Genomic DNA, 54,061 nt, shown 5'->3' with positions numbered 1-54,061 from the left:
ACCGGCACGACTTCCACCAGCGGCGGTGGCCGATGCGGCCGGGCCGGCGCGACGACGCAGCCGGACAGGGTGATGGCGACCAGCGTGGCGGCGAGCAGGGATTTAACGGTTTTCGACATGATGGTGTTCCCGCAAAGTGATCAGTGCAGGCGCGTGGCAATCAACGCACCCAGTGCCCTTCAACCCAGAACCAGTTCGGCCCTCGTGCCTGCCAGTGCCCCGGTTTCCAGTGCGCGTTGTACCGCACCGGTTGCCAGTGACCGGGCATCCACACATAACCACGTCCTTGCCAGCGCCAATGGCCCTGGTCCCAGACATAGCCGTGACGCGGGCCGGGCATCACTTCCATGCGCATAGGCGGTGGGGCTTGCTGGACGATCACCACTTGTTGGGCAAACACCGGGCCGCTGGCCAGCGCTGCCAGGGTCAACGGCACCAGCAGCCAGGTTTTTCGCCATTTGGACAGCGAACGCAAAACGCTCATGACAACTCCTCAAGGCCTGCGTCGGAAAGTGAACGCAGCTGAAGAATTGGATGCCAAATCCGCAAAAAATCCTGTTTGCCGTAGATGAAATTTTTTTCAGGCACAACCCTGCGGGAACGTAAGGGCTCGGCCACATTCGATTTGTCGTTGCCGATACAGGCGAAGTCAGCCCACAAGGTATGATGTCGCGGTTTTCCGCCGGAGGTCGCTCGTCATGCCACGCATCACCCACTACAAAACCCCATGCCCCGAAGGCGTCAACAGCCAGATTCTGCAGATGGTCGTCGACTACCTGACCGACATCAGCGCCGTGGGGCTCGGCCCGAGCAACCTGTTGTACAACGTCTATCAGTACGCGGTCGGCTATGAGGTGCATCTGTATCTGGAAGCGTTGAATGGCGAGAAGGGCACTGATGTGGAATTGCTGGTTGCCACCGATGACGACGACCCGGAGCAAGTCGTCGGTTTCCTGTTGTACCTGCCGGTGCAGGGCGATTGGGAGGCGTGCAGCGTCGCTTACATGGCCGTGCGCGAAGGGCGTCGGCGTCAGGGCGTGGCGCGGGCAATGATCGCTGAAATGGTCGGGCGTTATCCCCACACCGAACTGGCCTGCACTGTCGGCAAAGTCCCGTATTTCGAGGCACTGGGCTTTGAAGTGATCGGCCAGCGCGAGACGCAAGTGCTGATGAGTACGCGGCATTACCGCAGCAACGGCTTGCATGGGTTCATCGACACCATGCCGATCTACCGTTCGCTGGAGGTGCAGCAGATCCACACCTATCTGTTACAGAAAAACGGCAAGCGCGCCATGCTCGATGCCGAGAAGCAGCGCGACAGGCATCTCGATCAAACCACCCGTCACACCGAGGAATTTGTCCGCCAACGGCTGACCGTTCACTGATCAGCCATAGGCATCCCGAAAGCCCTTGTTGCGAGTCCGGCAGCAGGGGCTTTTTTGTGGCCGCAGTGTTCAGGCAAGTTTCACGTTCATGGTGATCCGCGCCGTGAACACGTGTTTGCCCTCGGTATCGTGAATGTCCACGGTGACGATCTTGTCGCCTTCGCTCTGCCAATCGACGCCGTCGCCAGTGGCCACAGCCGTTACATCGGTTTTCGCCTTGGCCAGGTATTCCACGGTCATGCCTTTGGGAATCCAGCGGGCGCCGGCTGGGATCGAGACGTCAGTCATCATCCCGGCCGCGAGTTCCGCCGCGTTGCACATGGCGATCGCATGCACGGAGCCCAAATGATTGGTGATCTCGCGGCGAAACGGCACTTGCACTGTCGCGGCATTCGCGCGCAACTCGGTCACCAGCGGGTTGATGCTGCTGAAGTACGGCGCAACCTGGCAGGCCATCTGGCTGAAGGCCTGAGGGCCTGCGCTGTTGAACATGCTGAGAAACTGGCTCATGGAGAAACCTCAATGGAAGCGTTTTGCGGAATTATGTTCCGTTACAGAATATAGTTCTGTAACGGAACGGTATTCTGTCTGTGGGAAATCTGTCAACCTAGGCGCGTTTTTGCCATAGGCACGGCGTGCCTTTTCAACTCCATATTTCAGGCTTGAGCCGCATGGACACCGCAGATTTACTTGAACGCAGCTACCCGGGCCGCCGGGCCGAACTCAAGCGCGATATTTTTCGCAAGGCCCTGAGCCTGTTCAACGAGCAGGGCATCGAAGCCACCACCATCGACATGATCCGCGCCGAATGCGATACCAGCGTCGGTGCGATCTACCACCATTTCGGCAACAAGGAAGGCCTGGTGGCGGCGCTGTTCTTTACCGCCCTTGAGGATCAGGCGCGCCTGCGTGACGCCTATCTGGAGGCGGCAAACACCACTGAAGAAGGCGTGCAGGCGCTGGTATTCAGCTATGTCGATTGGGTCGAGCGCCAACCGGAATGGGCGCGGTTTCAGTACCACGCGCGGTTTGCCGTGACCAAGGGCCCGTTCAAGGAAGAATTGGCCGAGCGCAACAAGACGCGCAATGTGCGTCTGCGTGAGTGGCTGGCCGAGTCCGGGCGCGCCGCTGAACTCAAGGCGCTGCCTGCCGAACTGTTGCCGTCGCTGATCATCGGCCAGGCCGACAGTTATTGCCGAGCCTGGTTGGCAGGAAGGGTGAAGGGCAGTCCAACGGCGTATCGCGAGTTGCTGGCGCAAGCGGCGTGGCAGTCTATTCGCAGTGACAACGAACCTTCGCGCTGATTTTCGATTACAGCGGGGCGAAGGTTCTGAGTTCGACGTTGCTGCCGGAGTCGGAGTTGCGTGATCCCGGGCAGCAACTGAATGTCGCTCGAGAGCTCGGCACCCAAATGGCCACATCCTTTTCCTGGACAGCACTCTTGAGTTGGCGTGAATCAATTATGGCGAGGGAGCTTGTGGAATCGTCGCACCGTCCGCTCGGCGACGCAGTTGTCGCAGAACCGGTGAATGCGGTTTGTCTGGCAAACCGCATTCACCGGTTTTGGGGTCGCTTCGCAACCCATCGGGGATAAATCCCCTCACTACAGGGGTTGCTTAGGGTTGCAGTTCTACGTGATCGAGGGCCTGGTTGACGGCCAGTTCACCCAGCATCACGATTTGGGCGATGCCCAGAGCGGTTTTGCGATGTGAGGGCGGCAGCGCGGCGGCGAAGTTGTTGAGCATTTCGCTGGCCGAGCCGAGGGTTTCGCTGGCGTTGGCCAGCAGGGATTCGGTGTTGTACCTGGGGTTGGCGAAGTACATGGACTCCGGCTCGTTGGCGTTGGAGATGATGCCGGCACCGGGATTGAGGTAGTAATCGAGGGCGCGGTCGGCGGCTTCGTGGAGTTTTTTGCTGTCGACTGAGACGTAGGGAGATGTGGTGTCGGTGGTGGCTTTTGATTCTGGCGGGTTGGGTGTTGGTTTTTTCATGGTGTTCTTCTCTCTCTAAGCTGTGGAGCTGGTCCATTCGGCTTCCGGTCGAATGGGTGGCAGCTGTACGCAAGGCTGGAAACCCGGGGAGCAGAGAAACCCGGACGACCCGAAGGTCCCCCACGCACAGCCGCCATAACAAAGTGCACACCAAAAAGGTGCGCAATCATACGTCATGAATGGCGCTTTTGCGTTCTGCAGTCCCACGGGGTTTCCAGTCCCGGTCGCTGAATTGGCAGCGACGAGCACAGGCTAGAGACCTGGCGTCCGACGGACAACCTGAAAACATTGTGGGAAGGTTCTGCAAATTCGAAACAACCTTTAAACATCCCGAATTGAAATACGCAGGAAGCTGCGGTGGGTTGCGATCTTTTGATTTGGTTTTTAAAGGGGCAAGATCAAAAGATCGTCCGATCGCGGCCCGAGCCTGCGGCAGCTCCACAGGGGATATTGTTGTGTCAGTGAGTGCGTTGGAAGACCAGGGCCTTCAGGCCGCTTTCGGGATCTATGTCAGGAAACTCCGGCGGGTTCTCCAACCGCTGCTCGAAGCGCAGACTCGGCGCTTCCTGCGTCACGCCATCAATCAAAAAGTCTGAACCGAACGCCGGATCATTCATGCACGCCAGCACCACACCGTCAGCGGTCAGCAGTTCCGGCAAACGGCGCAGTACGCGCTGGTAATCCTTGGTCAGCAGAAAACTGCCTTTCTGGAACGACGGCGGGTCGATGATCACCAGGTCATACGGGCCGCTGTTGATCACCTTGCCCCAGGACTTGAACAGGTCGTGGCCAAGGAAGCTGACTTTGCTCAGGTCATGCCCGTTCAACCGATGATTGTCGCGTCCACGGCTCAACGCTGCGCGCGACATGTCCAGGTTGACCACATGGCTGGCGCCCCCCTCGATAGCCGCGACGGAAAAACCGCAGGTGTAGGCAAACAGGTTCAGCACGCGCTTGCCGGTTGCCTGTTCGCGCACCCAATTGCGCCCGTAACGCATGTCGAGAAACAGCCCGGCGTTCTGCTTGCGACCGAGATCGACGCGGTACTGCAAGCCGCCTTCGACGACGGTCATTTCGTCGATCTCTTCACCGACCAGCCATTGTGCGGTGCTCTGCGGCAGATAACGGTGCTGGATTAACAGGGTATGCGCGCCGGCCTGTTGCCACTCATTCGAACCGCTGATGTCCAGCAGTAAACGTTTGAGGTCTTCAAGCTGTTCAGGCGCCGGCTCCTTGAACAACGACACCAGCACCACGCCTTGCAGCCAGTCCACGGTCAACTGCTCCAGCCCCGGCCAGCAACGTCCGCGGCCGTGGAACAGACGGCGGGTCTCGCTCGGTGCCGCCGCGAGCGCGGGCAGCAAATGGGCGTGGAGGGTGGCGAGGGCTTCAGGGTTCATCGGTCACGGTCGGCAAGCAAAAGGGCGGGCATTTTAACCACAATTACGCTCTCGCGAACGCCTGTCGCCAATGGGCAAAAACGACTTTTCGGAAAACACCTGTATCAAAAATGAATTTCTGCAGAACCCGCCGCTCATACCAGATAAGCAGCGGATTCAAGCCGCTAAATCGTTAATGCAATTCAGGGAGTGCAGTTCCATGTGCCCAACACCGACGGCGGACACGCACCTTCCTGACGGATTGATTCTGGTGGTCGAGGATGATCCGTTGATTCTGGAGTTTCTCTGCGAAATTCTTCAGGAGGAAGGTTTCAGGGTTGCGCCGCAGACCAGTGCTGACGCCGCATCACAATATTTGGAGGAGCATGCGCCGGAAGTGGCGTTGCTGCTGACTGATATCACCATGCCCGGCACCCTCAATGGTGCGGATCTGGCCAATCTGGTTGGCGACCGCTGGCCGGACAAACCGGTGATGGTCATGTCCGGCTATGAAACGCCGGAGACGTCCGGGGTCAAGTACCCCGTGGCGTTTATCAAAAAGCCCTGGGCCATCGGTCAATTGCTCGACTGCGTGGTAGGTGCGCTGAAGTCCAAGGCGCCGCTTCTGCACTGAAGCACTGGGTTCGTCGGTCAGGCAGATGCTACATTGCCCGACCAACCTGACTGCCATTGCCAGAGGATGCGACCCTTTGTCTGCTCACGATTGTGTTTTTGACCGCGCGTTCGGCGCGTTCCTGTTCGACATGGACGGCACCGTCCTCAATTCCATCGCCGCCGCCGAGCGGATCTGGTCAGCCTGGGCCGTGCGGCATGGCGTGGACGTCGAATCGTTTTTGCCGACCATTCATGGCGCGCGGGCCATCGACACCATCAATCGCCTGAACTTGCCGGGAGTGAATGCCGAAGAACAAGCGGCGTTCATCACCGAGGCGGAAATCGGCGACGTTGAAGGCATTGTCGAGATTCCCGGTGCGGCAGCGTTTCTCAAGCGCCTGCCCGCCGAGCGCTGGGCCATGGTCACCTCGGCGCCGCGGGATCTGGCCTTGCGGCGGATGGCAGCGGCGGGCATTCCCGAGCCTGCGGTGATGATCACTGCCGAGGATGTGAAGGCCGGGAAACCCGATCCGTCCGGTTATATTCTGGCCGCCAAACGCCTGGGACTTGAACCGCGCGACTGCCTGATTTTCGAAGACGCTACCGTCGGCATCCAGGCCGCCGAAGCCGCCGGCGCGCCGCTGATGATCATCACCACGACGCACCAGCATCCACTCGAAACGTCGCATGCGACATTGGCCAGTTACGAGGCGATCAGCGTCAAAGTCGACAGCGCCGGTCAGCTTCACCTGCACAAGACCTGACACACCACGATTGCTGTGGGGTAGATCGTGACCGACGATCAGGCCCCACGGCGCCCGCGCCAACTCGGGCTATCCTAGGCTCAGCCTTTTTGTGCCTGCGGAGCCTAATGATGATCAACCTGGCCACTGCCCACCTGTTCGCTGATTACAAATCCTGGGCCAATCAACGCCTGTTCGACAGCCTCCAAGCACTGCCTCCTGAGGAAATCACCAAGGAGCGCAAAACGATCTTCAAGAACCTGATCGGCACCTTGAACCACATCTACGTGGTTGACCGCATCTGGCAGGCGCACCTTGAGGGGCGAGACCATGGCTTTCAGTCTTCCCATGATCTGGTGCACGCCGATCTCGGCGAATTGCGCCAGGCCCAGCAGGACGTCGATCGCTGGTATAGCACCTGGAGCCAGCAACAGACCGAGGCTTCACTCAATCGCGAGATCGATTTCAAGTTCGTCTCCGGCGACGGCGGCAGCATGAACGCCGGGGCGATTTTCCTGCATGTGATCAACCACAACAGCTATCACCGTGGCTGGGTGATCCAGATGTATTTCGAGATTCCGCAGATGCCGCCGATGACCGATCTGCCGGTGTATCTGCGCGAGGTCGACCCGAATTTCAAAGCGTTCAGTGCGCCTCCAGCGGCAGCGGAGCCGACATGTGATGGGCAATCAGCGAGCGCAACCAACGTTCCGCAGGGTCGTTGTCGTTAACACCGTTCCAGACCATCGACAGCTCCGAGGGGACGATGTCGAACGGCGGGTCGTCGGCACGCAAACCGTTGCTGCCTTCAACCAGTGCACACGCCGCAAAGTCCGGCACGGTGGCGAGCATGTCGGTGCCGGCGAGAATCGCCCGTAACCCGGCGAATTGCGGCACTGCCAGCACCACGCGACGGCTGCGATTGACCCGCGCCAGATCGTTGTCGATGGCCCCGCCCAGGTCCCCGGAAAACGACACCAGCGCATGCGGGCGCTCGCAGTAATCGTCGAGGGTCAGCGCACCGGGACGGTCGTCGGCACGGAGGATCTTGCAGCGTAAATCGCGCAGCTTTTTCCGCTTGGCGTTGGCCGGCAGTTCGGTGGTGTAACTGACGCCCACGGAGATTTCCCCGGTGGCGAGCATTGACGACATCAACAGAAAATTCACCCGGCGGATCACCACCACCACGTTCGGTGCTTCTTCGCGCAGCTGTTTGAGCAGCGGCGGCAGCAGGCCGAATTCCGCGTCGTCGGTCAGACCGATGCGAAACACGTCACGGCTGGCCAGCGGGTCGAAATCCTTGGCGCGGCTGACGGCACCCGAGATGGTGTCCATCGCCGGTTGCAGCTCCTTGAGGATCGCCAGCGCCCGTTGCGTGGGTTCGAGGGTGCGGCCGTTGCGCACCAGCAGCGGATCGTCGAACAGATCGCGCAGACGGGCGAGGGAAGCGCTGACCGCCGGTTGGCCGAGGAACAGTTTTTCCCCGGCGCGGGTCAGGTTCTTTTCGAACATCAGCGTTTCGAAAATCACCAACAGGTTCATGTCGACGCGGCGCAGGTCGTTACGGTTCATGCCCAAAGCCTCCGATGTGCGGATTCTTCAGTGTAGTGAAACCAGTCATTCCTGAAGTCAGGGGGCGGTGCCTGTCAGCACTTTGCGAAACGTCTCCACCAACGGCCGCAAATTGATCCGGTGCCACGCCGCCCACAGCGGTGTAGTAAACGCCAGCCAGGGCACCTCGCGCAGCACCACTCCCGGTGGGGCGTTATGGCTCAAACCCTTCTGGATCATGGCAATCCCCAACCCCGACGCCACCAGCCCCAGCGCGGTGAACGGCTCGGTCGCCTGCATCCGCACATCTGGCGTGAAGCCTGCACGGATGCACGCGCTGACGAACTCATCGCTCGCATCCTGCCGTGGCTGCACGCCGATCCATTCCTGATCGGCCAGATCCTCTGGACTCAATGAGACCTTGCCAGCTAACGGATGCTGTTCCGGCAACGCCAACAGCATCGGATCATCGAGTACCTGAAATCCGAGCAGATCCGGATCGTCATCGGTCGGCGGCTCACTCACCAAGGCAATATCGAGACTACGCTGTCGCAAGCCTTCCAGTTGCTCGGCGGAACTGAGGTTGTACAGCGCGACATGTACGTTCGGCCGGTCCACCCGCAGCACGCGCAAGGCATTGGGCAGGACGCCGGCGTGCATGGCGTTTTCGATGTAGCCGATGCACAACCCGCCTTCTTCGCCCCGGCCCAGTCGCTTGCCGAGGGATTCCAGGCGATTGGCGTGGGTCAGCAGGGCGCGGGTTTCAGCGAGGAAGGTCTGGCCATCGCGGGTCAGACGAATGCGTTGCTGGCTGCGCTCGAACAGCGTCAGGCCCAGTCGCTCTTCGAGCTGGGCGATCTGCCGGCTCAGCGGTGACTGGGAAATATGCAACCGCTCGGCAGCACGGCCGACGTGCTCTTCCTCGGCGACGGCGACGAAGTAGCGCAATTGGCGAATGTCGATCATGTTAGACCTCTAGGGACTCAAGTGCTGCGCATTATGTCTTGGACGGTCTCGGTGTCGCAATCTAGGATCTGCTCAACGGTCACGCAGACCACGCAACGAATGAGGACAATCCAATGAGCTTGAAAGACAAACTGCCCGGCCAACTGGGCTTCGGCACCGCCCCACTGGGCAACATGTTCCGCGCCATCCCCGAAGCAGAAGCGCAGGCCACCGTGCATGCCGCATGGGATGCCGGTGTGCGCTACTTCGACACCGCGCCGTTCTACGGCTCGGGTTTGTCGGAGATCCGCCTCGGTGAAGCACTGAAACAATACAAGCGCGACGACTATGTGCTGAGCAGCAAAGTCGGCCGGGTGATTCTCGATGAAGTCGAAGACGCCGCTGCCCGCGATCTGGGCGAGAAGAGCGGGGTGTTCGAACACGGTCGCCCGAACAAGATCGTCAACGACTACAGCGCCGACGCAACCCTGCGTTCAATCGAGGACAGCCTCAAGCGCCTGCAAACCGACCGTCTCGACATTGTCTGGGTGCACGACATTGCTCAGGATTTCTACGGCGATCAATGGCTGGAATATTTCAATCAGGCCCGCACCGGCGCGTTCAAAGTGCTGACCCGTTTGCGTGAAGAAGGCGTGATCAAGGGCTGGGGCCTGGGCGTGAACAAGGTCGAGCCGTGCGAGTTGACGCTGGATCTGACCGAGGCGCAGCCGGACGGTTTCCTGCTCGCGGGGCGCTACACGCTGCTCGACCACGAACGTCCATTGCAACGCCTGATGGAGGCGGCGCTGGCGCAAAACGTTGAAATCGTCGTTGGCGGCCCTTACAGCTCAGGCATCCTGGCCGGTGGCGCGCACTTCGAATACCAGAAGGCCAACCCCGAAATCGTCGCCAGGGTCGAGCAGATCAAACGCATTGCTGCGGCTTACAACGTTGATGTGAAAGCCGCCGCGCTGCAATTTTCGCTGGCTCATCCAGCGGTTGCAGCGGTGATTCCCGGTGCGAGCAAACCGGGTCGCATCGCCGAAGACGTGGCCGCACTGTCGGCGACCATTCCTGCTGGTTTCTGGCAGGCCATGCGTGACGCAAAACTGGTGTCCGAACGTGCACCATTGCCAATCGATGAGGTGAAAGCATGAAGATTGATCTGAGTGGAAAACTCGCCATTGTCAGCGGCAGCACCGCTGGTATCGGTTTGGGCATCAGCCAGTCGCTGGCTGAATCCGGCGCTACGGTGGTGGTGATCGGCCGCGACACGGCCAAGGTCGAGCAGGCACTGGCGAGCATTCGTCAGAAGGTGCCTGGCGCCCAGTTGCGCGGTTTGACGGCGGATCTGGGCACCGCCGAAGGCGCGGAGAAACTCTTCGCCGCAGAACCGAAAGCCGACATTCTGGTGAATAACCTCGGCATCTTTAATGACGTCGACTTCTTCGACGCGCCGGACAGCGAGTGGGCGCGCTTCTATGAGGTCAACGTGATTTCCGGTGTGCGTCTGTCGCGGCATTATGTGCCGGCGATGGTCGAGCAGGGCTGGGGCCGGGTGATTTTCCTGTCTTCGGAATCCGGGGTGGCGACGCCGGCCGACATGATCAATTATGGCGTGACCAAAAGCGCCAATCTGGCGGTGTCCCATGGCTTGGCCAAACGTCTGGCTGGCACCGGCGTGACGGTCAATGCGATTCTGCCGGGGCCGACTTTCACCGATGGCCTGGAGGAGATGCTCAAGGACGCCGCTGCCGAGTCCGGCCGCAACCTGCGCGATGAGGCCGATGCCTTTGTGCGCAAGGCGCGTCCGACCTCGATCATCCAGCGTGTGGCCGATGTCGAAGAGGTCGCACATCTGGTGACCTACATCGCTTCACCGCTGTCCTCGGCCACGACCGGCGCCGCTTTGCGGGTCGACGGTGGTGTGGTCGACAGCCTGACAATCTGAATTCCTTACGAGAGACGTTTTTATGGCAACTGCATCCGCAACCATCGACATCCCGGCTTCGGCCGATCAGGTCTGGCAATTGATCGGCGGCTTCAACACGCTGCCGGACTGGCTGCCGTTCATTCCCAACAGCGAACTCAGCGACGGCGGGCGTGTACGCACCCTGCAAACCGCCGATGGCGCCGTGGTGATTGAACGTCTGCAAACGTTCGACAACGCCGCCAGGACCTACAGCTATTCGATTGAACAGGCACCGTTCCCGGCCACCGATTACCTGGCGACGATCAAGGTTGAAGCCCAAGGGCAGGGCGCACGGGTCACGTGGTCGGGGCGTTTCACCGCCAAAGGCGTGAGCGATGAGGAAGTGGTGGCGTTGTTCAGCGGCATCTACCAGGGCGGCCTAGAGGCCCTTCGGGCCAATTACCCGGCCTGAAGAACGCCACAATCCAATGTAGGAGCGAGCCTGCTCGCGATGGCGCATGGTCAGTCGATATCTTCTTTGACTGATACACCGTTATCGCGAGCAGGCTCACTCCTACAGGGATTGCATTCCAAGGAGCGGTCAGGTGTTGGCGATCAGGCTCTGCCGACAATCCAGCACCAGTTTCGCCCCACCCAAGTCACTGCTGCGCACTTCCAGGCTGAAGCCGTGCAAGCTGACAATCGCCGCGACAATCGACAATCCCAGGCCAAAACCACCTTGCGGCTGCCCGCCCTCGGCACGATAGAAACGCTGGAACACCGCCTCGCGTTCGGCTTCGGGAATCCCCGGGCCTGAGTCGTGTACTTCAATCCGCGTGTGCCCGGCATCATTCACTCCACGCAAAATCACCGTGCCGCCGGCGGGCGTGAATTTGATCGAGTTGCTCAGCAGATTCGCCAAGGCCTCGAACAACAACGCCCGATCACCATTGAGCGGCGGCAAGGTCTCCGGCATGTTCAGTTCGAAGCGCAGCTCGCCTTCCTCGGCCAGCGGCAGGTAAAACTCGTGAAGTTCTTCGAGCAGCAACACGGGGTCCAGTTCGACAAACCCTGAACGGCGCTGACGATCCTCCAGCTCGGAAATCCGCAACAAACCCCGAAACCGCGCCATCAGCGTATCCGCCTCGGCCAGTACCAGATCCAGTTGCGCGGCTTCCTGGGAACCTTCACCGGCCTGTTGTTGCATGCGATATAACTGCGCGCGCAAGCGGGTGAGCGGGGTACGCAGATCATGGGCGATGTTGTCGCAGACGCCTTTGACCTCATTCATCAGGCGCTCGATGCGCTCCAGCATCGCGTTGACGATGGCGGCGAGCATGTCCAGTTCATCGCGGCGGTTGGATAGCGGCAAACGCTGGGTCAGGTCGCCGGCCACAATGGCTTGTGCTCTGTCCTGAATCGCACGAATGCGCCGCAACGGGCGGCGCCGCAGCAAGTGCCAACCGGCGATCCCCGGAAGAATGGTCAGCGACACGCCCCAGAACAACGCATGCAAAATGATCCGCGTCACGGCGAACAGCGAGCCGTTATCGCGCAGCAGCACCAGCCAGCGACCATCGCGGGTTTGCGTCGCGACAGCATCGCAGCTGTCGGCGGGCAGGGTCGGATCGTCGGAGTCGGCGCACTCGGAAAGCATGTGGATCTTGCCGTCCAGCGGCAGGCCTTCCGGCAGTTGTTGCAAGGCGCCACCGAGGTAGCGGCCCTCGGCGTCGAACAGACCGTAAGCGTCGATGCCGCGAATATCGAAGGTCATGCTCGCGGCGAGCGCTTCATCGAGTTGCTGGCCGCGAAAGTGCGAAAACAGGTGCTGACGTTGCATCAGCGAATGTTTGGCGAGGTTGTCGAGGTAGCCGGAAACCTCGTAGTACATGACCCCCATGAGGATCGCGCTCCACGCCACGAACAGCGAACTGTACAGCGCCAGCAAGCGGCTGCTGGAGGAGCGCCAGCCGTCAGACGGGTTCGGCAATGACATAACCCGAGCCCCGTACCGTGCGGATCAGCGGAACGTTGCCCGCCGCGTCGATCTTCTTGCGCAAACGGCCGATGTGCACGTCGATCAGGTTGGTGCCGGGGTCGAAGTGATAACCCCAGACTTCTTCGAAAATCATCATCCGCGACAGAATCTGTCCGCTGTTGCGCATCAGGAATTCCAGCAATTTGTATTCGGTCGGCAGCAGCGTCAGCACCTGCTCGGCGCGGCGTGCTTCGTGGCTGATCAGATCCAGCTCAAGATCCGCCACCCGCAACGTCGTCGCTTGAGTGGCGCCGCTGTTCTGCCGGCGCAGCAACACTTCGACCCGCGCGGCCATCTCGTCGGTGGCGAAGGGTTTGGTCAGGTAATCGTCGCCACCGGCACGCAAGCCGCGCACGCGCTCGTCGACATCGGAGAGGGCGCTGATCATCAGGATCGGCGTCGCCACGCCCATGGTGCGCAGGGTGGTGACGATGGCCAGACCATCGAGCTCCGGCAGCATGCGGTCGAGGGTAATCAGGTCGTAGTTGCCGCTCACGGCACGGTCGAGGCCTTCGCGGCCATTGTCGACCCAGTCAACGTCGAGGCCGTGGCTGCTGAGTTCGGCGACGATTTCCCGGGCGGTCACGGCGTCGTCTTCGATGGTCAATATGCGAGTCATAGGGCAGGCCTTGATCGGTTCAAACGGAATGGCAGCATTTTGCCAAGAATTTTCCGCGGCGCTTTAAATTAACTTTCATCTTCGGGCTATGGCACATGCAAATGTCGACGCCTGCTGCAATCGATGCCAATGCATAAAACCCGCTGAAATCGGCTGCACTTTGCAAATTGCAACGTCCTAAGAAGTTCATCTTTTTTAACTTGTTGAAATTTAATGACTTATTAATTCTTGGCGACTGGCACGGTCACTGCAATTCATGTTTCGACGAGTTGTAACACCATTTTTCATGCCTGGAGCACTACAACAATGAATAGATCCTCTGATGGGTTTTATCCTGCCTACGAAGGAGAGTCGAGCAACGTCTCAGGCGTGTCCTGGGGCGCGATTTTCGCGGGTGCGGCGGCGGCCGCAGCACTGTCGATGATTTTGGTGCTGCTCGGCTTCGGTTTGGGATTCTCTGCGGTTTCACCATGGGCCGGTGAGGGCATCAGCGCCAAGGGCTTGGGTATTACGACGATTGTCTGGCTGGCGGCGACGCAAATCATTGCTTCCGGTCTGGGTGGCTATATTGCCGGTCGCCTGCGAGTGAAATGGGCGAACATGCACGGTGACGAAGTGTATTTCCGCGACACCGCTCATGGGTTCCTGGCGTGGTGCGTGGCCACACTGGTAACCGCGATTCTGGTGGTCGGCTCGGTCAGCAGCGTAATCAGCGGTGGCGTTCAGGCCGGTGCCAGTGTGGTCGGTGGTGCAGCAAGCGCTGTGACCCAGGCAGCCGGTTCCGCAGCGGCGAACACTGACAGCAACCAGTACGGTTATTACATCGACAACCTGTTCCGCGATGACCGTCCGGCGTCTGTCAGTGATGACGCCGCCCATGGTGCAGTAGCGCGAATCTTTACCCAAAGCCTGGCCAACGGTCAGCTCAGCGCCGAAGACCGCACCTACCTCGCGCAACTGGTAGCGCAACGTACCAACCTGAGTCAGGCGGACGCTGAGCGTCGTGTCGACGAAGTGTATGCCCGCACCCAGAAAGCCATCGCCGACGCCAAGCTGAAAGCCCAACAAGCTGCCGACACCGCCGCCAAAGTTGCAGCCTTGACCTCGCTGTGGATGTTCATCGCGCTGTTGGCCGGTGCCTTCTTCGCCAGTCTCGCGGCAACCTACGGCGGTCGTCGTCGGGATGCGGTCGAGTACGTTGAAGTCGATACCTACACCACTACCACCACTGTGCCTCCAGTCCGTTAAAAAGGGAGAATCACCATGCGCTCATTACTGCTGTTTTTCCTCGGCGTACCGATCCCGATCATTATCCTGATCGCCCTGTTCGTGCACTGATTGCTCTATTGGGGCTTTTGCCTCGGCCGCTACCACCTTCAGGTGGTAGCGGCTTTTTGCTTTCTGCGGGGCCAGCGGCGAGAATCGCCGGCGGCAACGGGTCGGCCGTTGCTCGCACGTTTAAGGATGAATGAGTTGAACAAGCGGGAAATCAAGCGGCAACTGATCGAGATGCTCGACGCCGGCCGGTCCAAGACTGAAACCTTCAACGCGCTGTCCGGTGGCAAGGTCAAGGATCGAGTGTTGGCGGCGTGGATCGGGGGGCGCCCGGACCCGACCCTTAGAAAACGACATTCAGGCAAAGTGACCTTCCTGGTGGTGCTGACGGGCATTCTGGGGCTGATCGGTATGCTGGCTGGATTTGTTCAAATCAACGATGGTGGCATCGCTATGGCTTTGGCCATGATGCTGATTATCGGCGTCATTCCGCTGTTGTTTGCGTGGGGCTTCTACAAGGGGATCGCGGTGGTTTACACGATCTATGTCACTTTCACGATCAGCCAGGTTCCGCGCATGTTTGTAGGCTACAGCGAAGAGCCGGTGTCGACTGTGCTCGGCGTGGTTTTCACGCTGGCTATGATGTTCTACGCCGCCTGGGTCAAATCGCTGCTGTTCCCGGATCTCGCCTTGATTGGCGCGAAAAAGATCAAAGGCCAGTTCGTTTTCTCCAACTGATCGTTTAACAATCCGGCTGTTTCACTGGCCTGGATCAATATTTCCGTTGGCGCTATCACCTAACGTAAATGTTCCAGGCCTTTGCTGAGGTATGAACTACAGTGCTTCTCGCGCACCTTGTTGCGCTGACGAAGTACCCGCGCCGACGCGCTAATCACAGTAAAAAATGCGTCGACGAGGCGTAGTGCAGCAAGGAGCTGACACAACCTCAACTGAATCTTCACGGATGAACACCGCAATGCACTGCCTAGAACGAACCTTCGATATCCAGCCTTTGGCGCAGGCGGATATGACCGTCCACATCAACGGTCAACCGGTCACCGCCGCCATCGGCGAAACCGTCCTCAGCGTTATTCAATCCCTCGGTGTGCGCCAGATTGCACGCAACGATCATGACCAGATCAGCGGCGCCTACTGCGGCATGGGCGTGTGCCAGTGCTGCCTGGTGAAAATCAACGGTCGCCACAAACGCCGCGCCTGCCAGACCGTCGTGCGTGACGGCATGCAGATTGAAACCCAGGTCAACCGCGTCGCCGCGCAGGAGGTTGTATGAGCCTGCAACCGGTCATCGTCGGCGGTGGACCGGCGGGGATGGCGGCGGCCATCGAACTGGCGCGCCACGGCGTACGTTGTACGCTGCTGGAAGAAGCCTCGCGACTCGGCGGCGTGGTCTATCGCGGGCCGTTGCGCGACGGCGTGCAGCTGGATTATCTGGGGCCGCGTTACTCCGAAGCATTGGGCAAACTGCACGGCGAATTCCAGGAACAATCCGGGCTGATCGACGTGCACCTCAACCATCGCGTGGTCGGCGCCGAAGGCACCCGTGCGCTGGTGGTGCTGGACGGCGACGAGCAACTGCACGAAATCGAGTATCCGCAATTGCTGCTGGCTGCCGGTTGCCACGAACGCAGCGTGCCGTTTCCCGGCTGGACCTTGCCGGGGGTGATTCTGCTTGGCGGTTTGCAACTGCAAATCAAGAGTGGCGTGGTCAAGCCGCAAGGGCCGGTGATCATTGCCGGCACCGGGCCGTTACTGCCGCTGGTGGCGACACAGCTTCATGCCTCAGGCGTCAAAGTCGCGGGCGTGTATGAGGCCTGCGCGTTCGGCAAGATCGCCCGCGAAAGCCTGGCGCTGCTGAACAAGCCGCAACTGTTCCTCGATGGCTTGAGCATGCTCGCCTACCTGAAACTGCACGGCATCGCGATGAACTACGGCTGGGGCGTGGTCGAAGCCCGCGGTGAGGGCGAGCTGAAAAGCGTCAGCGTCGCACCGTACTCGGCCACCTGGGAGCCGGACCTGTCCCGCGTCGAACGCTTTGAAGCGAAGACGCTGGCGGTCGGTTACGGCTTCATTCCGCGCACGCAACTCAGTCAGCAGATGGGCCTGGATCATGGCTTCAGCGATGACGGTTATCTGCGCGCCAATTCGAACATCTGGCAGCAAAGCAACGAGCCGCATGTGCATCTTGCCGGTGACATGGGCGGGATTCGCGGTGGTGAAGCGGCGATGCTCGCGGGCAAGATCGCGGCGACGTCGATCCTGCTGCAACGTGGTGTGCTTGAAGAGGAGCTGGCGCGGGTACGCCGCGACCGGTATCTGGGCAAACTGAAAGCCATCGTGCGTTTCCGCGCGGCAGTCGATCGCTACACCGAACGCGGCGTCGGCCAGACTGCATTGCCGGCCGCCGACACGGTGATCTGCCGTTGCGAACACGCGACCCGCGCCGATATCGACCGGGCGCTGGAGCAAGGCGTGCAAGACATCGCCAGCCTGAAAATGCGTACCCGCGTGAGCATGGGCGATTGCCAGGGTCGCATGTGCGTCGGCTATTGCAGCGACCGTTTGCGCCAGGCCACCGGGCGCAAAGATGTCGGTTGGCTGCGCCCGCGCTTCCCGATTGATCCGATCCCTTTTTCCGCGTTCCAGAATGTCGGCACGGAGGCCGCTTCCCATGAGTAAGTTCTACGACGTGATCATCGCCGGCGGCGGTGTGATCGGGGCGTCCTGCGCCTATCAATTGTCCAAACGCAAAGAGCTCAAGGTTGCACTGATCGACGCCAAGCGCCCGGGCAACGCGACCCGTGCGTCGGCCGGTGGGTTATGGGCGATCGGCGAGTCGGTAGGGCTTGGCTGTGGGGTGATTTTCTTTCGCATGATGTCGGCTAACCGCAAGCGTGAAACCCAAGGCGCGGCGGTGGCGGTGGACGCCAGCACACCGCACATTCTGCCGGAGTCGTTTTTCGATTTCGCCTTGCAATCCAACGCGCTGTACCCGGCGCTGCACCGTGAGTTGAAAGACAACCACGGCATGGATTTCAAGTTCGAAAAGACCGGGCTGAAATTCGTGATTTATGACGACGAGGATCGGCTCTACGCCGAGCACATCGTCGGCTGCATTCCGCATCTGGCCGATCAGGTGCGCTGGCTCGATCAAGCCGCGCTGCGCGAAGCCGAACCGAGCGTCAGCCATGAAGCACGCGGGGCGCTGGAGTTTCTCTGCGATCACCAGGTCAGCCCGTTCCGCCTCGCCGATGCCTACATGGAAGGGGCGCGGCAGAATGGCGTCGACATTTTCGTCAACACCAACGTCACCGGCGTGTTGCATCACGGCACTCGTGTGACCGGCGTACAGACCACCGAGGAGGGCGTGTTCCACTGCAAGACGCTGATCAACGCCGGTGGTGCCTGGGCGGCGGATTTGAGCGAGTGGGCCACCGGCGTTCGCATTCCGGTAAAGCCGGTGAAAGGCCAGATTCTGCTGACCGAGCGCATGCCGAAAATCCTCAACGGCTGCCTGACCACGAGCGATTGCTACGTGGCGCAAAAGGACAACGGCGAGATCCTGATTGGCAGCACCACCGAAGACAAAGGCTTCGACGTCACCACCACCTACCCGGAAATCGCCGGGCTGGTGCAGGGCGCGGTGCGTTGTCTGCCGGAGCTCAAATACGTCAACCTGAAACGCACCTGGGCCGGGTTGCGTCCGGGCTCGCCGGATGAGTTGCCGATCCTCGGGCCGATGCGTGGGGTGGAGGGTTATCTGAATGCCTGCGGGCACTTCCGCACCGGGATTCTGACCTCGGCGATTACCGGCGTGCTGCTGGACAAACTGGTCAACGACGAGCCGTTGCCGCTGGACATCACGCCGTTTCTGGCGGATCGGTTTGAGACTGCCCCGGTCAAGCAGGAACTCGAGCTGGAAATGGCCTGACCTGAGTCCACCATCCCCTGTGGGAGCGAGCCTGCTCGCGAAGGCAATCTGTCAGTTGTCGAAGTGTTGGCTGACACAGCACTTTCGCGAGCAGGCTCGCTCCCACATTGGGATTTGAGTAAGACTCAGGCCTTGCGCGATTCCTCTTCCAGCTGATCCGACTCAAACAACCGCGCCAGTTCCGCCCGGGCTTCCTGGGCGGTTTGCAGGACTTTGGCGGCGTCATCGTAGACCGCGTGTTGTGCCTCCAGCACCTGTTCGTCATGGTGTTTGAAGCGCTTGATCCGCGCATCGGCCTGCGCCTGGGTCAGGCCGAGGCCGACCAGTGTGCGCCGGCTCATTTCCAGACTGGAGTAATAGGTCTCACGAATCGCTTCAGCGCCGACATCCACCAAGCGGTGAACGTGCTGACGGTTACGTGCCCGGGCGATGATTTTCATGTGCGGGTAAAGCTTGCGGACAATCTCGGCGGTCTTGATGTTGGTCTCCGGATCATCCGTGGCAATCACAAAATATTCCGCCTCGCCGACCTTGGCCGCATTGAGGATTTCCGGGCGCATCGGGTCGCCGTAGAACACCGGCACGCCACCGAAGCTGCGCGACAGTTCGATGGTTTCCACCGAGGTGTCCAGTGCCACGAACTTGATGTTCTGCGCGCGCAGAATACGCGCAACGATCTGGCCCATCCGCCCCATGCCGGCGATCACCACGCGCGGGGCGTCGGTGTCGATCTCGCGGAACTTCTCCGGCACTTCCACCGGTTGCACCTTGGGGCTGACCAGTCGCGCGCAGATCAACAGCAACAATGGCGTCACCGCCATCGAGAGAGTGATGGTCAGCACCAGCAAGTCGTACAAACGCGGTTCGAACAGACCCTGATCGCGACCGATCTTGAACACCACAAAGGCAAACTCACCGCCCGCTGCCAACACGATGCCGAGGCGTATGGCACTGATCTTGTTCAGCCCGCCGGCCAGACGCCCCACCAAAAACAACAGCGGCAGCTTCAAGCCAATCAACAGCAGCGTCAGCCCGAGCACAGTGATCGGCGCACTGAGCAACAGACCGAGATTGGCGCCCATGCCGACGCTGATGAAAAACAGCCCGAGCAGCAGGCCTTTGAACGGTTCGATCTGCGCTTCCAGTTCATGGCGATACTCTGAATCCGCCAGCAGCAAACCGGCCAGAAACGCCCCCAGCGCCATTGACACACCGACCAGATCCATCAACCACGCCGTGCCGATCACCACCAGCAACGCCGTGGCGGTCGACACTTCCGGCAAGCCGGTTTTCGCCACCACGCGGAACACCGGACGCAACAGATAGCGCCCGCCGACCACCACCACGGCAATGCCGCCGAGCACCTGCAAACTGTGACGCACATCGTCAGCGGTGCTGGTGTGGTGATCGACACCCGCGAGCATCGGCACCAGCGCGATCAACGGTATCGCAGCGATGTCCTGGAACAGCAGAATCGCGAAGGCCAGACGTCCGTGGGGGCTGGTCAGCTCCTTGCGTTCGGCCAGGCTTTGCAGGCCGAACGCGGTGGACGACAGCGCCAGACCGAGGCCCAGCACAATCGCACTGTTCAGCGGCTGCCCGAAGACCGACAACGCCAGCACGCCGATCACCGAGGCGGTCAGTAGCACCTGTGCCAGACCCACGCCAAACACCGACTTGCGCATCACCCACAACCGTCGCGGCGACAGCTCAAGGCCGATGATGAACAGCAGCAACACCACGCCCAACTCAGAGATATGCGCCACGCTCTGCGGATTGCCGATCAGGCCCAGCACCGACGGGCCGATGATGACCCCGGCAAACAGATAACCGAGCACAGCGCCCAGTTGCAGACGTTTGGCCAAGGGCACGGTGAGCACGGCGGCGAACAGAAACACGACAGCGGCTTGTAACAGATTGCCTTCATGGGGCATTGATTGACTCCTGACAGCGGTACGGCGGGGGTGACAAGGATAAGGGCGATCTTCATCGAGCCTGTAATAAATTGCATCAATTGGTTACATTTATAGCCTCAGCGAATCAATCTTTCGAGTCTCCGCCATGGCCATCAACTTCGACCTCAACGACCTGCAAGCCTTTCGCGCGGTGGTCGAGCAGGGCAGTTTCCGCAAGGCCGCCGACACCGTGCGCCTGTCGCAGCCAGCACTGAGCCGACGCATCGAGAAACTCGAAGACGCCCTCGGTGTGAAGCTGTTCGAACGCACCACGCGCAAGGTCAGCCTGACCCAGGCCGGACGGGGATTCATGCCGAGTGTCGAGCGCTTGCTGGATGATCTCGACGTGGCGTTGCTCGGTATCAGCGAAGTGGCTTCGACCCGCTTGGGTCACGTCACGGTCGCCTGCGTACCCTCGGCGGCGTATTACTTCATGCCGCGCGTGGTCGCCCATTACCACCGGCAATTCCCGCGGATCAAAGTCAAAGTGCTCGACTCCAGCGCTCACGATGTACTGAGCGCCGTGGTCAATGGCGAGGCGGATTTCGGTTTGAGTTTTTTGGGCACACAGGATGCCAAAGTCGACTTCGAACCGCTTGTGCAGGAGTGCTACGTCGTCGCGTGCCGCCGTGATCATCCGTTGGCCGGGCGTAGCAGCGTGACGTGGGACGAGTTTTATCAGCAGGATTACATCTCGCTGGACAAGACTTCGGGCAATCGTTTTTTGCTCGATCAGGCGCTGAGCAGCGTGGTGCCGCAGCGCCAGAGCATCTGCGAAACCCGGCATGTGACGACGATGATTGGTCTGGTGGAGGCGGGGTTGGGTGTGGCAGCTGTGCCGCTGATGGCGCTGCCGGGGCCGGATCATCCGATCCTGACGCGCGTGCCGCTGACCGATCCGCAAGTGATGCGCAGTGTCGGCATCATCAAGCGCCGGGGTCGCACATTGACCCCGGCGGCATTGGAGCTGGAGCGGCTGGTGGTGGAAATGAAAGTCCAGCCGCCAACGATCAGTGCTTGACCGAATCCAGCCCGGTAGCCTGCACGTCAGCCTGGGCGGCGGGTGCGGCGAGGTAGGCGAGCAACGCTTTGGCTTCGGCTGGATGCTGCGCACCCACCGGAATCCCGGCAGCGAAGCGCGTCACTGACTGCACCGATTCCGGAATCTTCGAGACAAAACTCACCCCCGGCACCGGCAACAATTCGCTGACCTGTTGGAAGCCCAATTGATAATCACCGGTGGCGACCACCGAACCCACCGGGATTTTCGCGATCATCTTGGCCTTCGGCTTCAGTTGATCTTCGATCCCGAGTTTCTTGAACAACTGTTGCTCGATGTACACGCCGCTGGCGCTGTCGGAGTAGGCCACCGACTGCGCGTCGAGCAGGGTTTTCTTCAAGGCTTCGACGTTGCTGATGTCTGGCTTCGGCGCGCCTTCGCGCACCACCAGGCCGATCCGCGAATCAGCTAGCTCAACCCGCGAAGCCGGATCGACTTTGCCTTGCTTGATCAGATCGTCGAGGGCGTAGCCGACCATGATCACCACGTCTGCGTGTTCACCGCGTGCGAGACGATTGGGGATCGCCTCCGGTGCCTTGCCCATCGATGGACCGAGCTGGGTGTCGAGCGTATTGCCCGTCGCGGCGGCGAATTTCGGCCCGAGGATTTTATAGGCAGCAGTGAAGCCGCCCGAGGTCATCACCCGCACCTCTTCGGCGTGCGCCAAAGCGCTGAAAGCCAAAAGGGCGAGGGCGGTGAGGTTGAATAGTTTTTTCATGTTGAAGGCTCCTTATGCCGCAACGGGTTGCAGACGGCCGCCCGCGCGGCGATAGAGGTACAGCGTGGCGAGCAATGCACACAGCGCACCGATGCTCATCCAGTAACCCGGCGCGGCTTTGTCGCCGGTGTACTGGATCAGGAAAGTCGACATTGCTGGCGTGAACCCGCCGAAAATCGCCGTGGCCAGGCTGTAGGCCAGCGAGAAACCCGCGACCCGGACTTCCACCGGCATGATCTCGGTGAGCGCCGGAATCATCGCGCCGTTGTACAGGCCGTAGATAAAAGACAGCCACAGCAACGACAGCAACATGTGGCTGAAGCTCGGCGCCTGCACCAGGTAGGACAGCGCCGGGTAAGTCGTGGCCAGCGCCAGCAGCGACATGGCGATCAGCACCGGACGACGGCCGATGCGGTCGGACAACATGCCGCCAATCGGCAACCAGAAGAAGTTCGATACACCGACCAGCAGGGTCACCAGCAACGCATCGGACGTGCTCAGGTGCAGCACGGTTTTGCCGAAGGTCGGCGCGTACACGGTGATCAGGTAGAACGCCGTGGTGGTCAGCGCGACCATCAACATCCCGCCGAGCACCACGCCCCAGTTTTGACCCAACGTGCGGAACACTTCTTTCATGCTCGGACGATGTTTGCGTGCGGCGAACTCTTCGGTTTCCGCCAGATTCCGGCGCAGGAAAAAAATGAACGGCACAATCATGCAACCAACGAAAAACGGAATGCGCCAGCCCCAATCGGCAATCACGTCCGGCGCCATCCAGGCGTTCAGGCCGTAGCCCAAGCCTGCCGCGACAATGATCGCCACTTGCTGGCTGGCGGACTGCCAAGCGGTGAAAAAACCTTTGCGACCGGGCGTGGCGATCTCAGCGAGATACACCGAAACCCCGCCCAGTTCTGCACCGGCCGAGAAGCCTTGCAGCAAGCGCCCGATCAACACCAACGCCGGGGCGAACAAACCGATGGTTTCGTATCCGGGCACCAGCACAATCAATATCGTGCCGCTGGCCATGATCGACAGGGTGACGATCAAACCCTTGCGTCGACCGACGTCATCGATGTACGCACCCAGCACGATGGCCCCCAGCGGACGCATCAAAAAGCCTGCGCCGAACACTGCAAAAGTCATCATCAGGGAGGCGAATTCACTGCTCGCCGGAAAGAACACCGCCGCGATCTGCGTGGCGTAGAAACCGAACAGAAAGAAGTCGAACTGTTCGAGGAAGTTGCCCGAGGTCACCCGGAAAATGGCGCCGGCCCACGAGCCACCGTGTGGGATTGAGGCTGTCATAGAAAAGTACTCCACCGCTTTTATGACGTGCGCTACGGGAGGGCGGCGCACGGTTTTTATTGAGGCGGATGGTGGCGCAGGTGTAACAATATGTTAATTGCATTGTTGGCATGGATTGATGTGCAAAGCGGATCAATCCCTTCAGGCAATTGATAAACCTGTGGGAGCCAGCCTGCTGGCGATGGCGGCGTGGCTGACGACGGCTATCTTCTGATCCACACGCGCAAAAACAAGGAATGTTTCCAGATCTCAGCAGTCGGAGTTCAGGTATCAGCCATCTCAAGAGGTTCACCGATGAACAGCAAAACCCTAATCGCCAGCCTGGCCCTCGTCGCCGGCATTGCCGGGATCAGCCCACTTGTTCAAGCGGCGCAAACCTCAAGCGAACCCGCCGTGCAATCCCCGGTCAGCGACCGTGAGCTGAAGGCCAATGACCGTGCTCCCGACGTTTATCAGCGCAGCGAGAAAGCGTTGAAAAACTGGAAGCAGAAAGGCTTGAAAGCACCGGTCGAACAGGCGCAGTGGGTGCAAATCAACGACAAGTACGTGATGGTGATGATCACCAACGGGACGATTGTCGAGATGCAACCGGTCGAGCGTTAAGTCCGCGATTCAAAAGCCTTGCGCCTTTAAATGCGCAGGGCTTTGCCCTCCCAACCGATACTGATTATTCCCACTGCGCTTGGCCTCATACATTGCCAGATCGGCGATGTGCAAAAGCCTGTCCATGGTCGACGCATGATCGGGAAACACCGCGACGCCCAGGCTGGTTCCGATGTGGCGCTGGTCGTTGCCGATGCTGATCGGTGGGGACAGTTCGATGAAGATTTTCTGACAGATACTGCGGGCTTCATCCTGCAGGTCAAGGCCCGGCATCAGTCCTTGCAGTACCACCACGAATTCGTCGCCGCCGATACGCGCGACGGTGTCGGTCGCGCGCAGGATGCGTTGCAGGCGTGTGGCGGTGGTGATCAATACGCGGTCGCCAGCGGCGTGACCGTAGCGGTCGTTGATGTTTTTGAACCCGTTGAGATCGACAAACACCAGCGCCACCCGAGTGCTGCTCTGGCGCGCCTGATCCAGCGCTTCCGACAGCCGCTCCTCCAGCACCAGACGATTGGGCAGGCCGGTCAACGGATCGAAATGGGCGAGATGCTGGAGGTAACTGGCGGAGGCTTTTTCTTCAGTGATGTCGCGCACTACGCCCATCATTTTGATCACTGCGTCGTGGTCGTTTTTCACCACATTGCCGGTTTCCCTTAGCCAGCGAATCGTGCCGTCGCGCCAGACCACGCGGTACTCCTCGTCGTGATTTTCCCCGGTTTCCAGGCAGCGCAATTCACCGGCGCGAACCCTGACGCGGTCGTCCGGGTGTACGCAGGAACAGAACAATGCATAGGACGGAGTGATTTCGCCGATCTTGAAGCCAAACATGCCGTAGATCGCGTCCGACCAATACAACCGATCGGTGTCGACCTCCCAGTCCCAGGTGCCGATGCGCGCAAAATACTGGCTGCGCTTGAAGCGCTCGACGTCGCCGTCCTGATGAATGTTCTGGCCATCGGCGGCGCGGGTCAGCAGCTCACGGTACTCGTCGAGCTGCTTGCACAAACCGCGCTCGCGCCAGATTAGCAGGACGATGACGGCAAGCATCACCGTGCCGATTGCAAGACTTATCCAGAGTTGGGTCATTCGGGAGCTGCCGGCATGGCGAAGCGATCCGTGAAGTAATGGCGGTTGGCTATCTTAATAGTTCTGATACGGGTTCGGATACAGCGCCTATCTTCGTAAATGGGTTGCGAACTACCGGCAATTCTGGGAAAACGGCGGCCGGCCGAACATATAGAGTGAATGTCATGAATGATGAACTGCAGGTAATCGATCTTGAGGTGGGCGAGGGCAAAGCCGTCGTCAAAGGCGCGCTGATCACCACCCACTACACCGGCTGGCTGGAAGACGCCACCGAGTTCGATTCTTCCCACAGCCGTGGCAAACCGTTTCAGTGCGTGATCGGTACTGGGCGGGTGATCAAGGGTTGGGATCAGGGTTTGATGGGCATGCAGGTCGGTGGCAAACGCAAATTGTTGGTGCCGGCGCATTTGGGATACGGCGAGCGGACGATGGGCAAAATTCCGCCGAATTCGAATCTTGTGTTTGAGATTGAGTTGTTGGAAGTGCTGACACGGGAGGATTGAGGTGGGCGGGGACCGTTTTGGCCGTGAGAGGGGCGAAGCCCCTCATCATTTGGTTGAGCGTGCTGGCGGCGGGTCAGCGTTCTTTCAGGCCCATTGCAGCGGTTGGCCCATCGGGAAGCAGATGTCTACCTCCAGCTTTGCTGCGGCTGACAGATTGACCAGCGCATCCAAAGAGAACTTGTCGATTTTGCCATTGAGTACGTCGTTGAGTCGCGGCTGAGTAATGCCCAAGCGTTGAGCAGCTTCTTTTTGAGGCAGCTCCCACGCTCGAATGGTCTCGCAAAGCGTGCGCATAAGCTTGGCCCGCAGGCGCATATTGGCGGCATCTTGCGGCGTGTCTTCCAGTGCATCCCAGACATTTGAATAGCGCTGGAGGCGCGGATGATGTTCCTTCATGACTTAAGCCTTCCTGGAGTCTGGCTTTCAGATATTCGTGAGCAGAAAGGAAGCCTTCGCGAGCAGGCTCGCTCCTACAGTTGATTGCGGTTGAGTACACCGCAGATCAATGTGGGAGCGAGCTTGCTCGCGAAGAACGATCACGCGGTCAATCAGGCCGCGTGCGCCATCTCGGCCAGTGTGTCGGCCACGGTTCTTTGCAGTGATGGGAAGCGGCGTGTCACGCGGTGCAGTGCGGGCAGCACGGCGTCGACTTCCAGCTCATCGAGTTGGGCGAGGGCGGTGACGGCGGAGGCGACGATGGTTTCTCGTTCGCTTTCGAAGAGCACCAGGCAGGCGTTCTGCGCCCAACGTCTGTCCCGTTCGTTGAAGCCCATGGCTATCAATGCCGCGACGACCTGTGCATCTGTTTTATGGGTCATGGTCATTGCCTCGGATCGAGTTTGTCGAGGGCGCGGTTGACCGCGAGTTCGCCGAGCATGACGATTTGCTGGATACCGAGAACGGTGTTGCGGTAGGGCGAGTCGAGCAGGGCGGCAAAGTCGCTGAGCATGACGCTGGCCGAAGCCATGGATTCGCAGGCGTGGGCCATGAGGTCTTCGGTGCCTGTGTTCGGGTCAACGAGGAACATGGTGCTGGGTTTGCGTGGTGGTGAAGGCGGTGTGGGTTTCAGATAGTGATCGAGGGCGCGTTCGGCGGCTTCGTGAAGTTTTCTGGAGCCCGGGGTGGAATAGGGGGACGTTGGATTTGGATCGATTTCCGCGCCTGTTTCAGGCGGATTTGGCGTTATTTTGAACATTTCTTAGAACCTTTTAATGAGGCCGACACGTCCATTGCGACTAAACAAATGGGTGGCAGCTATGCGCAGGTTAGTCGACCGGTGGTTCTAAGCAGTCCCGGCGCACCCGAAGATGCCCTACGCATAACTACCATTAAGCACAGGCGTTAGAGTGCCTGACAGAACGGACTGTATGCTGCTTACAAACCACCGAGCGACTAAACCCGATCACTGACCCTTCAGTGACGCGAACCAAGTTACCGGCGACCCCCAAGCCGCACAAGCCGGCGGATTCTGGCGTAGTTGTAGGCAAAGGCGCAAGGCGCTGTAGCCTCATGGCTGATGCCAAAATGATGCTGCGTTTTACCGGGCCTCTTCGCGAGCAGGCTCGCTCCTACAGGGGGAACGCATTCCAAGATGTAGGAGTGAGCCTGCTCGCGATGGGGCCTTCAAAATTCACTCAAGAACTGACCTTCACCCCACGCCCAAACCGCTCCCGATACACCGACGGCGGTACCCCGACCACGCCACGAAACGCCACCCGGAAACTCTCCACCGACCGATAACCACAGCGTTCGGCAATCTGTTCGGTGTGCTGATCCGTGCTTTCCAGCAATTCTCGCGCCCGGGCCAGGCGTTCATGCTGCAACCACGCCTTGGGCGACTGACCGCTGGCCTCGCTGAACCGTCGTAAAAAAGTGCGCTCACTCATCGCCGCTTCACTGGCCAGATCGCGCACCTCCAGTGGTTCATGCAAGCGCTCGCGCGCCCACTGCATTACCCGCGACAGGTCATTGCGCGGCGTCGCGCTCACCGGTGTCGGAATGAATTGCGCCTGACCGCCGGTACGCTGCGGCGACATCACCAGTCGTCGCGCCACCGAATTGGCCACTTGCGTGCCGAAGTCCCGCGCCACCAGATGCAGGCAGGCGTCAATGCCGGCCGCGCTGCCGGCCGAGGTGATCAACTGGCCCGAATCCACATAAAGCACATCGGGATCAACCGCAATCGCCGGAAAGCGTTGCGCCAGTTCAGTGGTGTAACGCCAATGAGTGGTGGCGCCGTGGCCGTCGAGCAGGCCGGTGGCTGCCAGCACAAATACCCCCGAGCAGATCGACAACAGTCGCGCTCCCCGGGCATGGGCCTGGCGCAGTGCGTCGATCAATTCGGGAGGCACCGCAGCATTACGGTCGCGCCAGCCGGGAATGATGATGGTGCGGGCCTCGGCCAGCAGTTCCAGACCGCCATCGGCCAATACCTGAATCCCGCCCATGGCGCGCATCGGCCCTTGATCGACCGCAGCAATCGCATGCTCGTACCAAGGAAAATCGAACTCCGGCCGGGCCAGGCCGAAGATCTCCACGGCAATGCCGAACTCGAAAGTACAGAGCCCGTCGTAGGCCAGAATCGCGACCAGATTGGGTGATAAGGGCATTTGGCGGAAAATTCCCGGTGAGTGTCTTGTGCGCCACTGTAGCGGCAAGCGGCGGCTCGATAAAGTCTGTCCACACCCGTTCAGATTTAGGAGCAACACCCCATGACCAGTCTGGTTCGCGAAATTCCTGCCGCCCCGTCGGCGATTGCCCTGATGCATTTCAGCAACCGTCTGACCTTCGAAACCGATTGTTCCGACGTATTCAGCAGCCAAGAGGCCGGTGAGGTCGACTTTGTGCTGGTCGATGTGCGCGGGCCACTGGCATTCGAACGTGGACATGTTCCGGGCGCGATCAATATGCCGGGGCGTTTGCTGAAGGCTGAAGCACTGGCGAGTTATCCGAAAACCACGTTGTTCGTGGTCTATTGCGCCGGCCCACATTGCAATGGCGCCAACAAGGCCGCGGTGAAACTGGCAGCACTGGGTTACCCGGTCAAGGAGATGATCGGCGGCGTGACCGGATGGCTGGACGAAGGGTTTGAATTAAGCGTGGAGCAAGCTGCCAAGGCACCCATCGGCTGCAACTGCTAAAACCCAAACCCTGTGTAGGAGCTGCCGGAGGCTGCGATCTTTTGATCTTGCACTTAAAATCAAAATCAAAAGATCGCAGCCTCCGGCAGCTCCTACACGGGTTTTTTTGTACAGTTTGAGGGCTTGTCCTACAGCCTTTGCACCACGACGGCGCACCGTTTGACACCGCTCAGCTGGTGCGCCGATCTTCTGTAAGTATTTGTCGCTTAAAAACAATCTGCCCTGTGCGCGCCGCCATAGACTGCCGGCCACTTCGGTTTTTTGCCTGAAAATGGCCATGACCGGACGCTGACTCGAAAGCTGCCAATAAAAGCCTCCGCACACAGGAGTTATAAATGAAGAAGCTAGTGATGTTTGGTGCCCTGGCACTGTCGATGTTGTCCCTGACCGCTGTGGCCGAAGACGCCAAGCCGATCCGCATCGGTATCGAAGCCGGCTACCCGCCGTTCTCGATGAAAACCCCTGAAGGCAAACTCACCGGTTTCGACGTGGATATCGGCGATGCGCTCTGTGAGCAGATGAAAGTCAAATGTATCTGGGTCGAGCAGGAATTCGATGGCCTGATCCCGGCGTTGAAAGTGAAGAAGATCGACTCGATCCTGTCTTCGATGACCATCACTGACGACCGCAAGAAAAACGTCGACTTCACCATCAAGTACTACCACACCCCGGCTCGCTTCGTGATGAAGGCAGGTTCCGGCGTCAAAGACCCTCTGACCGAACTCAAAGGCAAGAAAGTCGGCGTACTGCGTGCCAGTACCCACGACCGCTACGCCACCGAAGTGCTGGTGCCGGCCGGGATCCAGTTGGTACGTTACGGCTCGCAGCAGGAAGCCAACCTGGACATGGTCTCGGGTCGTATTGACGCGATGCTGGCCGACTCGGTCAACTTGAGCGACGGTTTCCTGAAAACCGACGCGGGCAAAGGCTTCGAATTCGTCGGCCCGACCTACGAAGACGCCAAATACTTCGGCGGCGGCGCCGGGATTGCAGTGCGCAAGGGCGATACCGCTCTGGCTGAGCAATTCAACAAGGCCATCACCGAAATCCGCGCCAACGGCAAGTACAAGCAAGTGCAGGACAAGTACTTCGACTTTGACGTGTACGGCCATTAATAGGCTGTAGAAAAAAGTGGCCCCGTTTACGCGGTGGCCACTTTTTTTGTGCCCATGATTTATCCTGCATCACACCTTTCCAATGTAGGAGCTGCCGCAGGCTGCGATCTTTTGATCTTGATCCTGAAAAACAAGATCAAAAGATCGCAGCCTGCGGCAGCTCCTACAGAGTTCGCGGAGTTTTCTTATGCAACGCATCGACCATGTTCTGCCCTGGAGCCACTTGGGCAGCGAGCGCTCCCTCAGCGTGTTCCGTTACGGCGCCGGCACCCGCAAGCTGTACATCCAGGCCAGCCTGCACGCCGATGAACTGCCGGGCATGCGCACCGCCTGGGAACTCAAACAACGCCTGAACGCACTCGAAGCACAAGGTCGTTTGCAAGGCGTGATCGAGCTGGTGCCGGTGGCCAACCCGATTGGCCTGGACCAGCATCTGCAAAGCGCTCACATGGGCCGCTTCGAACTGGGCAGCGGCAAGAATTTCAACCGTGGGTTTGTCGAACTCAGCGCGCCGGTGGCGGCGTTGATCGGTGATCAATTGGGCGTCGATGCCGACGCCAACATCGCGCTGATCCGTCAGACCATGGGCCGGGTCTTCGATGATCTGCCAGCACCGGCCTCGCAACTGGAAGCGCTGCATCGCTTGCTCCTGCGCCATGCTTGCGACGCCGACATTACCCTCGACCTGCATTGCGATTTCGAGGCGTCGATTCATCTTTACGCGCTGCCGCAACACTGGCCGCAGTGGCAATCGCTGGCGGCGCGGATCAAGGCGGGCGTGGCGTTGCTGTGTGAAGATTCCGGCGGCAGTTCGTTTGACGAGTCTTGCTCGACACCGTGGCTGCGTCTGGCGCGCGCCTTCCCGGACGCGGCGATCCCGGCGGCCAACCTCGCGACCACTTTGGAGCTGGGCAGCATGGGCGACACTCGGGTTGATCAGGCCCAAGCCAATTGCGAGGCGATTCTCGGGTTTCTGGCGGAGCAGGGTTTCATCAGCGGTGAATGGCCGGCGGCGCCGAGTGAGTGCTGTGAAGGCATGCCGTTCGCCGGCACCGAATACCTGTTTGCCCCGCACCATGGCGTGGTGAGTTTCCTGCGCAATGCGGGCGAGTGGGTCGAGAAGGGCGATGCGATTTTTGAGGTGGTGGATCCGTTGAAGGATCAGTTGACCACCGTGCGTGCCGGAACCAGCGGGGTGTTGTTTGCGCTGGATCGCGGGCGTTATACCGAGCCGGGGATCTGGCAGGCGAAAGTGGCGGGGCGGGTGCCGTTTCGCACGGGCAAGCTGACTAACGACTGACAGCTCTGCGGCGGATCTGAAGGCCTCATCGCTGGCAGTACCTCAATGTTTGGATCCCTGCTTCAGAGTGTTAGGCTCCCCCCGAACCCGACACCCTGTGAAGGAAGACTTATGTTGAAGGTGTTTGCTCTGTTGACCCTCCTGGCGTCCACCGCCGTCCATGCTCAAACTACTCTGCAATCCGATCTGCCACTCAAGTACATCGAACAGGTTCACCCGGATGCCGATCCGCGTCCGCTGGTGATTTTCCTGCACGGCTACGGTAGTAACGAGGCCGATCTGATCGGCATGAAATTTCAGCTCCCGGCGCAGTACAACTACCTGTCGGTGCAGGCGCCGCTGGCGTTGGGCGAAGGGCGTTTCCAGTGGTTTCGCAAGAAAGGCGAAGGCGCCTACAACGGTGAGACCGATGATCTGAAGGCCAGCGGCCAGAAGCTCCGGGATTTTGTCGCGCAAGCGGCGAAGAAATATCACGCGGCCCCGGACAAGGTGTACCTGATCGGTTTCAGCCAGGGCGCGATGATGACCTACGAGGTAGGCCTGCGACCACCGGTGGCGGTGGGCGGCATTGCGGCGTTGAGCGGGCGTTTATTGCCGGTGTTGAAAAGCGAGCTCAAGACCGAGCAACAACCGTTGCCACTGAACATCTTTATCGGTCACGGCACCGCCGATGATCGCGTGCCGTATCGCGACGGCACCGAGGCCAATGCGTTGCTACAGAAACTGGCTTACAAACCGCAATTTCACGCGTATCCCGGCATCGGCCACAGCATCACTGCAGCCGAATTGCGCGACTTGAACGCCTGGCTGCAGCAACTCAACCCTTGAAGATCATTTTTCCTTGAGGATGGTTTTCACCAGCGCATCGTGACCGGCCTTGTCGCTGACCCGGGAGATCACCTGGACCAGCGCCATGCGCGTTCCCGAACCGGCCATCAAGGTCGTGTTGAGGGTCTGGCCGCCGCCCTGGGTGGCAGTGCTGTCGACCTGACGCAGGCCAAGGCCGGTACCTTTCTGGGTCAGGCTTTTTTCGCTGAGTTTGTTGAAGTCCGGCAATGCTTTGCGCTGCGCCTCGATGAAGTCAGAGACGCTGCCGTCGAGAAACTCGCTGTCGTTGTCCTTGACGTTGTTGCCTTCGGGAATCTGGTTTTCGGCGGCGATGACCACGGTTTTAGTGGTCTGGTTGGTGTACATCGTGCCGGTGGCACCGGTCGGGCTCGCCGGCAGCGGATCGGCGACGAAGCCTTTGGGCAGCACAAAGGTGAACTTGCCGCCCAGCATCGAGACCTTCTCGGTGGCCGCTTTTTCCTTGGCCTTGGCCGCCTGAGCGTTGATGGCGCCGAGGCCGGCCACGGCCGCCAGTAACAGGACGACGGCTTTCTTGCTCAACAATGTCATTCGAATCTCCGGGGAATGGTCGGGGCAGGCGGGCGATCATCCCATGCAGAGCCGTGGCACTCCAGCGCGGCTCGTCCGGGTTACTGCGCTTGTTGCTGTTTCACTGCGGGGCGCGCCAGCAACTGTCGGGTCACGCCGAGCATGGCCACCGACACGGCGACGCCCATGGCAAATCCGCTGAGGCCCAGACTCGGCAAGGTCAGCGCCGACACCAGGCAAAACGCCGAAAACGAATACATTCCGGTCGCCGTCGCCCGCAACAACGCGGCAGTGAACTCAGGGCCGCGGGTCTGCTGGGAAAACACCGCCATCACACTGCCGAGCACCGGGAACACCGCCAACAGGCCGCTCCAGCGTTCGCCGACAGTGCTGGCCAGCATCGTCACCACCAGCGTCAACGCAGCGCCGGCGATCATCCGCCAGATCAGTTTGTCCGACTTCGGCGCCGGGCCGTTCAGCACTGGTTGCACCTTGGGAAACAAGTAGGGTGCCGCCAGCAAAGCAACGGCTGCCGCCGCCACCGAGAACGGCAGCGATGCCGGAATCAACGACAGCACCAGCGCCAGCGCGGCCCAGACAGCCAGGGAAAGGCTCAGCGCCCATGGCCAGTTCGCCCGTTGCGCGACCTGCGCGTAAGTGATGCAGAACGCAATCATCGCGAACATCGCCGACAATGCGGCCACGGCCGATTGCGCAGCAAATTGTGGCCCTTGTTCGATGGCGAGGAAAAACAGAATCGGCCCGACGACCACAGGCAACCCCGACAACCAGCCGGCCACGCTCGGCCCCCAACGCTTGCCGGCCAGTGAGATCAGCAGCAGAAAACCGGGAATCAGCAGCAGTTTGAGGATCAGCACGCAAGTGTCTCCGTCGGGTGAGAGACGGCAACGGTAGCATTGCTATGAACGTTTTGCTGCGTATATGAGTGATTTTTGTATACAAAGTATCGAAGCCATACAGGCTATGCTTTGCCTGTCAGGGTTTACCGGAGTCGATGGTGTGATGAACAGAACAAAGAGTGTCTTGCGTGGGTGCTGCGCCATCGGTTTGTGGGCCTTGCTGGTTGCGCCAGCGTGGGCCAACTGGCAGGCCGAGGTGCCCGGCGCCAGGATCATCGGCAGCGGCGATTTCAGTGTGTTTGGTTTCGATGTTTATAACGCCAGGTTGTGGAGTACGGCGCAGCCTCTGGCGGACGGGCAGCCTTTCGCGCTGGAGTTGATTTATCGCCGACAGATTTCTCGCGACGATCTGGTCGAAGCCAGCGTTGATGAAATCAAGCGTCTGAATGGAGCCTCCGTCACGCCGGCACAACTGGCCGGCTGGCAGAAGCAGATGCAGCAGGCGTTCGTCGATGTCCAGGCGGGCACCCGCATTACCGGGGTGTATTTACCGGGGCAGGGCGCACGTTTTTTTGTCGGCCAGCAGTTGCAGCATGAGATCGCTGACCCGCAGTTCGCCCGGGCGTTTTTTGATATCTGGTTGAATCCACGTACGCGCAATCCCGAGTTGCGCCAGCAGTTGCTGGGTGTGACAGGGTCTTGAACTTTCATCAAAGGGGCTGAAACGTCTAAGCTGCGTCTTTCGACTTGTTTCTGGATGTGTGCGTGAAATTCAGTTTGCCCAAAATCGCCACCGCGCCGTTTTGCCCGCCGGAAGTGGCAGGCAGTGTTGCGGTAGATCCCAATGCCGCGTTTTTCAAGCGCGTGCTGCGTTTTGCCGGCCCCGGTTTGCTGGTGGCGATCGGCTATATGGATCCGGGCAACTGGGCGACGGCCATCGAGGCCGGCTCGCGTTTTGGGTACAGCCTGCTGTTTGTGGTGTTGCTGGCGAGTCTGGCGGGCATGGTTGTGCAGTGTCTGTGCTCACGGCTGGGCATTGCCACCGGGCGCGATCTGGCGCAATTGTCCCGCGAACGCTACAGCACTCCAACCGCGCGGCTGCAATGGGTGTTGGCGGAGATCTCGATCATCGCCACCGACCTTGCCGAAGTCCTCGGTTGCGCGCTGGCGTTTCACTTGTTGCTTGGCTGTTCGCTGACCTTCGGCATTGCCCTCACGGCGTTCGATACATTGCTGGTGCTGGCGCTGCAGAACCGAGGGTTCCGTCGACTGGAAGCAATCATGCTGGTGCTGGTCGCCACCATTGGCGTGTGCTTTTTTGTTGAACTGGTGTTGATCAAACCGTACTGGCCGGACGTCGCCCAAGGCTTCAAACCCTCCCTGTCAGCTATCAGCGATGCCGCGCCGTTGTACCTGGCAATCGGCATTCTCGGGGCCACGGTGATGCCGCATAACCTCTACCTGCACACGTCCATCGTGCAAACGCGGATGATCGGCAAGGATCTGGCGAGCAAACAGGACGCGGTGAAGCTGGCGCGCATCGACACCATCGGCTCGCTGGCGCTGGCGCTGCTGGTCAACGCGGCGATCCTGATCCTCGCGGCGGCTGCGTTTCACCAGTCCGGGCATACCGACGTGGTGGAGATTCAGGACGCTTACCACTTGCTTGATCCGCTGGTCGGTGGCGCGCTGGCCAGCGTGCTGTTCGGCGTGGCGTTGCTCGCGTCAGGGCAGAGTTCGACCTTCACCGGCACCATCGCCGGTCAGGTGATCATGGAGGGCTATCTGAATCTGCGCATTCCCTGCTGGCAACGGCGCCTGATCACTCGTGGGCTGGCGTTGATTCCGGCGTTTATCGGCGTGTGGCTGATGGGCGATAACGCTGTGGGCAAGCTGCTGGTGATGAGTCAGGTGGTGTTGAGTTTGCAACTGCCGTTTGCCCTGTATCCGCTGATCCGCATGACCAACGACAAGCAACTGATGGGGCCGTTCGTGAACCGCTGGCCGACCCGGGTGCTGGCCTGGGGGTTGTTTGTGCTGATCAGCGGCGCCAATAGCTGGTTGATTTTGCAGTTGGCGGTTTAACCGATAATTTTTGGGGTCGGTCAGGCCCCCACAAAACTGAATAGTGGAATACGCCCGTTGAGCGAAGGCCGGTAACGCCAGTTCAGGCGATCAAGCTCAATGCCATGATCGAGCATTTTCCTCACCGTCGCGCTGGCAATACTCATTGCCAGCGCTTGCCCCGGACACTGATGCCGACCGCTGCCAAAACTGAAACTGCGGCGGTTTGGACGATCCAGCAGAAAGTGCTCGGGATTGTCATTCAGCGCCGGATCGCGGTTGGCCGAGGCCAGCAACAGCACAATCACAGCGCCGGCCTCGACGCGCACACCGTCTATTTCGCAGGATGCGGCGACAAAGCGTCGGGTGTTCTGCACCGACGGGTCGAAGCGCTGGACTTCGTTCAGCAGGGCTTCCATCGACGCGCCACTTAGCTCGGGGCGGTGTCGCAGCATCACCAACGCGTTGCCGATCAGCCCTGCGGTGGCTTCAAAGGTCTGCGAGCAGAGGCCGATCAGATTGGCGATCAGGGTCTCGTCATCTCCATCAAAACGCTGCCTGATACCCGCGAGCAAAGCGCTGTTCACATCAGCATCGGCCAACAACTCGATGAACTGACCGCGCAAATGTTGCGCTGCGACGTGGGCTGCGGCCAATTGCAGGTCGTTGCTCAACGGCGACAGGCACGCCGCGAAATCAGCGGTCAGCTCGCTGATGGCCCGACTCTGTGCCGGACTGAATCCGAGCAACGCGGCGACCACGCATACCGGGCCGCGGAACATGGCTTTGTATAAGCCGTCCGCATCCGCAGTGATCAGTCGTGCATTCACGTGCTCGCGGACTTCGTTCTGATCGATCAACGTCAGTGACGGCTCAATGGCGGAGCGCGGGCAGCGCTGGCGTTCGCCGTCGTTCATCCGCATCAACTGGCCGAAGACATTGCCGGCCATGCCTTCGGCAATCGCCTTGGGCACCGGCTCCTGGACTGGACGCACTCGGCAGTCGGCATGCGCCAGTACCGCACAAACCGCGCGGGCGCTGCTGGCTACCCACATTTTCAGTTTGGGGTGAAACGTCAGCCCACCTTCAGAGCGAAGTTTTTCGTAATAGGGGTAGGGATTGGCGTGAGTCGCAGCGGTGATCGGGTCCATGGTTCGCAGCCTTGTCGATGGGGAAAGTGTTGCTACTATCTCCAGTCCGTAGCGGCGACGATTCGTCCGGGAGCGAAATATGCACGCAGAACATCAAGATATCGGCGTCTCGCAAGTGGCGGCAGCCATCGCCGAGCCGGCACGCACAAAAATCCTTTGCTCGTTGATGGACGGCCATGCCCGCACCAGCACCGAGTTGGCAGCCGTTGCCGAAGTCAGCGCTTCCACCGCCAGCGCGCATCTGGCCAAACTCAAGGACCTGGCGCTGGTGCGTTTGCACGTTCAGGGCCGCCATCGTTATTACAGCCTGGCCGACAAGCGTGTGGCTCAAGCGCTGGAAGCCTTGATGGTGATCGGCCAGAGCGCCGCGCCGACGTTCAAGCCGCAGACACCGGATCGCCTGCAATTCGCCCGCACCTGCTACGACCATATGGCCGGGACACTGGCGGTGTTGCTGCATGACCGCTTGATCGACGCGGGCTGGTTGTTGGAGACCGACGAGCAGGCGTATCGCCTGAGTGACAGTGGTGAGGCCTTGTTTGCCGGGCTGGGTATTGAGGTGCAGGACTTGAGCACTTTGCGCCGCAAGTTCGCCTGCCCGTGTCTGGACTGGAGCATGCGTCGGCCACATCTGGGGGGTTCGCTGGGCGCGGCATTGCTGCAAACGGCGTTGAAGCGTAAGTGGGTGACGCAGGATCTGGACAGTCGGGCGTTGGCGCTGACGGCGGTGGGGCGCAAAGAAATCGGCGTTCGGTTTGGTGTCGAGTTGCCCGGTGAGGTGAAGATCAAAGGATCGCAGCCTGCTGCCGCTCCTACAGGAGTGGGGTGTAACCGAACCGTGTAGGAGCTGCCGCAGGCTGCGATCTTTTGATCTGGCTTTGCACCTTGTGTCGATTCGATAGACTCGCTACTGTATATGCAACCAGTACAGAGTCCGCGCCATGCAAATCATCGACAAGCTCAGCATTCTCGCCGACGCCGCCAAGTACGACGCCTCCTGCGCGAGCAGCGGTGCGCCCAAGCGAAGCTCCGAGGGTAAGAGCGGCCTGGGCTCGACCGATGGCATGGGTATTTGTCACAGCTACACACCGGACGGGCGCTGCGTTTCGCTGCTGAAGATTCTGCTGACCAATTTCTGCCTCTACGACTGCCAATACTGCGTCAATCGCCGCTCCAGCGATGTGCCACGGGCACGCTTCACCCCCGAAGAAGTCGTGGCGCTGACCATGGACTTCTACCGACGCAACTGTGTCAGCGGCCTGTTTCTCAGCTCCGGCATCATTCGCTCGGCGGACTACACCATGGAGCAACTGGTACGGGTCGCCAAGTTGCTGCGCGAAGAACACGAGTTTCGCGGTTACATTCACCTCAAGACCATCCCCGAAGCCGATCCTGCGTTGATCGAGCAGGCCGGGCGTTACGCCGATCGCCTGAGCGTCAACATCGAGCTGCCCACCGATGCCAGCCTGCAAACCCTGGCCCCGGAGAAACAGATCGGCTCGATCAAGCAGGCCATGCAGACCATCTACACCGGCGAGCAGACCGTGCTCAACGAGCCACGCGCGCCGAAGTTCGCGCCGGCCGGGCAGAGCACTCAGATGATCGTCGGCGCCGATGATACCGACGACAGCACAATCCTCCATGGCGCCCAGGCCTTGTACGGCAATTTTCGCCTGCGTCGGGTCTACTATTCGGCGTTCAGCCCGATCCCCGACAGCCCGAAAAGCGTGCCGCTGGCCGCACCGCCGCTGATGCGCGAGCACCGCTTGTATCAGGCCGATTTTCTCTTGCGCAGTTACGGCTACAGCGCCGATGAGCTGCTCAAGGGGCCTGGCAATCTGGCGCTGGATATCGATCCGAAACTGGCGTGGGCACTGCAGAATCGCGAGGTGTTCCCGCTGGATCTGAACCGCGCCGAGCCCGCACTGATCGCACGCATCCCCGGCATTGGCCTGCGTACCACCGAACGTCTGGTGGAACTGCGTCGACAGCGGCGGATCCGCTACGAAGACGTGGCACGTATGCGCTGTGTGCTGGCCAAGGCCAAGCCGTTCATCATCACCAGCGACTACCACCCGCAGCAGGCCGAGGTCACCAGCCATATGCTTTATCAGCAATTGCGCGACCGGCCGCAGCCGCAGCAGATGGGGTTGTGGGGATGATCAATCTTGATTGCGACGACCTGTTCGATACCTGGCGCCAACAGGCACGCTGGCTACTCAGTCATGAGGTCGACCCGAGTCTGGTGAGTTGGGCTTCGGAGGGCGTCAGCGACTTGTTTGCCAGCGACCATAAAGTGCCCGAGGGGCACGGCCCGTTTCAGGCCCGCATTCCGCGTGCGTTACTCGACACCCTGGAGCAAGCCGCGCGCTATCGAGGCGATCAACGCTGGAGCCTGCTGTATGAAGTGCTGTGGCGAGTCAGTCACGGCGACCGCACGGCAATGATGGCCGGCGACAAACTGGGCAGCGAATTGCAGCGGCGAATCAAACAAGTCAGCCGCGAAGCCCATCATCTGCATGCATTCGTGCGTTTCATCGAACGCCCTAAAGATTCGCCAGGCCCACAATATGTGGCATGGCACGAACCCGCCCACGACATCCTGCACAGCGCCAGCGAGCATTTCGTCGCCCGTATGGGCCGTCACCGCTGGCTGATCGCCACACCGCGCGACGGGGTTTATTACGACGGCGAACAACTGATCCATGAGCGCCAATGCCCCGTTGAATGGCAGCAAATGGCGCAGAACGTCGATGACCCGCATGGCGACCTTTGGTTGACCTATTACAGCCACATCTTCAATCCGGCGCGGTTGAATCCGAAAGTGATGCAAGGGCATTTGCCGGTGCGATTCTGGAAGAACTTGCCGGAGGGGGAGTTGATCCCCGGGTTGATTACTCAGGCGCGGATGGGTAAACAGCAGAACGGGCAGGCGAGCGGGATCGCCGGGCGCACCGGTAAACGCATTGCCCTGAAGGACAGCGAACGGAGCGGACAATAAAAAGCCCCCATCGATTACTCGATGGGGGCTTTTGTGCGTCTGGCCGTCAGATCAAACCTTGACGATCCAGCCCGCTGGCGCTTCGATGTCGCCGGTCTGCACACCAGTCAGCTCTTTGTAGAGCTTCTGGGTGACCGGGCCGACTTCGGTTTCGCTGTGGAACACGTGCAGATGGTCGTTGTAGCTGATGCCGCCGATCGGGGTGATCACCGCAGCAGTACCGCAGGCGCCGGCTTCCTTGAAGTCCGACAGTTTGTCGATGAGCACGTCGCCTTCAACCACTTCCAGGCCCAGACGCGATTTCGCCAGTTCGATCAGCGACAGACGGGTGATACCCGGCAATACCGATGGCGAGTTCGGTGTGATGAACTTGTTGTCGTGGGTGATCCCGAAGAAGTTGGCCGAACCGACTTCCTCGATTTTGGTGTGGGTCATCGGGTCCAGATAGATCGCGTCGGCGAAGTTGGCTTTCTTCGCTTTCGAGCCCGGCATCAGACTGGCAGCGTAGTTGCCGCCGACCTTGGCGGCGCCGGTGCCTTGTGGGGCGGCGCGGTCGTAGCTGGAAATCTGGAAATTGTGCGGGGTCAGGCCGCCCTTGAAGTAGGCGCCAACCGGAATGCAGAAAATCGAGAAGATGAACTCGGGGGCGGTACGCACGCCGATGTTGTCACCCACCCCGATCACGAACGGACGCAGGTACAGCGCGCCGCCGGTGCCGTATGGCGGGATGAAGCGCTCGTTGGCACGAACCACTTCTTTACAGGCTTCGATGAACTGCTCGGTGTCGACCAGCGGCATCAGCAGACGCGCGCAGCTGCGTTGCATGCGCAGGGCGTTCTGGTCCGGGCGGAACAAGTTGATCGAGCCGTCCTTGCAACGATAGGCCTTCATGCCTTCGAAGCATTGCTGGCCATAGTGAAGGGCAGTGGAGCCTTCGCTGATGTGCAGCACGTTATCTTCGGTCAGGGTGCCTTTGTCCCACTCGCCATCGCGAAAGTACGACAGATAGCGTTTGTCGGTTTTGATGTAGTCAAAACCCAGCTTGTCCCAATTGATGCTTTCGTTACCCATGACACCCTCTATCACTGAACAACCGTCGAAACGGTTCAAGGCTTCTGACGTTTTTTGGATGGTCACAACAATACTTCATTCTTGAGCGGTTTCGCAGCCCGGACTATCGGATGACAGACAGATAATTCGTGTTGCCCTCAGGAATTCGCGAGCAGGCTCGCTCCCACAGGTAGAACCCATTTCAAATGTGGGAGCGAGCCTGCTCGCGAAGGGGCCTTCATGGCCATCCGCAAAAGTCCTGAATTACAGATGCAACGCATGCCCCAAAGCACGCAACGCCGCTTCTTGCACCGCCTCACCCAAAGTCGGATGCGCATGAATGGTGCCGCCGATGTCTTCCAGGCGCGCGCCCATTTCGAGGCTCTGCGCAAACGCCGTGGACAATTCCGAAACCCCGACACCCACCGCTTGCCAGCCGACAATCAGATGATTGTCCCGACGAGCGACCACCCGCACGAAGCCGCTTTTTGACTCCAGCGTCATCGCCCGTCCATTGGCGGCAAACGGGAAACTGGAAACGATGCAGTCGAGCCCGGCAGCCTTGGCCTCGTCCGGCGTCTTGCCCACCACCACCAGTTCCGGGTCGGTAAAGCACACGGCGGCGATGGCGGTCGGGTTGAATTCGCGGGTTTTGCCGCTGATCAACTCGGCAACCATTTCGCCCTGAGCCATGGCGCGGTGAGCCAGCATCGGCTCGCCGCTGAGATCGCCGATGGCATAGACATTACGCATGCTGGTCTGGCAACGGCTGTCGATCTTGATCGCCGAGCCGTTCATTTCCAGACTCAGTGCTTCGAGGTTCCAGCCTTGGGTGTTGGGTTTGCGACCAACGGCCACCAGCACCTGATCGGTTTCCAGATTGAGGGTGTCGCCGTTCGGATCACGCACCTGCAACGTACCGTCGAAGCCCAAAACACTGTGCTTGAGATACAGCTTCACGCCCAGTTGCTTCAATGCGTCATGCACCGGTTGGGTCAGTTCCGCGTCATAGGCGGGCAGGATGCGATCCTGCGCCTCGACCACACTGACCTCGGCACCGAGCTTGCGGTAAGCAATGCCCAATTCCAGGCCGATGTAACCACCGCCAACCACGATCAGGCGTTTTGGTACGCTTTTCGGCGCCAACGCTTCGGTGGAGGAGATGATCGGCCCGCCAATCGGCAGGATCGGCAAATTGACGCTGGTGGAACCGGTGGCAAGCACCAGGTGCTCGCACTGGATGCGGGTGTCGCCGACTTCCACGGTTTTGCCGTCGATGACCTTGGCCCAGCCATTGATGACCTGAACCTTGTTCTTCTTGAGCAGCGCGGCGACGCCGGTGGTCAGGCGATCAACGATGCCGTCCTTCCACTCAACGCTTTTGCTGATGTCCAGCGTCGGCGCCGAGACGCTGATCCCCAGCGCCGAATGCTGACTGTGATGCTGAGTCTGGTGAAACTGCTCGGCCACATGAATCAGCGCTTTGGACGGAATGCAGCCGATGTTGAGGCAGGTGCCCCCAAGCGATTGGCCTTCGACCAGAATGGTCGCAATGCCCAACTGCCCGGCGCGAATCGCCGTGACATAACCGCCGGGGCCGCCGCCGATGATCAGCAGCGTGGTGTTCAGAGTTTGCATGCCATCACTCCACAAACAGGGTCGCGGGTTGTTCGAGCAGGCCACGAATGGCCTGGATGAAGAGCGCCGCGTCCATGCCGTCGACCACGCGGTGATCGAAGGAGCTGGAGAGGTTCATCATCTTGCGGATCACCACCTGGCCTTTGACGACCATCGGGCGTTCGACGATTTTATTCACGCCGACGATCGCCACTTCCGGCAGGTTCAAAACAGGCGTGCTGACAATGCCGCCCAGCGCACCGAGGCTGGTCAGGGTAATAGTCGAGCCTGACAACTCATCGCGGCTGGCCTTGCCATTGCGCGCGGCATTGGCCAAACGTGAGATCTCGGCGGCGCTGTCCCACAGGCTGCGTGCCTCGGCGTGACGAACCACTGGCACCATCAAACCGACATCGCTTTGCGTGGCGACGCCTACGTGTACCGCGCCGAGACGGGTGATGACCTGGGCTTCGTCGTCATAGCGGGCGTTCATTTGCGGGAAGTCACGCAGGGCAACGACCAGAGCGCGCACGAGGAACGGCAGCAGGGTCAACTTGCCACGGCTCGCACCGTGTTTTTCATTCAGGTGGGCGCGCAGCTCTTCAATCGCGGTGACGTCGATTTCTTCGACATAGCTGAAATGCGCAGCACGCTGGGTGGCGTCCTGCATGCGTTGGGCGATCTTTCGGCGCATGCCGATCACCTGAATCTGCTCTTCGTCATTACGCTGGGCGTATGCGGCGTATGCGGCGGATGCAGGCGCAGAGGCGTTCGACTGACCTTGCGCCAGATAGGTGTCGAGATCTTCGTGCAACACGCGACCGGCCGGGCCGGTGCCGCGTACCAGACGCAACTGAATGCCCAGATCCAGCGCATGCTTGCGCACGGCCGGGGAGGCCAGTGGACGTTCATCCGCTTCGCGAGCAACCATCGGGCCTTGGCAAACGGTCGCCGGACGCGGCGCGGCGGCGACAGGTTTGCTCTCTACAACGGCTTCAACTTTCGGTGCAGCAGGCGCCTCTTTAACAGGCGCTGGCGCGGCAGACTCTTTCAGGTTGCCGGCGCCTTCAACTTCAATGCTGATCAGCACACTGCCCACTGCCATGACTTCACCCGGCTGGCCGCCCAGAGCAATGACCTTGCCATGGACCGGCGACGGAATATCGACCATCGCCTTGTCGGTCATCACGTCCGCCAGCACCTGATCTTCAACGACCAGATCACCAACCTTGACGTGCCACTGCGACAGTTCTACTTCTGCGATGCCTTCGCCAATGTCCGGCATCTTGATAACGTGCGTGCCCATTCAGACCTCCATGACCCGCTTCAACGCCGCGCCCACTCGGGACGGCCCAGGGAAATACGCCCACTCTTGCGCGTGCGGGTAGGGGGTGTCCCAACCGGTGACGCGTTCGATCGGCGCTTCCAGGTGATGGAAGCAATGCTCTTGCACCAGCGATACCAGTTCGGCGCCGAAACCGCAGGTGCGGGTGGCTTCGTGCACCACCACGCAACGACCGGTTTTCTTCACGGAGTTGACGATGGTTTCCAGGTCCAGCGGCCACAGGCTGCGCAGGTCGATCACTTCGGCGTCGACGCCGCTTTCTTCAGCCGCGACTTGCGACACATAAACGGTGGTGCCGTAGGTCAGCACGGTCACGTCCTTGCCCGGACGGGTGATCGCGGCGACGTCCAGCGGCACGGTGTAGTAGCCGTCCGGAACCTGTGCGGCGGGGTGCTTCGACCACGGGGTAACAGGACGGTCGTGATGGCCGTCGAACGGGCCGTTGTACAGGCGTTTTGGCTCGAGGAAGATCACCGGATCATCGTTTTCGATGGAGGCGATCAGCAGGCCTTTGGCGTCGTAGGGGTTGGACGGCATGACGGTGCGCAGACCGCAGACCTGGGTGAACATCGCTTCGATGCTCTGGCTGTGGGTCTGGCCACCGTAGATGCCGCCGCCGCAAGGCATGCGCAGGGTCATCGGTGCGGTGAATTCGCCAGCCGAGCGATAACGCAGACGCGCCGCTTCGGAAATGATCTGGTCGGAGGCCGGGTAGACGTAGTCGGCGAACTGGATTTCAGCCACCGGACGCAGACCGTAAGCGCCCATGCCGACGGCAACGCCGACGATGCCACTCTCGGAGATCGGAGCATCGAACACTCGCGAGGCGCCGTACTTGGTCTGCAAGCCCTCGGTGCAACGGAACACGCCGCCGAAATAACCGACGTCCTGACCGAACACCACCACATTGTCATCACGCTCAAGCATCACATCCATGGCCGAGCGCAGGGCCTGGATCATGGTCATGGTGGTCGTGGTCATGGCGGTTTCCAACTGAATATTGTTGTTGTGATCGTTCATGTCAGATCCCCAACTGCTGACGCTGGCGCTTCAAGTGCTCCGGCATCTCTTTGTAGACGTCTTCGAACATGGTCGCGGCGCTTGGAATCTGACCGCCGGCGAGGGTGCCGTACTGTTCGGCCTGTTTCTGCGCGGCAATCACTTCGGCTTCGAGCTCGGCGCTGACGGCGGCGTGTTCTTCGTCCGACCAGTGGCCGACCTTGATCAGGTGCTGTTTCAGGCGGGCAATCGGATCGCCCAGCGGGAAGTGGCTCCAGTCATCGGCTGGACGGTATTTGGAGGGATCGTCGGAGGTCGAGTGCGGGCCGGCGCGGTAGGTGACCCATTCGATCATGGTCGGGCCGAGGTTGCGGCGGGCGCGTTCGGCGGCCCAGGCAGACGCGGCGTACACCGCGTAGAAGTCGTTACCGTCGACTCGCAGCGAGGCGATACCGCAACCAACACCGCGTCCGGCGAAGGTGGTGGCTTCACCCCCGGCAATGGCCTGGAAGGTCGAAATCGCCCATTGATTGTTGACTACGTTGAGGATCACTGGCGCACGGTAGACGTGAGCAAAGGTGAGAGCGGTGTGGAAGTCCGATTCGGCGGTGGCGCCGTCACCGATCCATGCAGAGGCGATTTTGGTATCGCCCTTGATCGCCGACGCCATGCCCCAGCCCACGCCCTGAATGAACTGGGTGGCGAGGTTGCCGGAAATGGTGAAGAACCCCGCGTCCTTGACCGAGTACATGATTGGCAACTGACGGCCCTTGAGCGGGTCGCGCTCGTTGGACAGCAGTTGGCAGATCAAGTCGACCAGTGGAACGTCGCGAGCCATCAGGATGCTTTGCTGGCGATAGGTCGGGAAGCACATGTCGTCGATGTTCAAGGCCAGGGCCTGGGCGCTGCCGATGGCTTCTTCGCCAAGGCTTTGCATGTAGAACGACATTTTTTTCTGGCGCTGGGCGACCACCATGCGGTTGTCGTAGATGCGCGTCTTGAGCATGGCGCGCATGCCCTTGCGGAGGATCTCGACCGGAACGTTCTCGGCCCAAGGGCCGAGAGCGTTGCCCTGATCGTCGAGCACGCGGATCAGGCCACGGGCCAGGTCGGCGGTGTCGGCAGGTTCTACGTCGATGGAAGGTTTGCGCACCGTGCCTGCATCGGTCAGATGCAGGTAGGAGAAGTCGGTTTTGCAGCCTGGGCGGCCCGAAGGTTCAGGGACGTGCAGACGCAGCGGTTCATACGCTTGGGTCATGGCTTCTACGCTCGATCTTGTGAATTTCTTGTAGTGAGCTGGCAATCATTCTTCGATGAAAGAAATCTTGTCCTACAACAATCATAGGCCCGGGCAAGAAGAATATTTATCTCTGTTTCGTTGCGCTGGCGATCATTTGCAGATAGAAATTCTGCATAAACATAAAAAACAGGTGGTTTTGTCTCATGCGCAAACTGGACCGTACCGACATCGGCATTCTCAACAGCCTTCAGGAGAACGCACGCATCACCAACGCTGACCTTGCGCGCTCGGTGAACCTGTCGCCAACGCCGTGCTTCAACCGGGTCAAGGCGATGGAAGAATTAGGCCTGATTCGCGAACAGGTGACCCTGCTGGACGCAGATCTGCTGGGGCTGCATGTGAATGTGTTCATTCACGTCAGCCTGGAGAAACAGGTCGAGGAGGCGTTGCAGCATTTCGAGGAAGCGATTTCCGATCGCCCCGAGGTGATGGAGTGCTATCTGATGGCCGGCGACCCGGACTATCTGATCCGGGTGCTGGTGCCGACCATTCAGTCCCTGGAGCGCTTCATGATGGACTTTTTGACCAAGGTTCCAGGGGTGGCGAATATCCGCTCGAGCTTCGCCTTGAAACAGGTGCGTTACAAGACGGCGCTGCCGTTGCCGGCGAATGGGTTGACGTTGGGAGTCTGAAGATTTTTTGCTTTTAAAGCTTGTTCACCGGCACTTTCAGATAGACGACACCGTTGTCCTCCGGCGCGGGAAAGTTCCCCGCCCGCACATTCACCTGAACCGCCGGCAGCAGCAGTGTCGGCATGCCTAGCCCAGCATCGCGGCGTGTGCGCATCTCGACGAACGTCGCCTCATCAATGCCGTCATGCACATGGATATTGCTTTTGCGCTGCTCGCCGACGGTAGTCTGGCATTGCGCCTGCCGACCTTCAGGCGGGTAGTCGTGGCAGACGTAGAGTTTGACGCTGGCAGGGAAGGCCAGCAGTTTCTGAATCGAGTTGAACAGTTGATGAGCGTTGCCACCGGGGAAGTCGCAGCGCGCAGTACCGACGTCGGGCATGAACAGCGTGTCGCCGACCAGGATCTGTTCGCCGTCGATCAGGTACGCCATGTCTGCCGGAGTGTGGCCGGGGACGTGCAGGGCGGTGGCCTTGAGATTACCGATCCTGAAAGATTCGTTGGGTGCGAACAGATGATCGAACTGCGAACCATCGACGCAAAACTCCGGCTCCAGATTAAACAGTGCCTTGAAGACGTTCTGCACTTTGCTGATCGACTCGCCAATCGCGATCTTGCCGCCCAGTTCCCGGCGCAGATACGGCGCAGCAGACAGGTGATCGGCATGAGCGTGGGTTTCCAGCAGCCACTGCACTTGCAGGTGATGCTCGCGCACGAACGTGATGATCCTGTCAGCTTGCGCCGTGCCGGTGCGGCCGGCGGCGCCGTCGTAATTGAGCACCGGATCGACGATTGCGCATTGTCCGCCGTCGTCTTCATAGACCACGTAGCTGTAGGTCGAGGAGGCGGGGTCGAGGAAAGCTTCAATCAGCGCGGGCATGGACATGAACCTGTGCAGGGGTAGAAAAGTCGGTTGCAACACTTTATGTAAAAACATAATGTTCGCAGCTTAAGTGACGTTGAAGGCATCCTGCAAATGCAATCCAGTCTGACCGAATGTGAAGTCGCCCAATTGCGCGCCTCGGCCTCCAAGGCCTGCGCGTTGCTCAAGGCCATGGCCAACGAGGATCGCCTGTTGATTCTGTGCCAGCTGACACAGGGCGAGCGCAACGTCGGCGAGCTGGAAAAAATGACCGGTGTACGCCAGCCGACGCTGTCTCAGCAATTGGGTATTTTGCGCGATGAAGGGCTTGTCGCGACCCGTCGTGACGGCAAGTACATTTTTTACGGCCTCGCCAGTCCTGAAGTCATCCAGGTGATGAAAACCCTCTCCGGGCTGTATTGCGGTGCCGTGCTGAAAAGCCTGGGTCACCAATAAATGTCAGCCAGCACACCATTCAATTGCAGGAGTGCTGGCAAGAACAATCCGTGCGCGCAGCCATAAGGAACAAGCAATGAACGATCAACACTGGGGCCCATCCATCAGTGCAGATATCGTGGTCATCGGCGGCGGCACTGCCGGCATCGGCTTCGTCGCCAGTCTGCTCAAGCGCGATCCGCACTTGAAGATCACTGTGATCGAACCAAGTGCCCAGCATTACTACCAACCGGCATGGACGCTGGTCGGTGGTGGCGCCTACGACGTAAAAGACACCGTAAGACCGATGACCAAAGTGATGCCGCGTCAGGCCACCTGGATTCAGGCAGCGGTGACCGCAATCGATCCCGACAACCGCCAACTCACCCTCAATGATCAGCGCACGGTCAGCTATCAAAATCTGATCGTCTGCCCAGGCCTGTGCCTGGCCTGGGAAAAAATCGAAGGCTTGCAGGAAAGCCTCGGCCAGTACGGCGTTACGTCCAACTACAGCTATCAGCACGCGCAATACACCTGGGATCAGGTGCAGAAACTGCGCGGCGGCAAGGCTCTGTTCACCCAACCCTCGATGCCGATCAAATGCGCGGGGGCGCCGCAAAAGGCGTTGTACCTGTCGTGCGATTTTTGGCGAAAAAACGGCGTGCTGAACAAGGTCGAGGTGGAGTTCAACCTGGCCGGTGCTGCGCTGTTCGGCGTGGCGACGTTCGTACCGCCGCTGATGAAATACATCGAAAAATACAACGCGCAATTGGCCTTCAACTCGAATCTGGTCAAGGTCGACGGCCCGGCGAAAACTGCGTGGTTCGAGGTCAAGGACGCTGATGGCAACGTCACTCGCCAGGCGAAAACCTTCGATCTGCTGCACGTCGTGCCGCCCCAGGTTTCGCCGGATTTCATCGCGCAAAGCCCTTTGGCCGACGCTGCCGGCTGGTGCGAAGTCAATCCGAATAACCTGCAGCATCCGCGTTATCCAGAGGTGTTTGCGCTCGGCGATATCTGCGGCACCAGCAATGCGAAAACCGCTGCGGCAGTGCGCAAGCAAATCGTCGTAGTGGCGGAAAACCTGCTGGCCCTGCGCAATCACCAGCCGCTGCCGCTGAAGTACGACGGTTACGGTTCCTGCCCCCTGACGGTGGAGAAGGGCAAGGTGATCCTTGCCGAGTTCGGTTATGCCGGGAAGTTGTTGCCGACCTTTCCTCTGGACCCGACCGTACCGCGCCGTTCGGCCTGGTGGCTGAAGGCGACGCTGCTACCGTGGTTCTACTGGAACGGCATGCTCAAGGGCCGCGAATGGCTGACCGGTTTGTCGAAGGTTGACTGAGAACTCCCTATGTTGCTGGCAAGTCTGTTTGGCGTGGTGATGGGGCTGTTTCTTGGGCTGACCGGGGCCGGTGGCGGAATTCTCGCGGTGCCGGCGCTGGTGCTCGGGCTCGGCTGGACGATGACGCAGGCCGCTCCCGTGGCGCTGTTCGCTGTGGGCAGTGCGGCGGCTGTCGGCGCCATCGATGGGTTGCGCCATGGTCTGGTGCGTTATCGCGCGGCGTTGTTGATTGCGGCACTCGGTGCAGTGTTTTCACCGCTGGGGATCTACTTCGCGCATCAGTTGCCCGAGAAGATCCTGATGATTCTGTTCAGCCTGCTGATGGTCATGGTTGCCTGGCGCATGCTGCGGCGTGAGCGTCAGGCGCAAGGCCCGAGTGACCACGGTCACGCCAGTTGGGGGCAGAAGAACTGCATGCTCGATGAAGAGACCGGGCGTTTCGACTGGACCGCCAAATGCACCGCGACCCTTGCGGCGTTAGGTGCGGTCACCGGGGTGGTGTCCGGATTGCTTGGTGTTGGTGGCGGTTTCCTGATCGTGCCGGCATTCAAGCAACTGACCGACGTGCAAATGCGCGGCATCGTTGCAACGTCGCTGATGGTAATCAGTTTGATCTCGGCAATCGGGGTGATCGGCGCGTTTCATGCCGGGGTGCGGATCGACAGCCAGGGCGCGGCATTCATTGTTGCCAGCGTCGTCGGCATGATCATCGGTCGCAAGCTTTGTGCGCGGGTGCCGGCTCGGGCATTACAGGTTGGGTTTGCCAGCGTGTGTCTGGTGGTGGCGGGGTATATGTTGTTGCGGGCGTGAGGTAAACCTTGTGGTGAGGGAGCTTGCTCCCTCACCACAGTTACAGTGTTACAACACCAAATGCGGCAACCACAGCGAAATCGCCGGAACGTAAGTTACCAGCATCAACACCAGAAACAGCACGGCATAGAACGGCAGCAGCGCCTTCACGGTGCTTTCGATGCTGACCTTGCCCACCGCCGAACCGACAAACAACACCGCACCTACCGGCGGCGTTATCAGCCCGATCCCCAGGTTGACCAGCATGATCATGCCGAACTGCACCGGGTCGACGCCGATGCCGAGAATCACCGGCATCAGGATCGGTGTCAGGATCAGGATCAGCGGCGCCATGTCCATCACCGTGCCGAGCAACAACAGCATGACGTTGATGCACATCAGGATCACGTAGCGGTTGTCCGACAGGGTCAGGAACAGCGTGGTGATCTTCGCCGGGATCTGCATCAGGGTCATGATGTAGCCGAAGCTGGCGGCGAAGCCGATCAGGATCATCACGATCGAAATCGTGCGCACTGTGCGGTGCATCAGTTTTGGCAGTTCACTCCACTTGTAGTCGCGGTAGATGAACATGGTGACGAAGAATGACCACAGTACGGCAATGGCTGCCGACTCGGTCGCGGTGAAAATCCCCGAGAGGATGCCGCCGAGGATGATCACCATCGCCATCAAGCCCCACATCGCTTCGCCGCAGATTTTCAGGGCTTCACGCAGCGGGATAACTTCACCTTTGGGGTAGTCGCGTTTGCGCGCAAAGATCAGGCACAACACCATCAGACACGCGCTCATCAGCAGGCCCGGCACGACGCCAGCCATGAAGAGCGAAGCAATCGATACCGTGCCGCCGGCCGCCAGCGAGTAGAGCACCGAGTTGTGGCTCGGCGGCGTCAGCAGCGCTTGTACCGAACCGCTGACGGTTACCGCCGTGGAGAAGTCCCGTGGATAGCCTTTGCGTTCCATTTCCGGGATCAGTACCGAACCGACCGAGGCGGTGTCCGCCACCGAGGAGCCGGAAATCGCGCCGAAAAACGTCGAGGCCATGATGTTGACCAGCGACAGGCCACCGCGCACAAACCCCACCAGCACCCCGGCGAACGCCACCAGCCTGCGCGACATGCCGCCTTCGGCCATGATCGCCCCGGCCAATACGAAGAACGGAATCGCCAGCAGCGAAAACTTGTTCACCCCACCGGCCACCTGAATCATCAAGGCCTGGAACGGGATGTCGATCCACCACGCGCCAATCAGCGCCGAGAGGCCGAGGGCATAGGCGACCGGCATGCCGATCAGGATCAATGCGATAAAACTGCCCAGCAGAATAAAAGCGTCCATCAGGCAGCCCCTTCGTTTTCTTCAACCAGATCGAACCGCACCACGCGGCGATTGCTCTGATCACCGAGAATGAGTTTTTCCAGCACGAAAATCAGCGTCAACGCGCCGCCAATCGGGATCGGCATGTAGGTGATGCCGACGCGCAAAGTGGGCAGGGCGCTCATGAACTGGTTCCAGGTCGACAGGCACAGCTTGGTGCCCCAGATGGTCATGAACAGGCAGATGGTTGCCATCAGCAGTTGCGAAACGATGCTCATGGTTTTGCGCAGGTTGGGTGGCAAACGGTCGGTGACCATCGCCACGGCCATGTGCGCACCGGCGCGGTAACTGGCGGCGGCGCCGATGAAGGTGAAGACCATCATCAGCAGGATGGCGGTGGGCTCCGGCCAGCTCGAACCGGTGCCGAGGACGTAACGGGCGAAAACGCCCCAGGGAATGATCAGGGAAATGGTCAGCACCGACAGACCGGCGACCCAGATGCAGGCCATGTAGATCCGGTCATTGATGCTCAGCAGCAAATTCTTCATCGGGTTCCACCGTAACCGGGCAGGCACAGACATCCAGCGAGGTCTGTGCTGCCGGGCCTTTCGTTGAGGGCAGGGAGGGTTACTGAACGGCTTCGATGCGCTTGATCAGATCGGCGTAGGGTGCGCCGTACTTCTCGCGGACTGAGGCGGTGGCCTCGTAGAAAGGTTTCTTGTCGACGGTAATGAACTCGACGCCGGCGGCCTTGAGTTTTTCTTCACTGCTGGCGGATTTCGCATCCCACAGTGCGCGCTCTTCAAGCTGGGCAGCCTTGGCGGCTTTCTTCACCAGCGTCTGTTGGTCGGGGGTGAGTTTTTCCCAGGTGATCTTCGACATCACGATCGGCTCGGGCAGGATCAGGTGCCCGGTCAGGCTGTAGAACTTGGCGTTCTGGTAGTGGTTGTGTTCAAGCAGGGTCGGCGGGTTGTTCTCCGCGCCGTCGATCACCCCGGTCTGCAGGGCGCTGAAGATTTCGCCGGTGTCCATGGCGATGCCGTTGCCGCCCATGGCGTTGATGGTCTCGATGAACATCGGGTTGCCTTGCACGCGGATCTTCATGCCCTTGAGGTCTTCGAGTTTGCGCACTGGTTTTTTGGTGTAGATGTTGCGCGTACCCCCGTCCATCCACGCCAAGGCCACCAGGCCGAATTCAGAGTTGGTGATCCGGTCGAGAATCGCATCGCCGACTTCGCCATCGATCACCGCGCGCATGTGCGCCTGGTCGCGGAAGATGAATGGCATGTTGAATACGTTCACGTCAGGCACCACCGGGCCGACGATACCCAGGCTGACACGGGTCATCTGGATTGCGCCGACCTGTGCCTGTTCAATCACCTCTTTTTCCGAGCCGAGCACGCCTCCGGGGAAATACTTGAAGGTGAGATCGCCATTGGTTTCCTTGGTCAGGGCTTTGCCCATGCTTTCCTCGGCAACCACGGTCGGATAACCGGCAGGGTGGATATCGGCGAACTTGATTTCCAGCGCCTGGGCAGCGCTGGTGAAGGTAAACATCAGCGGGAGTGCAGCGGCGAGCAACGTGCGTTTGAAGTCCATGGGGGGTGTCTCCAGTCTTGTTATTTTTGTGTTCAAGGCACAGCGGTGCAGCAGAGGCGGGTTAAAGCAAATCGTCAAACAAGGGTTCCGGCAGGCCTTTGACGCCGGGTGTCAGCGCGAATACGCCGCCGGCCAGAGACTGCGGATCATGATCGTCACCGGGGCGAATCGAGGCGACGAACAGGGTGTCCATTCCACTGCCGCCGAAGGCGCACATGGTCGGTTTTTTCACTGGCACCGCCAGCGAGTAGTCGAGTCGTCCGTCGGGGGTGAACCGGTGGATGAGACCGGCGTCGTTGGCGCAGATCCAGTAGCAACCGTCGGCGTCCACGGCCGCACCGTCGGGGCGACCGCAGTAGTGATTCATGTCGACGAAGACGCGGCGGTTGGACGGTGTGCCGCTGGCGGTGTCGTAGTCGAAAGCCCAGATCAATTGCACGTTGGGGTGCGAGTCGGACAGGTACATCGTCTTGCCGTCGGGACTGAAGCCGAGGCCGTTGGGCACGACGAAACCGTCGAGTTGCGCTTCAACCGGCCCCGACTGACCTGCGCTATACCGATAGAGCCGGCCTTCGGGCGCATTCAGGCCCATGTTCAGCACCATGCTGCCGGCCCAGAACCGTCCCTGACGATCGCAGCGGCCATCGTTGAGGCGCATGTCGTCTCGGCGGTGTTCAACCCGTGCGAGCCGTTCGGTATCGAGGCTGCCATCGTTGTGCGGGTGCAGATGGAAAAAACCGCTTTCCATGCCGGCGATCCAGCCGCCACGGCTGTGGCGAGCAATGCAGGCGAGCATTTCAGGAGCTTTCCAGGCGTGGACATGGCCGGTGTCGGCGCTCCAGCGTTGCAGGCCGCCATTGGGAATATCCACCCAATACAGGGCGTTTTCCTGCGCGACCCAGACCGGGCTCTCACCGACCGCGTTGCGGGCGTCGACGATCAATTCGGCTTGCATACTCATTCCCTTGGTTTTTATTGGAGGGGGATCAAGTGGACAGCAGAGCGTCAGTCGCCGAACGGACCAGCCGCAACGAAAGCACCACCCTGATAGATCCGCGCCGGGTCATCGGCCGCCGGCATCGGCTGCGCTTCGACTTTTTCGCGGAACACTTCTGAGCTGTC

At 60.1% G+C, this 54,061-nt stretch carries 60 protein-coding genes (2 of these 60 cut by a window edge); 29 read left to right on the top strand and 31 right to left on the bottom strand.

Annotated features, from left to right (window positions below):
- Both ACA043_RS17890 and ACA043_RS17885 read right to left on the bottom strand, forming a co-directional pair.
- A protein-coding gene (locus tag ACA043_RS17890; RefSeq protein ID WP_497657576.1) for a YXWGXW repeat-containing protein crosses the window boundary here: on the bottom strand, window positions 1-119 show its 5' portion. The gene continues 94 nt to the left of window position 1, outside the view; 119 of the gene's 213 nt are visible here — the first part of the coding sequence; the start codon lies at window positions 117-119; its stop codon lies beyond the left edge, outside the window.
- Window positions 120-160: 41 nt separating this feature from the next.
- Complete coding sequence (locus ACA043_RS17885; RefSeq protein ID WP_187678414.1) at window positions 161-484, bottom strand: YXWGXW repeat-containing protein; 324 nt, start codon at window positions 482-484, stop codon at window positions 161-163.
- A 214-nt stretch (window positions 485-698) separates the two neighbouring features.
- On the opposite strand from ACA043_RS17885, the gene ACA043_RS17880 reads away from it, so the two are divergent.
- Entirely contained in the window at window positions 699-1,385 is a 687-nt protein-coding gene (locus tag ACA043_RS17880) for a GNAT family N-acetyltransferase (protein ID WP_497657575.1), read from the top strand.
- Between the two features lie 69 nt (window positions 1,386-1,454).
- Here the strand turns inward: ACA043_RS17880 and ACA043_RS17875 are convergent, their stop codons facing one another.
- A complete protein-coding gene (locus tag ACA043_RS17875; protein WP_497657574.1) occupies window positions 1,455-1,895 on the bottom strand; it encodes a hotdog fold domain-containing protein in 441 nt (146 codons plus the stop codon).
- 161 nt (window positions 1,896-2,056) lie between these two features.
- On the opposite strand from ACA043_RS17875, the gene ACA043_RS17870 reads away from it, so the two are divergent.
- Window positions 2,057-2,689 carry a TetR/AcrR family transcriptional regulator gene (locus ACA043_RS17870; protein ID WP_497657573.1) on the top strand — a complete coding sequence of 211 codons (633 nt, stop codon included), beginning with the start codon at window positions 2,057-2,059 and terminating at the stop codon, window positions 2,687-2,689.
- Between the two features lie 312 nt (window positions 2,690-3,001).
- Here ACA043_RS17870 and ACA043_RS17865 read toward each other — a convergent pair whose 3' ends face one another.
- Both ACA043_RS17865 and ACA043_RS17860 read right to left on the bottom strand, forming a co-directional pair.
- Window positions 3,002-3,376, bottom strand: a complete 375-nt coding sequence (locus ACA043_RS17865; protein ID WP_497657572.1) for a DUF6124 family protein — start codon at window positions 3,374-3,376, stop codon at window positions 3,002-3,004.
- Between the two features lie 458 nt (window positions 3,377-3,834).
- A complete protein-coding gene (locus ACA043_RS17860) occupies window positions 3,835-4,776 on the bottom strand; it encodes a class I SAM-dependent methyltransferase (RefSeq protein WP_497657571.1) in 942 nt (313 codons plus the stop codon).
- A gap of 199 nt (window positions 4,777-4,975) precedes the next feature.
- Between ACA043_RS17860 and ACA043_RS17855 the strand changes: the two genes are divergently transcribed.
- The 3 genes from ACA043_RS17855 (at window position 4,976) to ACA043_RS17845 (ending at window position 6,844) form a co-directional block, all read left to right on the top strand.
- Window positions 4,976-5,389 carry a response regulator gene (locus ACA043_RS17855; RefSeq protein WP_401267657.1) on the top strand — a complete coding sequence of 138 codons (414 nt, stop codon included), beginning with the start codon at window positions 4,976-4,978 and terminating at the stop codon, window positions 5,387-5,389.
- 76 nt (window positions 5,390-5,465) lie between these two features.
- Entirely contained in the window at window positions 5,466-6,134 is a 669-nt protein-coding gene (locus ACA043_RS17850) for an HAD family hydrolase (RefSeq protein WP_489881004.1), read from the top strand.
- A 110-nt stretch (window positions 6,135-6,244) separates the two neighbouring features.
- Complete coding sequence (locus ACA043_RS17845) at window positions 6,245-6,844, top strand: DinB family protein (protein WP_187678491.1); 600 nt, start codon at window positions 6,245-6,247, stop codon at window positions 6,842-6,844.
- Here the strand turns inward: ACA043_RS17845 and ACA043_RS17840 are convergent.
- On the bottom strand, window positions 6,759-7,685 hold the full coding sequence (locus tag ACA043_RS17840; protein WP_497657570.1) for a LysR substrate-binding domain-containing protein: 927 nt from the start codon (window positions 7,683-7,685) through the stop codon (window positions 6,759-6,761). The two genes, ACA043_RS17845 and ACA043_RS17840, sit on opposite strands and share 86 nt — an antisense overlap.
- Before the next feature lie 57 nt (window positions 7,686-7,742).
- Window positions 7,743-8,630 carry a LysR substrate-binding domain-containing protein gene (locus tag ACA043_RS17835; RefSeq protein ID WP_187678403.1) on the bottom strand — a complete coding sequence of 296 codons (888 nt, stop codon included), beginning with the start codon at window positions 8,628-8,630 and terminating at the stop codon, window positions 7,743-7,745.
- Window positions 8,631-8,743: 113 nt separating this feature from the next.
- On the opposite strand from ACA043_RS17835, the gene ACA043_RS17830 reads away from it, so the two are divergent.
- From ACA043_RS17830 to ACA043_RS17820, 3 genes are read left to right on the top strand one after another with little or no spacing between them, the layout of a single operon-like run.
- A complete protein-coding gene (locus tag ACA043_RS17830) occupies window positions 8,744-9,766 on the top strand; it encodes an aldo/keto reductase (RefSeq protein WP_497657569.1) in 1,023 nt (340 codons plus the stop codon).
- A complete protein-coding gene (locus ACA043_RS17825) occupies window positions 9,763-10,560 on the top strand; it encodes an SDR family NAD(P)-dependent oxidoreductase (RefSeq protein ID WP_401267587.1) in 798 nt (265 codons plus the stop codon). The genes ACA043_RS17830 and ACA043_RS17825 overlap by 4 nt, the downstream gene beginning before the upstream one ends.
- A gap of 22 nt (window positions 10,561-10,582) precedes the next feature.
- Entirely contained in the window at window positions 10,583-10,993 is a 411-nt protein-coding gene (locus ACA043_RS17820) for an SRPBCC family protein (RefSeq protein ID WP_401267590.1), read from the top strand.
- Window positions 10,994-11,122: 129 nt separating this feature from the next.
- On the opposite strand, the gene ACA043_RS17815 is transcribed toward ACA043_RS17820, so the two are convergent.
- Both ACA043_RS17815 and ACA043_RS17810 read right to left on the bottom strand, forming a co-directional pair.
- Entirely contained in the window at window positions 11,123-12,517 is a 1,395-nt protein-coding gene (locus ACA043_RS17815; protein WP_187678399.1) for a sensor histidine kinase, read from the bottom strand.
- On the bottom strand, window positions 12,495-13,178 hold the full coding sequence (locus tag ACA043_RS17810; RefSeq protein ID WP_187678398.1) for a response regulator transcription factor: 684 nt from the start codon (window positions 13,176-13,178) through the stop codon (window positions 12,495-12,497). Before ACA043_RS17810 ends, ACA043_RS17815 begins: the two co-directional genes overlap by 23 nt.
- 306 nt (window positions 13,179-13,484) lie before the next feature.
- Here ACA043_RS17810 and ACA043_RS17805 point away from each other — a divergent pair, with 306 nt between their 5' ends.
- The 5 genes from ACA043_RS17805 (at window position 13,485) to hcnC (ending at window position 18,402) form a co-directional block, all read left to right on the top strand.
- Window positions 13,485-14,426 (top strand): hypothetical protein, encoded by a 942-nt coding sequence (locus ACA043_RS17805; protein WP_401267595.1) that lies wholly within the window; start codon window positions 13,485-13,487, stop codon window positions 14,424-14,426.
- A 225-nt stretch (window positions 14,427-14,651) separates the two neighbouring features.
- Window positions 14,652-15,191, top strand: a complete 540-nt coding sequence (locus tag ACA043_RS17800; RefSeq protein WP_401267596.1) for a hypothetical protein — start codon at window positions 14,652-14,654, stop codon at window positions 15,189-15,191.
- A 238-nt stretch (window positions 15,192-15,429) separates the two neighbouring features.
- The gene (locus ACA043_RS17795; RefSeq protein WP_095190222.1) at window positions 15,430-15,744 is read left to right on the top strand and encodes a (2Fe-2S)-binding protein; all 315 of its coding nucleotides are present in this window, start codon (window positions 15,430-15,432) and stop codon (window positions 15,742-15,744) included.
- Window positions 15,741-17,150: a cyanide-forming glycine dehydrogenase subunit HcnB gene (gene hcnB / locus ACA043_RS17790; protein ID WP_497657568.1), complete on the top strand. Its 1,410-nt coding sequence runs from the start codon at window positions 15,741-15,743 to the stop codon at window positions 17,148-17,150. The genes ACA043_RS17795 and hcnB overlap by 4 nt, the downstream gene beginning before the upstream one ends.
- Window positions 17,143-18,402 (top strand): cyanide-forming glycine dehydrogenase subunit HcnC, encoded by a 1,260-nt coding sequence (hcnC, locus tag ACA043_RS17785; protein ID WP_497657567.1) that lies wholly within the window; start codon window positions 17,143-17,145, stop codon window positions 18,400-18,402. The genes hcnB and hcnC overlap by 8 nt, the downstream gene beginning before the upstream one ends.
- A gap of 125 nt (window positions 18,403-18,527) precedes the next feature.
- On the opposite strand, the gene ACA043_RS17780 is transcribed toward hcnC, so the two are convergent.
- On the bottom strand, window positions 18,528-20,336 hold the full coding sequence (locus tag ACA043_RS17780; RefSeq protein WP_187678393.1) for a monovalent cation:proton antiporter-2 (CPA2) family protein: 1,809 nt from the start codon (window positions 20,334-20,336) through the stop codon (window positions 18,528-18,530).
- A gap of 127 nt (window positions 20,337-20,463) precedes the next feature.
- On the opposite strand from ACA043_RS17780, the gene ACA043_RS17775 reads away from it, so the two are divergent.
- Entirely contained in the window at window positions 20,464-21,378 is a 915-nt protein-coding gene (locus ACA043_RS17775) for a LysR family transcriptional regulator (protein ID WP_187678392.1), read from the top strand.
- Here ACA043_RS17775 and ACA043_RS17770 read toward each other — a convergent pair.
- Both ACA043_RS17770 and ACA043_RS17765 read right to left on the bottom strand, forming a co-directional pair.
- A complete protein-coding gene (locus ACA043_RS17770; RefSeq protein ID WP_497657566.1) occupies window positions 21,368-22,135 on the bottom strand; it encodes a substrate-binding domain-containing protein in 768 nt (255 codons plus the stop codon). The genes ACA043_RS17775 and ACA043_RS17770 overlap by 11 nt on opposite strands.
- A gap of 12 nt (window positions 22,136-22,147) precedes the next feature.
- Window positions 22,148-23,440 (bottom strand): MFS transporter, encoded by a 1,293-nt coding sequence (locus tag ACA043_RS17765; RefSeq protein ID WP_497657565.1) that lies wholly within the window; start codon window positions 23,438-23,440, stop codon window positions 22,148-22,150.
- A gap of 294 nt (window positions 23,441-23,734) precedes the next feature.
- Between ACA043_RS17765 and ACA043_RS17760 the strand changes: the two genes are divergently transcribed.
- Window positions 23,735-24,043, top strand: a complete 309-nt coding sequence (locus ACA043_RS17760) for an RcnB family protein (protein WP_497657564.1) — start codon at window positions 23,735-23,737, stop codon at window positions 24,041-24,043.
- A gap of 9 nt (window positions 24,044-24,052) precedes the next feature.
- Here ACA043_RS17760 and ACA043_RS17755 read toward each other — a convergent pair whose 3' ends face one another.
- On the bottom strand, window positions 24,053-25,132 hold the full coding sequence (locus ACA043_RS17755) for a diguanylate cyclase domain-containing protein (RefSeq protein ID WP_489880996.1): 1,080 nt from the start codon (window positions 25,130-25,132) through the stop codon (window positions 24,053-24,055).
- Between the two features lie 164 nt (window positions 25,133-25,296).
- Here ACA043_RS17755 and ACA043_RS17750 point away from each other — a divergent pair, with 164 nt between their 5' ends.
- Window positions 25,297-25,635 (top strand): FKBP-type peptidyl-prolyl cis-trans isomerase, encoded by a 339-nt coding sequence (locus ACA043_RS17750; protein ID WP_401267615.1) that lies wholly within the window; start codon window positions 25,297-25,299, stop codon window positions 25,633-25,635.
- A gap of 84 nt (window positions 25,636-25,719) precedes the next feature.
- Here ACA043_RS17750 and ACA043_RS17745 read toward each other — a convergent pair whose 3' ends face one another.
- The 4 genes from ACA043_RS17745 to ftrA all read right to left on the bottom strand — a co-directional run bounded on the left by ACA043_RS17745 (window position 25,720) and on the right by ftrA (window position 28,244).
- Window positions 25,720-26,031 (bottom strand): helix-turn-helix domain-containing protein, encoded by a 312-nt coding sequence (locus ACA043_RS17745; protein WP_497657563.1) that lies wholly within the window; start codon window positions 26,029-26,031, stop codon window positions 25,720-25,722.
- 152 nt (window positions 26,032-26,183) lie between these two features.
- Complete coding sequence (locus ACA043_RS17740) at window positions 26,184-26,453, bottom strand: hypothetical protein (RefSeq protein WP_187678384.1); 270 nt, start codon at window positions 26,451-26,453, stop codon at window positions 26,184-26,186.
- 2 nt (window positions 26,454-26,455) lie between these two features.
- Window positions 26,456-26,830: a DUF6124 family protein gene (locus tag ACA043_RS17735; protein ID WP_497614521.1), complete on the bottom strand. Its 375-nt coding sequence runs from the start codon at window positions 26,828-26,830 to the stop codon at window positions 26,456-26,458.
- A 439-nt stretch (window positions 26,831-27,269) separates the two neighbouring features.
- Window positions 27,270-28,244 (bottom strand): transcriptional regulator FtrA, encoded by a 975-nt coding sequence (gene ftrA / locus ACA043_RS17730; protein ID WP_497657562.1) that lies wholly within the window; start codon window positions 28,242-28,244, stop codon window positions 27,270-27,272.
- 102 nt (window positions 28,245-28,346) lie between these two features.
- Between ftrA and ACA043_RS17725 the strand changes: the two genes are divergently transcribed.
- The 4 genes from ACA043_RS17725 (at window position 28,347) to ACA043_RS17710 (ending at window position 32,018) form a co-directional block, all read left to right on the top strand.
- Window positions 28,347-28,775 (top strand): rhodanese-like domain-containing protein, encoded by a 429-nt coding sequence (locus tag ACA043_RS17725; protein WP_497657561.1) that lies wholly within the window; start codon window positions 28,347-28,349, stop codon window positions 28,773-28,775.
- Between the two features lie 335 nt (window positions 28,776-29,110).
- Window positions 29,111-29,890, top strand: coding sequence for an ABC transporter substrate-binding protein (locus ACA043_RS17720; protein WP_489880993.1), 780 nt, complete (start codon window positions 29,111-29,113; stop codon window positions 29,888-29,890).
- 187 nt (window positions 29,891-30,077) lie between these two features.
- A complete protein-coding gene (locus tag ACA043_RS17715) occupies window positions 30,078-31,190 on the top strand; it encodes a succinylglutamate desuccinylase/aspartoacylase family protein (protein ID WP_497657560.1) in 1,113 nt (370 codons plus the stop codon).
- A 111-nt stretch (window positions 31,191-31,301) separates the two neighbouring features.
- Window positions 31,302-32,018, top strand: coding sequence for an alpha/beta hydrolase (locus ACA043_RS17710; protein WP_401267632.1), 717 nt, complete (start codon window positions 31,302-31,304; stop codon window positions 32,016-32,018).
- Between the two features lie 3 nt (window positions 32,019-32,021).
- On the opposite strand, the gene ACA043_RS17705 is transcribed toward ACA043_RS17710, so the two are convergent.
- Together ACA043_RS17705 and ACA043_RS17700 are read right to left on the bottom strand one after the other, a co-directional pair.
- Window positions 32,022-32,588: a DcrB/PsbP domain-containing protein gene (locus ACA043_RS17705; protein ID WP_497657559.1), complete on the bottom strand. Its 567-nt coding sequence runs from the start codon at window positions 32,586-32,588 to the stop codon at window positions 32,022-32,024.
- Between the two features lie 80 nt (window positions 32,589-32,668).
- Window positions 32,669-33,445 (bottom strand): hypothetical protein, encoded by a 777-nt coding sequence (locus ACA043_RS17700; RefSeq protein WP_401267636.1) that lies wholly within the window; start codon window positions 33,443-33,445, stop codon window positions 32,669-32,671.
- 145 nt (window positions 33,446-33,590) lie between these two features.
- Between ACA043_RS17700 and ACA043_RS17695 the strand changes: the two genes are divergently transcribed.
- Window positions 33,591-34,130: a chalcone isomerase family protein gene (locus ACA043_RS17695; protein WP_497657558.1), complete on the top strand. Its 540-nt coding sequence runs from the start codon at window positions 33,591-33,593 to the stop codon at window positions 34,128-34,130.
- Window positions 34,131-34,243: 113 nt separating this feature from the next.
- Window positions 34,244-35,512, top strand: coding sequence for an Nramp family divalent metal transporter (locus tag ACA043_RS17690; protein ID WP_497659661.1), 1,269 nt, complete (start codon window positions 34,244-34,246; stop codon window positions 35,510-35,512).
- A 20-nt stretch (window positions 35,513-35,532) separates the two neighbouring features.
- Here ACA043_RS17690 and ACA043_RS17685 read toward each other — a convergent pair whose 3' ends face one another.
- Complete coding sequence (locus ACA043_RS17685; RefSeq protein ID WP_497657557.1) at window positions 35,533-36,642, bottom strand: cytochrome P450; 1,110 nt, start codon at window positions 36,640-36,642, stop codon at window positions 35,533-35,535.
- A gap of 79 nt (window positions 36,643-36,721) precedes the next feature.
- On the opposite strand from ACA043_RS17685, the gene ACA043_RS17680 reads away from it, so the two are divergent.
- The 3 genes from ACA043_RS17680 to ACA043_RS17670 all read left to right on the top strand — a co-directional run bounded on the left by ACA043_RS17680 (window position 36,722) and on the right by ACA043_RS17670 (window position 39,643).
- Window positions 36,722-37,486, top strand: coding sequence for an ArsR/SmtB family transcription factor (locus tag ACA043_RS17680; protein ID WP_497657556.1), 765 nt, complete (start codon window positions 36,722-36,724; stop codon window positions 37,484-37,486).
- A 97-nt stretch (window positions 37,487-37,583) separates the two neighbouring features.
- Window positions 37,584-38,804 (top strand): putative DNA modification/repair radical SAM protein, encoded by a 1,221-nt coding sequence (locus ACA043_RS17675; RefSeq protein WP_497657555.1) that lies wholly within the window; start codon window positions 37,584-37,586, stop codon window positions 38,802-38,804.
- Window positions 38,801-39,643 (top strand): TIGR03915 family putative DNA repair protein, encoded by an 843-nt coding sequence (locus ACA043_RS17670; RefSeq protein ID WP_497657554.1) that lies wholly within the window; start codon window positions 38,801-38,803, stop codon window positions 39,641-39,643. Before ACA043_RS17675 ends, ACA043_RS17670 begins: the two co-directional genes overlap by 4 nt.
- A gap of 51 nt (window positions 39,644-39,694) precedes the next feature.
- On the opposite strand, the gene ACA043_RS17665 is transcribed toward ACA043_RS17670, so the two are convergent.
- The 5 genes from ACA043_RS17665 to ACA043_RS17645 form a co-directional block, all read right to left on the bottom strand.
- On the bottom strand, window positions 39,695-40,714 hold the full coding sequence (locus tag ACA043_RS17665) for a branched-chain amino acid aminotransferase (RefSeq protein ID WP_187681104.1): 1,020 nt from the start codon (window positions 40,712-40,714) through the stop codon (window positions 39,695-39,697).
- 243 nt (window positions 40,715-40,957) lie between these two features.
- Window positions 40,958-42,331, bottom strand: coding sequence for a dihydrolipoyl dehydrogenase (gene lpdA, locus ACA043_RS17660; RefSeq protein ID WP_497614503.1), 1,374 nt, complete (start codon window positions 42,329-42,331; stop codon window positions 40,958-40,960).
- Window positions 42,332-42,335: 4 nt separating this feature from the next.
- A complete protein-coding gene (locus tag ACA043_RS17655; RefSeq protein WP_497657553.1) occupies window positions 42,336-43,616 on the bottom strand; it encodes a dihydrolipoamide acetyltransferase family protein in 1,281 nt (426 codons plus the stop codon).
- Window positions 43,617-44,675 (bottom strand): alpha-ketoacid dehydrogenase subunit beta, encoded by a 1,059-nt coding sequence (locus ACA043_RS17650; RefSeq protein ID WP_489880983.1) that lies wholly within the window; start codon window positions 44,673-44,675, stop codon window positions 43,617-43,619.
- Between the two features lies 1 nt (window position 44,676).
- Complete coding sequence (locus ACA043_RS17645; protein WP_242209272.1) at window positions 44,677-45,912, bottom strand: 3-methyl-2-oxobutanoate dehydrogenase (2-methylpropanoyl-transferring) subunit alpha; 1,236 nt, start codon at window positions 45,910-45,912, stop codon at window positions 44,677-44,679.
- Between the two features lie 185 nt (window positions 45,913-46,097).
- On the opposite strand from ACA043_RS17645, the gene bkdR reads away from it, so the two are divergent.
- The gene (gene bkdR, locus ACA043_RS17640; protein WP_096822555.1) at window positions 46,098-46,586 is read left to right on the top strand and encodes a Bkd operon transcriptional regulator BkdR; all 489 of its coding nucleotides are present in this window, start codon (window positions 46,098-46,100) and stop codon (window positions 46,584-46,586) included.
- Between the two features lie 13 nt (window positions 46,587-46,599).
- Here the strand turns inward: bkdR and ACA043_RS17635 are convergent, their stop codons facing one another.
- A complete protein-coding gene (locus tag ACA043_RS17635; RefSeq protein WP_497657552.1) occupies window positions 46,600-47,463 on the bottom strand; it encodes an MBL fold metallo-hydrolase in 864 nt (287 codons plus the stop codon).
- Between the two features lie 96 nt (window positions 47,464-47,559).
- Here ACA043_RS17635 and ACA043_RS17630 point away from each other — a divergent pair, with 96 nt between their 5' ends.
- The 3 genes from ACA043_RS17630 to ACA043_RS17620 all read left to right on the top strand — a co-directional run bounded on the left by ACA043_RS17630 (window position 47,560) and on the right by ACA043_RS17620 (window position 50,032).
- Window positions 47,560-47,901 (top strand): ArsR/SmtB family transcription factor, encoded by a 342-nt coding sequence (locus ACA043_RS17630; protein ID WP_497614493.1) that lies wholly within the window; start codon window positions 47,560-47,562, stop codon window positions 47,899-47,901.
- 76 nt (window positions 47,902-47,977) lie between these two features.
- The gene (locus ACA043_RS17625; protein WP_497657551.1) at window positions 47,978-49,222 is read left to right on the top strand and encodes an NAD(P)/FAD-dependent oxidoreductase; all 1,245 of its coding nucleotides are present in this window, start codon (window positions 47,978-47,980) and stop codon (window positions 49,220-49,222) included.
- Between the two features lie 9 nt (window positions 49,223-49,231).
- Complete coding sequence (locus ACA043_RS17620) at window positions 49,232-50,032, top strand: sulfite exporter TauE/SafE family protein (RefSeq protein ID WP_497657550.1); 801 nt, start codon at window positions 49,232-49,234, stop codon at window positions 50,030-50,032.
- A 48-nt stretch (window positions 50,033-50,080) separates the two neighbouring features.
- On the opposite strand, the gene ACA043_RS17615 is transcribed toward ACA043_RS17620, so the two are convergent.
- From ACA043_RS17615 to ACA043_RS17595, 5 genes are all read right to left on the bottom strand, one after another.
- The gene (locus ACA043_RS17615) at window positions 50,081-51,361 is read right to left on the bottom strand and encodes a TRAP transporter large permease (protein ID WP_187681094.1); all 1,281 of its coding nucleotides are present in this window, start codon (window positions 51,359-51,361) and stop codon (window positions 50,081-50,083) included.
- Window positions 51,361-51,888 (bottom strand): TRAP transporter small permease, encoded by a 528-nt coding sequence (locus ACA043_RS17610; protein WP_497657549.1) that lies wholly within the window; start codon window positions 51,886-51,888, stop codon window positions 51,361-51,363. Before ACA043_RS17610 ends, ACA043_RS17615 begins: the two co-directional genes overlap by 1 nt.
- A gap of 79 nt (window positions 51,889-51,967) precedes the next feature.
- Window positions 51,968-52,939, bottom strand: coding sequence for a TRAP transporter substrate-binding protein (locus tag ACA043_RS17605; protein ID WP_497657548.1), 972 nt, complete (start codon window positions 52,937-52,939; stop codon window positions 51,968-51,970).
- Between the two features lie 61 nt (window positions 52,940-53,000).
- Complete coding sequence (locus ACA043_RS17600; RefSeq protein WP_489880977.1) at window positions 53,001-53,894, bottom strand: SMP-30/gluconolactonase/LRE family protein; 894 nt, start codon at window positions 53,892-53,894, stop codon at window positions 53,001-53,003.
- Window positions 53,895-53,944: 50 nt separating this feature from the next.
- A protein-coding gene (locus ACA043_RS17595; RefSeq protein WP_187681090.1) for an NAD-dependent epimerase/dehydratase family protein crosses the window boundary here: on the bottom strand, window positions 53,945-54,061 show its 3' end. 708 nt of this gene lie beyond the right edge of the window; the window shows 117 of its 825 coding nt (coding positions 709-825); the start codon falls outside the window, past its right edge — the gene reads right to left on this strand; it ends in the stop codon at window positions 53,945-53,947.

Source organism: Pseudomonas sp. LBUM1648 (genome assembly GCF_059716145.1).
The sequence above is the reverse complement of the archived record's forward strand: the minus strand, read 5'-3'. Positions and strand labels throughout refer to the sequence as shown.

Bases quoted from the DNA above. Each gene is read 5' to 3' on its own strand.
- ACA043_RS17735 (WP_497614521.1), bottom strand. From the start codon at position 26,830: ATGTTCAAAATAACGCCAAATCCGCCTGAAACAGGCGCGGAAATCGAT.
- ACA043_RS17880 (WP_497657575.1), top strand. From the start codon at position 699: ATGCCACGCATCACCCACTACAAAACCCCATGCCCCGAAGGCGTCAAC.
- ACA043_RS17860 (WP_497657571.1), bottom strand. From the start codon at position 4,776: ATGAACCCTGAAGCCCTCGCCACCCTCCACGCCCATTTGCTGCCCGCG.
- hcnC (WP_497657567.1), top strand. From the start codon at position 17,143: ATGAGTAAGTTCTACGACGTGATCATCGCCGGCGGCGGTGTGATCGGG.
- ACA043_RS17675 (WP_497657555.1), top strand. From the start codon at position 37,584: ATGCAAATCATCGACAAGCTCAGCATTCTCGCCGACGCCGCCAAGTAC.
- ACA043_RS17695 (WP_497657558.1), top strand. From the start codon at position 33,591: ATGAACAGAACAAAGAGTGTCTTGCGTGGGTGCTGCGCCATCGGTTTG.
- ACA043_RS17655 (WP_497657553.1), bottom strand. From the start codon at position 43,616: ATGGGCACGCACGTTATCAAGATGCCGGACATTGGCGAAGGCATCGCA.
- ACA043_RS17865 (WP_497657572.1), bottom strand. From the start codon at position 3,376: ATGAAAAAACCAACACCCAACCCGCCAGAATCAAAAGCCACCACCGAC.
- hcnB (WP_497657568.1), top strand. From the start codon at position 15,741: ATGAGCCTGCAACCGGTCATCGTCGGCGGTGGACCGGCGGGGATGGCG.
- ftrA (WP_497657562.1), bottom strand. From the start codon at position 28,244: ATGCCCTTATCACCCAATCTGGTCGCGATTCTGGCCTACGACGGGCTC.
- ACA043_RS17680 (WP_497657556.1), top strand. From the start codon at position 36,722: ATGCACGCAGAACATCAAGATATCGGCGTCTCGCAAGTGGCGGCAGCC.
- bkdR (WP_096822555.1), top strand. From the start codon at position 46,098: ATGCGCAAACTGGACCGTACCGACATCGGCATTCTCAACAGCCTTCAG.
- ACA043_RS17840 (WP_497657570.1), bottom strand. From the start codon at position 7,685: ATGAACCGTAACGACCTGCGCCGCGTCGACATGAACCTGTTGGTGATT.
- ACA043_RS17605 (WP_497657548.1), bottom strand. From the start codon at position 52,939: ATGGACTTCAAACGCACGTTGCTCGCCGCTGCACTCCCGCTGATGTTT.
- ACA043_RS17645 (WP_242209272.1), bottom strand. From the start codon at position 45,912: ATGACCCAAGCGTATGAACCGCTGCGTCTGCACGTCCCTGAACCTTCG.
- ACA043_RS17810 (WP_187678398.1), bottom strand. From the start codon at position 13,178: ATGACTCGCATATTGACCATCGAAGACGACGCCGTGACCGCCCGGGAA.
- ACA043_RS17815 (WP_187678399.1), bottom strand. From the start codon at position 12,517: ATGTCATTGCCGAACCCGTCTGACGGCTGGCGCTCCTCCAGCAGCCGC.
- ACA043_RS17875 (WP_497657574.1), bottom strand. From the start codon at position 1,895: ATGAGCCAGTTTCTCAGCATGTTCAACAGCGCAGGCCCTCAGGCCTTC.
- ACA043_RS17710 (WP_401267632.1), top strand. From the start codon at position 31,302: ATGTTGAAGGTGTTTGCTCTGTTGACCCTCCTGGCGTCCACCGCCGTC.
- ACA043_RS17855 (WP_401267657.1), top strand. From the start codon at position 4,976: ATGTGCCCAACACCGACGGCGGACACGCACCTTCCTGACGGATTGATT.
- ACA043_RS17600 (WP_489880977.1), bottom strand. From the start codon at position 53,894: ATGCAAGCCGAATTGATCGTCGACGCCCGCAACGCGGTCGGTGAGAGC.
- ACA043_RS17630 (WP_497614493.1), top strand. From the start codon at position 47,560: ATGCAATCCAGTCTGACCGAATGTGAAGTCGCCCAATTGCGCGCCTCG.
- ACA043_RS17770 (WP_497657566.1), bottom strand. From the start codon at position 22,135: ATGAAAAAACTATTCAACCTCACCGCCCTCGCCCTTTTGGCTTTCAGC.
- ACA043_RS17685 (WP_497657557.1), bottom strand. From the start codon at position 36,642: ATGGACCCGATCACCGCTGCGACTCACGCCAATCCCTACCCCTATTAC.
- ACA043_RS17650 (WP_489880983.1), bottom strand. From the start codon at position 44,675: ATGAACGATCACAACAACAATATTCAGTTGGAAACCGCCATGACCACG.
- ACA043_RS17670 (WP_497657554.1), top strand. From the start codon at position 38,801: ATGATCAATCTTGATTGCGACGACCTGTTCGATACCTGGCGCCAACAG.
- ACA043_RS17635 (WP_497657552.1), bottom strand. From the start codon at position 47,463: ATGCCCGCGCTGATTGAAGCTTTCCTCGACCCCGCCTCCTCGACCTAC.
- ACA043_RS17885 (WP_187678414.1), bottom strand. From the start codon at position 484: ATGAGCGTTTTGCGTTCGCTGTCCAAATGGCGAAAAACCTGGCTGCTG.
- ACA043_RS17805 (WP_401267595.1), top strand. From the start codon at position 13,485: ATGAATAGATCCTCTGATGGGTTTTATCCTGCCTACGAAGGAGAGTCG.
- ACA043_RS17820 (WP_401267590.1), top strand. From the start codon at position 10,583: ATGGCAACTGCATCCGCAACCATCGACATCCCGGCTTCGGCCGATCAG.
- ACA043_RS17765 (WP_497657565.1), bottom strand. From the start codon at position 23,440: ATGACAGCCTCAATCCCACACGGTGGCTCGTGGGCCGGCGCCATTTTC.
- lpdA (WP_497614503.1), bottom strand. From the start codon at position 42,331: ATGCAAACTCTGAACACCACGCTGCTGATCATCGGCGGCGGCCCCGGC.
- ACA043_RS17780 (WP_187678393.1), bottom strand. From the start codon at position 20,336: ATGCCCCATGAAGGCAATCTGTTACAAGCCGCTGTCGTGTTTCTGTTC.
- ACA043_RS17835 (WP_187678403.1), bottom strand. From the start codon at position 8,630: ATGATCGACATTCGCCAATTGCGCTACTTCGTCGCCGTCGCCGAGGAA.
- ACA043_RS17755 (WP_489880996.1), bottom strand. From the start codon at position 25,132: ATGACCCAACTCTGGATAAGTCTTGCAATCGGCACGGTGATGCTTGCC.
- ACA043_RS17740 (WP_187678384.1), bottom strand. From the start codon at position 26,453: ATGACCCATAAAACAGATGCACAGGTCGTCGCGGCATTGATAGCCATG.
- ACA043_RS17870 (WP_497657573.1), top strand. From the start codon at position 2,057: ATGGACACCGCAGATTTACTTGAACGCAGCTACCCGGGCCGCCGGGCC.
- ACA043_RS17610 (WP_497657549.1), bottom strand. From the start codon at position 51,888: ATGAAGAATTTGCTGCTGAGCATCAATGACCGGATCTACATGGCCTGC.
- ACA043_RS17615 (WP_187681094.1), bottom strand. From the start codon at position 51,361: ATGGACGCTTTTATTCTGCTGGGCAGTTTTATCGCATTGATCCTGATC.
- ACA043_RS17725 (WP_497657561.1), top strand. From the start codon at position 28,347: ATGACCAGTCTGGTTCGCGAAATTCCTGCCGCCCCGTCGGCGATTGCC.
- ACA043_RS17775 (WP_187678392.1), top strand. From the start codon at position 20,464: ATGGCCATCAACTTCGACCTCAACGACCTGCAAGCCTTTCGCGCGGTG.
- ACA043_RS17845 (WP_187678491.1), top strand. From the start codon at position 6,245: ATGATCAACCTGGCCACTGCCCACCTGTTCGCTGATTACAAATCCTGG.
- ACA043_RS17795 (WP_095190222.1), top strand. From the start codon at position 15,430: ATGCACTGCCTAGAACGAACCTTCGATATCCAGCCTTTGGCGCAGGCG.
- ACA043_RS17620 (WP_497657550.1), top strand. From the start codon at position 49,232: ATGTTGCTGGCAAGTCTGTTTGGCGTGGTGATGGGGCTGTTTCTTGGG.
- ACA043_RS17720 (WP_489880993.1), top strand. From the start codon at position 29,111: ATGAAGAAGCTAGTGATGTTTGGTGCCCTGGCACTGTCGATGTTGTCC.
- ACA043_RS17715 (WP_497657560.1), top strand. From the start codon at position 30,078: ATGCAACGCATCGACCATGTTCTGCCCTGGAGCCACTTGGGCAGCGAG.
- ACA043_RS17705 (WP_497657559.1), bottom strand. From the start codon at position 32,588: ATGACATTGTTGAGCAAGAAAGCCGTCGTCCTGTTACTGGCGGCCGTG.
- ACA043_RS17665 (WP_187681104.1), bottom strand. From the start codon at position 40,714: ATGGGTAACGAAAGCATCAATTGGGACAAGCTGGGTTTTGACTACATC.
- ACA043_RS17745 (WP_497657563.1), bottom strand. From the start codon at position 26,031: ATGAAGGAACATCATCCGCGCCTCCAGCGCTATTCAAATGTCTGGGAT.
- ACA043_RS17760 (WP_497657564.1), top strand. From the start codon at position 23,735: ATGAACAGCAAAACCCTAATCGCCAGCCTGGCCCTCGTCGCCGGCATT.
- ACA043_RS17830 (WP_497657569.1), top strand. From the start codon at position 8,744: ATGAGCTTGAAAGACAAACTGCCCGGCCAACTGGGCTTCGGCACCGCC.
- ACA043_RS17625 (WP_497657551.1), top strand. From the start codon at position 47,978: ATGAACGATCAACACTGGGGCCCATCCATCAGTGCAGATATCGTGGTC.
- ACA043_RS17750 (WP_401267615.1), top strand. From the start codon at position 25,297: ATGAATGATGAACTGCAGGTAATCGATCTTGAGGTGGGCGAGGGCAAA.
- ACA043_RS17825 (WP_401267587.1), top strand. From the start codon at position 9,763: ATGAAGATTGATCTGAGTGGAAAACTCGCCATTGTCAGCGGCAGCACC.